This window comes from Streptomyces sp. NPDC003027, assembly GCF_053591435.1.
The window spans coordinates 1-55939 of record NZ_JBSFTU010000019.1 but is presented as its reverse complement, the minus strand read 5'-3'; the positions used below and the strand labels follow the sequence as shown (position 1 = coordinate 55939).

Here is a 55939-nt window from a genome sequence, read left to right as displayed (position 1 = left end):
CCTGCCCACACGCGGTCCTCGCCGACCGCGAGGACGGCACCGTCGTGCGGCACGGTCCTGTCGTCCTCAAGGCGCACGCGCCCGGCACCGGTGGCGAGGATCATCGCGCGCGGATCGCGGTGGCCGCGGACGCCCGGCTGCGGGGCGTCCTCCTCCCGCCCCTGACCCGCCCCGACCGCACCATCGAGGGCCGCCCTCTCACCGCCTGGCCCTACGGCACGCCCGTCGACCCGGGCGACCCGGACGCGGCCCCCTGGGAGGACGCGGCCCGGCTCCTGGCCCGACTGCACCGCACCGCGCCCCCCGCCGGCCTTCCGCCCATGCGCGCCCCCGTCAAGGCCGCCCTGGCCGTCGAGCGGATGTGTCGGGCGGACGCCGCACCCCGCTCCGCCGTCGAAACCGTGCTGCGTGCCTGGAGCACCGTGCCGCAGGCGCCCGCCGCCCCGCCCGGCCTCCTCTGCCACGGCGACTTCCACCTCGGCCAGCTGGTCCGCGAACCGGGCACGCCCGACGGACGCTGGCTCCTCATCGACGTCGACGACCTCGGCGTGGGCGACCCCGCCTGGGACCTGGCCCGCCCCGCCGCCTGGTTCGCCGCGGGCATCCTTCCCCCGGAGGTCTGGGCCCGGTTCCTCGGCGCGTACCAGGCCGAAGGCGGCCCGGCCGCCCCTTTCGACGACCCCTGGGCGGCATTGGACCTCCCCGCCCGTGCGCTGACCGTCCAGGCCGCCGCGCTCGCCCTCGCCAAGGCCGCCACCGAGAACCGGCCCCTCGACGAGGTCGAGGAGGTGATGATCGACACCTGCGCCCGAATAGGCGCCGCCCGAACCGAGTTGGCCCCGCCCGCGTCCGCATAGAGTGAAAGCTTCATCCGAACGGCAGGGAGTTGAGCCGACATGCAGTGCCCCAAGTGCCATGCAGCGATGCACACGTACAACCGCAATGGCGTCCAGATCGAGCAGTGCAGCGGCTGTCGCGGGATATTCCTCGACTACGGCGAGCTGGAGTCCCTGACCCGGCTCGAGTCCCAGTGGGTCCAGCAGGCCCCGCCCGCCCCCGCCCCGCCGGCCTACCCGGCCCCGCCCGCCCCCGCGGCCCCCGCCTGGGGCGCCCCGCACCACGGTGGCCACCACGGCGGTCACCACCGCCAGCGCGGCTTCGGCCGGATGCTCTTCTCCTCCTGACGAGGCCCGGTCCTCCCCAGGACATGAAGAAGCCCCCGGCTGCCAGAGGCGCCCGGGGGCTTCTTCATGTGGTGCGCGATACTGGGATTGAACCAGTGACCTCTTCCGTGTCAGGGAAGCGCTCTCCCGCTGAGCTAATCGCGCGGGCCGGTCCCGAACCATACAGGACCAGGGGTCGTACTGCGTGCGCGATACTGGGATTGAACCAGTGACCTCTTCCGTGTCAGGGAAGCGCTCTCCCGCTGAGCTAATCGCGCGGGGATCCTTGCGGACCAAGATCCTTTACGGATCAGTGGACGATACTGGGATTGAACCAGTGACCTCTTCCGTGTCAGGGAAGCGCTCTCCCGCTGAGCTAATCGTCCTTGGAGGTGGAGACGGGATTTGAACCCGTGTAGACGGCTTTGCAGGCCGTTGCCTCGCCTCTCGGCCACTCCACCAGGAGTGAAACGGGGGTTCGGGAAGATCCCCCACATCGAGCGGACGACGAGATTCGAACTCGCGACCCTCACCTTGGCAAGGTGATGCTCTACCAACTGAGCCACGTCCGCTTGTCGGTTCCGGTCCGCTTGCGCGTCCCGGCGACGTGTTGAACTCTAGCGGATTCCCGGGCCAGTACAAAAACGCGTTTCCGCAGCGTGCTGAGCTGCGCGCTTGGCCAGGCGCCCGGCCCGGGGTCAGGGAGCGTTCCCGTCACGTTCACTCCCCGTGTTCCCGCCGTGCCTCCCCGCCCTCACCCGCTCCTGCTCACGCGCCCCCGCGCACGCCCCCGACGCCGCCCCCGCGCCCGCCCTAGACTCGCACCCGTGCACGACCTCGTTCCCCTGGCCCGCTTCGGCGGCCTCGTCGCGACCGATCTGCGGGATGTCACCCATGACCCCGAGGCCCTCGACTCCGCCGGCTTCTGGGCCGTCTCCGCGGACTTCGAAGGCCGTCTGACCTGCGCCCGCTTCGGTGACGTGCGGCCGGAGCCCGTTCCCGCCCCCGTGCCGGGAGCCTGGCGCGGGCCCGCGACCGGTGACTGGACGTCCTCGCTCGACCGCGCCGCGTACACGGCGGGCGTCCGGCGGATCCGCGAGCACATCGCGCGAGGCGAGGTCTACCAGGCCAATCTCTGCCGCGTGATGTCCGCGCCGCTGCCCGAGCCCGAGACCGCCGACGTCGACGCCCTCACCGCGCTGCTCGCCCGCGGCAACCCCGCTCCGTACGCCGGAACGATTCGCCTCCCCGCCCACGGCGTCGAGATCGCCACCGCGTCCCCCGAGCTCTATCTGCGCCGCCACGGCCGCACCGTCGAGTCCGGCCCCATCAAGGGCACCGGCCGGACCGCCGAGGACCTCCTGGAGAAGGACCACGCCGAGAACGTGATGATCGTGGACCTCGTACGCAACGACCTCGGCCGCGTCTGCGCCACCGGGTCCGTCAGCGTCCCCGAGCTCTGTGCCGTCGAGCCCCACCCCGGCCTGGTCCACCTCGTCTCCACCGTCCGGGGTGAGCTCGACGCGGCGGTGGGCTGGCCGGAGCTGCTCGACGCCACCTTCCCGCCCGGGTCCGTCACGGGCGCCCCCAAGTCCAGCGCCCTGCGGATCATCGCGGCGCTGGAGACCGCCCCGCGCGGCCCGTACTGCGGCGGCGTCGGCTGGGTCGACGCCGACCGCCGCACCGCCGAGCTCGCCGTCGGGATACGCACCTTCTGGATCGACCGCGCCGACGGCGTGCTCCGCTTCGGCACCGGCGCGGGCATCACCTGGGGCTCCGACCCCGAGCGCGAGTGGGCGGAGACCGAATTGAAGGCGTCCCGCCTGCTGGCGGTAGCGTCGGGCACGTACGAGGCGAGCGGAAAGGCCATTTCTCGATGAAACTCTGGGTCAACGGCGGACTGTACGACGCGGCGGAAGCCCGGGTGTCCGTACTGGACCACGGCCTGACCGTCGGCGACGGCGTCTTCGAAACGGTCAAGGCCGAGCGCGGCGAGACCTTCGCCCTCACCCTGCACCTGGAGCGCCTCACCCGCTCCGCGCGCGGCCTGGGCCTGCCCGACCCCGACCTCGACGAGGTCCGCCGCGCCTGCGCCGCCGTCCTGGAGGCCAACCCGATGGAGCTCGGCCGGCTCCGCATCACGTACACCGGCGGAATCTCCCCGCTCGGCTCCGAACGCGGCGACGCCGGCACCGGACTCGTCGTCGCGCTCGGCGAGACGAGCCGCCGCCCCGACACCACCGCCGTCGTCACCGTCCCCTGGACGCGCAACGAGCGCTCCGCGCTCACCGGCCTGAAGACCACCTCGTACGCCGAGAACGTCGTCGCGCTCGCCAGGGCGCGCGAACAGGGCGCCTCCGAGGCGCTGTTCGCCAACACCGTCGGGCAGCTCTGCGAGGGCACCGGCTCCAACGTCTTCGTCGTGCTCGACGGCCGGATCCACACCCCGCCCGTCTCCTCCGGCTGCCTCGCGGGCATCACCCGCGCCCTCGCCGTGGAGTGGACCGGCGCCGAGGAGACCGACCTCCCGCTGGACGTCCTGGACAGCGCCGAGGAGGTCTTCCTGACCTCGACCCTCCGCGACGTCCAGGCCGTCCACCGGGTCGACGGACGCGAACTGTCCGGCGCGCCCGGTCCCGTCACCGCCAAGGCGATGCGGGTCTTCGGCGAGCGGGCGGCGGCGGACCGGGACCCGCGTCTCAAGTAAAGCGGATGACGGAGGGCCGTCAGGTGGGTACAACACCCCTGATGACCACCACCCTGCGGCCGGCCGGGCCGCTCCAGCAGACCCCCGACGGCGGCCGTTCACGCACCTACGACGTGTGCGTGAACAGCCGTCGCGTCGGCTCCGTCCACCTCACCACCGCACACGGCTTCGGCGCCGCGTCCGGTGTGATCGAGGATCTGAACATCGACGAGAGGGACCGCCGCCGCGGCCGCGGCACCGTCGCCGCGCTCGCCGCCGAGGAGGTGCTCCGCGGCTGGGGCTGCCGCGAGATCCAGATCTCCGTCCCCGCCGGCGCCGAGGCGGCCCTGCGGATGGCCACGGCCCTCGGCTACGTCGAACGCAGCCGCAACATGGACAAGGAGCTGCCGGGGGAGCCGCCCGCGCTCCCGCCGGACGTCGAGATTCGCCCCATGACCGAGGCGGAGTACGGGCCGTGGGAGGCGAAGGCCAAGGAGGACTACGCGCGGAGCTGGATCGCGCGCGGCGTACCGGAGGACCGGGCGCGCGCCAAGGCCGAGGCCAGTCACCGCGAGAACCTGCCGCGTGGCCTGGCCACTCCTGGCGTCGCGATCCATGTGGTGGTACGCGACGGGCAGGTCGCCGGGCGGCTGTGGACCGGGCGGCGCGAGCTGAGCCCCGGGCGGACCGCCGCGTACGTGTACGACATCGAGGTCGCCGAGGCCCAGCGCGGCCGCGGCCTGGGCCGCGCGCTGATGCTGCTCGCCGAACGCGTCGCCCTCGACGCCGGGGAGCGCCTGCTCGGACTCCACGTCTTCTCCGACAACACCCCGGCGATCCGCCTCTACGAGTCGCTGGGCTACCGCACCGCGCACGTCAACAGCTACAAGCCGCTTCTCTAGGGGGTGTCCGCGCCGGCGTCGGCGAGCAGGCGGTCGACGATCTCCTCGATGCGCTCGCGCAGTCCGTCCTGGCTCTTGCCGCCGTCGATACGCGTCCCGTCGACGACATAGGTGGGGGTGCCCGTGACCTTGATCGCCTTGCCCTCCGCCTGGTCGGCGTCGACGACCAGCAGGTGCCGGCCGTCGATCAACGCGGTGTCGAACTCCTCCGCGTCCAGGCCGAGTTCGCGCGCCACCTCCAGCAGCACGGGCTCGCCCCGCTCGCCGAGGTCCGCGGTCCTGGCCAGCAGCGCCTCCGCGTACGGCCAGCCCCGGCCCTGCTCGGCCGCCTCCTCGGCGGCCTGGGCGGCGGCGTACGCGTGCTTGTGCTTCTCCAGCGGGAAGTGCCGCAGCCGTACGTCGACGCGCTCGCCGTACTTCTCGCGCAGCGCGCGCACGTCGTCGAGGGCGCGGAAGCAGTCGGGGCACTGAAGATCGAACCATGCCTCCAGGACGACGGGGGAGGAGGCGGGCGCGGTGGTGGAGTCACTCATGGGAGCAGTCTTCCAGCCCGTGCGGCCTCGCCCAACCGGGACCTGGGGAGGAGATCGCGCCCCGGCGACCCGGAGATCTCCCTGAGGTCGGCCCGGAAGATGGCCGCGGGCCGTCCCGCCGGTGCAGGATGGAAGGGACGTTTCGCACGGCGCCGGGAGGATCGCATGCTTGCCGAGACCATCTGTTCCGCGGTGTCCGCGGCAGGCTTGGGCATCGCCGCGATCACGGCGTACCGCAAGCGCTTCCTCACCGCGGTCAGAATCGCCGCGTACGCCCTCGTGCCCGTCGGTCTGGTCATGACGGGCGCGGTCGAGTGGCTCGCCAGGACGGCCTTCAGCCCCGTGGCCTGGGCCGGGTTCGGTGTGCTCGGCGTGGCGTGGCTGCTGTTCACGACCACCCGGGCCGTCGAGCGGCGCAGAGGCGGCCGCGAGGAGGCGGTCGGCGACCGGGGTGGGGCCGTCGCGCCCGCCGCTTCGGCTCCCTCGCTCGGGCGTGGGCAGCGTGGCGCGCCGCCGGCGTCGCGGGCCACCACGGGCGGGGACGACTTCAGCGACATCGAGGCGATCTTGAAGAAGCACGGGATCTGACCCGGGCCCGGCCTGGATCTCCCGGCGGCACGTCCACGGGATGGAATGAACCGGCCTCGGCGAGGGGCGTGTTGCGGGTGGTCCCGGCCGGGGACTGCGCCATGATCGCCCCGACATGCTCGAGACCTCGCGGGATCATGCCCCCGCACCCACCGAAGAGCCGCGCGGCTGCCTGTTCGCGCTCTCCCAGCCGCCGCTGATGATCTTCCTCGCGGTGATCGGCTGTCTGCTTCTGATGGCCGCCGTGCACGACCTGTTCCTGCTGTGAGCGGGCGGTCCGCGGCGGCTCAGCCGGCCGCTTCCTTGCGGCGCGCCCGGTACGCGGCGACGTGGAGCCGGTTACCGCAGGTGCGGCTGTCGCAGTAGCGGCGGGAGCGGTTGCGGGAGAGGTCGACGAAGGCCCGGCCGCAGTCCGGTGCCTCGCAGCGCCGCAGCCGCTCCTGTTCGCCCGCGACGACGATGAACGCCAGCGCCATGCCGCAGTCCGCGCCGAGATGGTGGGCGATCGAGGCGCCCGGCGCGAAGTAGTGCACGTGCCAGTCGTAGCCGTCGTGGTCGGTGAGCTGCGGAGTCGTGCCCGCCGCGGCCACCAGCTGGTTGATGAGCGTGGCCGCGATCCGGGCGTCCGGCGCGGCGAAGACGGCCGCGAACCTTCCGCGCAGCTCCCGCACGGCCTTGAGGTCGTTCGCGCTGAGCTCCCTGACGTCGCTGATGTCGTGGGCCCGTACGAAGGCGTGCAGCGCCTGGAGGTCCTGGAGTTCGTCGTCACGGTCGCCCTGCGGGGCGGTGTTCATCAGATCGACGACGGTGTCGAGGGCGATCCGGGTGTCGTGGGGGATCAGCACGATTCGCTCCCTGGCCGGCTGCGGGCGGGCGCCCGCGGAATTGCGCTGACTCTAGCGGCTCGGTTGCGAGCGGCCGGGAGCGGTCCGAAAGCGGGCCGGAAGGGGGCCGAAACCGTGCTGTGACCAGCCGGCGCGAGCCCGGCAAAGGCATCGGCGCCCCCGCCGCGCCGGCTACGCGGTGAGGACGCCGATGTCGGCCGTATCGGGTTGTCCGCGCGGCGCCGCCTCCCCGAGTCGGACGGCGCCGTGCGGCTCTCGGGCTGGCTCAGCTGTCGGCCAGGATGTGGGAGAGCTCCGTGTCGAGGTCGAAGTGCCGGTGCTCGGTGCCCGGTGGCACGGCGGCGTCGGTCCGCTTCAGGAACGACTCCAGGGCCCTCGCCGGGGCCTCGAGCAGGGCTTCGCCCTCGGGAGAGCTCAACGCGATGCAGACGACGCCCTGACCGTGACTGCGGGACGGCCAGACTCGGACGTCGCCGGTGCCGGTGGGCCGGTGCAGCCCCTCGGCGAGAAGGTCGCGGGCGAAGACCCACTCGACCGTCTCCTCGGCTCCGGTGTGGAAGGTGGCGTGCACGGCATACGGATCGGCCGTGTCATACCGCAGGCCCGCTGGTACAGGCAGTGAGGACTCGCTCGACACAACGAGGCGCAGGTGCAGCTCGCAGCTGACCGTGGTGTTCATAAGCGCCAGGGCCTTTCGCTCAGTGTGCGCTCGGGGATTCGCACGTCGGCGAAATCGACATGCCACCTACGGTGCCGTTGTAAACCCCTCTGTCTGTTTTGTGATCGTTCAGGTAGCTCGTATGGGCGTGGGTAACTATGGGTAATACGGCCATTCCGGTGAGAGCCGCAAATCCGGTAGATTGGCGCCCATGAATGCGGAGAGTGACGAGCGCACCGGGGAGTCCGCGGCCGACGGGGAACCGGAGCTGGGATCCCGGGCCCCCGAGTTCATCAAGGCCCGGCGGACCCTGCACCTGAGCTGGCAGGTCGGCGTCTTCATCGTGGGACTCGCCGTGGTCGGCACCGGCATCGTGATGCTGCCGCTGCCCGGCCCCGGCTGGCTGGTGATCTTCGGCGGCATGGCGATCTGGGCGACCGAGTTCGTCTGGGCACAGCTCGTGCTCCGCTGGACGAAGCGGAAGGTGACCGAGGCCGCCCAGCGCGCCCTCGACCCCAAGGTCCGCCGTCGCAACGTCATCCTCACGACCGTGGGCCTCGTCATCATCGCCGTGCTCGGCGCGATCTACCTCTGGAAAGTCGGCTTCGTCATGCCGTGGAAGATCGACCGGTGACGCCGTAGCCGGTCGAACGCACCCGCTGACATGCGGTAATGTTTGCGGTGCGCCCGGGCGATTAGCTCAGTGGGAGAGCGCTTCGTTCACACCGAAGAGGTCACTGGTTCGAACCCAGTATCGCCCACCACCCGGACCGAAGGCCCGGAGACCGCAGAGGTCTCCGGGCCTTCGGCGTTCCCCCTCGCAGCCGTCAGCGCATCCGGCTCAGCCGCTCCCGGAGCCGGCGGGCGTCCCTCAGCCGCTGCTCGTACGTCGCGCCCACGCCCAGGAGCAACAGGCCCGCCAACGCCGGCGGCAGCCAGCGGGGCAGCGCCCCCACGGCCTGCACCACGTACGGCGCCAGCTCGTGCAGCCCGTCCAGGGCCAGGGTCGCGCCGCCCAGCACCAGCAGCGCCTGGAGCCGGAAGCGGGCGCCCAGGAGCGTCACGCCGAGCGCGGCCACACCGAGCAGCAGGGGGCGTACCCAGTCCGGGTCCGTCCAGGCCACGAAGAGACTCGGCGCCAGGGTCGCCGCCAGACCGGGGCCGTACGCCGTCCAGGAGGACGCCTCGGCGTCGCGGCGGCGGCGCAGCGCGCCCACCACCAGCGCGGGCACGGTGACCGGCAGCGTGTACGCCTCGGGGGTCTCCACGGCCGAGGCCGCGAGCCGGACCCAGGTCGCCAGGAGGAACAGCACCGCGGCCGTCCACGAGGCGAACCGGCGCCGCTCCGGACGTACCGCCGTCGCCGCCGCGACCACACCGCCCAGGGCGAGGACCAGCGCCAGCACCCCGGGCGCGGAGGCCGCGAGGCCGACCGCGAGCAGCCCCACGGCCGCGCCGGTGACCTCCACGCACACCGCGACCGGGTGCCGGCCGAGCCGCGCGCCGACGGCCGCCGTGGCCGCCGGGACCACGAGCAGCGCCAGCGCGGTGTGCCGGTCCGGGAGCCCGGCGGCCGCCGCCGTGGCGAGGACGAGCCCGGTCGCCGCGCCCACCGCGACGCACGCCGCCACGGCACGCCGGGCGCCGTCGCCGAGGAAGGACGCGGCCGTGAACAGGCCGAGCAGCACACCCAGCGCCGCGAACGTCGCACCCCGCGCGTCCAGGGCCACCGCGACAGCCCCGAACGCCGACGCCAGACCGCAGACGAGCGCGCTCCGCGCGGCCACTTCCCGGGGCGGCACGGAGACCCGGCCGGTGAGCCCGGCGGCCGGACCCGGCCGGGATCCCCACCCGCCCCACGGCGCCGCGGCCGGCGCCGGAGGAACGCCGCCACCGGCCTGATCGGCCGCGGCGGTCGAGCCGGAGAAGTCGCCACCGGCCGCCGTCGCCGCCGTGGCGCCGGCCGCAGCCCCGGCCGATGTCACCGGTCCGCCGTCGCCGCCGTCCTGAGCGGCCGAAGGCGCCGAGCCCTGTCCCGCGCCGCCCGTCCCGGTCGCCGCCTCGCCGGCCGACGGGCGCGCAGCCGAGGGCACCCGCAGTCCGCGCGTCACGAAGTCCGGGCGGACCGACAGACACAGGGCCGCCGCCGTCGTCCCCAGCTGGAGGGACAGCGTCACGCCGTACGGCAGGTCCAGGGAGAGCGGCAGCACCGTCAGCACCGCCCAGGCCAGGAACAGGGCCCCGCAGCGGGCCCAGAGCCGCGGCACGGCGCTCAGGGCCGCCGCGGCGATCAGCAGGACCAGCGGGGCAGTCGCCGGATACGAGGAGAGCGTCGGCTCCCCGTGCACGCCCGACCACACCTCCGTGGTCCGCGCCGCCGGAGCCAGCAGCGCCGCCCCCACCGGAGGCAGTGCCCACGCCACACCCAGTGCCAGCACCGCCGCCCCCGCGCTCGCCAGGCCCCGCCTCACCGCGCGCGGCGCCGCCGACCGCAGCGCCGACACCACGGCCACCGCGCACAGCACATACCCCGTCACCTCCCAGTCGCCCGGCAGCACCCGGCGCAGCACACCGCCCGCCGCCGCGATCACCGCGAGACCCGCCACCACCGAGGCCGCCGTCGCCGCCGGAGCCGACCGCCACGCCAGGTACAGCGCCACCGCCGCGCCGGCCAGCAGCAGCGCGCCCGCCGGAACCGCCGACGTCAGCGACAACAGGCCACCCGTCAGCAGAGCCCAACCCGCCAGGACACCGCCGCCGACACCCGCCGTGATCCGTACGGCCACGGGCTTCGCCCGGAGCGCCGGCACCAGATCCGCCGCGGCCGTCGCGAGGGCCGCCCAGGCCAGCGCGAGCGGACCCCCGCCCGCCGCCAGCACGCCGAGCGGCAGCGGCAGTTGAGCCGCCACCACCGCCACCGGCAACGGGATCCGCAGCCGTCCGAGCGCCGAACCGTACGCTGTCCACGCGCCCGCGAGCACCGCCGACGCCACCGCCGCGTACCCCAGGCCGTCCGTGTCCGGCAGCGCCACCCGGTGCAGCGCGTACGCGTCGAGCACCATCAGGGCCAGGGCGAGCGCCGTCACCGCCTCCGCCGTGGAGACGAGCCCCCGGCGCAGCAGCGCGACCGGGGCGCCGAGCGCCGCCGACGTGACCGCGAACAGCACGGCCGCGCGGCCGCCGATGCCCATCGAGCCCCAGCTCACCAGGGTGAAGGCGACCGCCGCGATCGTCAGCAGGGCCCCGCCGAGGGTCAGCAGCACGTTCTGCGCGCTGCGTGGCGTGGAGTCCGGCCGCGGCGCCGCCGCCCAGGGAGCCGTCGGCGCGGGGCCCGCGACGGGCGGGTGCGGCACCTGTAGCAGCCAGGCGCGGCGGGCCAGCAAATGGGCCCGCCGTGCGTCGAGTTGGGCCAGCTCGCGATCGACGAGCCGCAGCTCGTCCGCGGGCGGCAAGGGAGTGTTCATACCGGGAGTGTGGCCCCGGACACACTTTCGGACCATGCGCGCGCGTACTCAGATACCGGCCTGAGTACGTACACACTGGGGGCATGGACAGGTACCACTACCGCTTCCGCAGCGTCTGGCGCCTGGCGGCTCCGCCCGAGGCGGTCTACGCCGTGCTCGAGCGCGGCGAGGACTACCCCCTGTGGTGGCCCCAGGTCCGCGAGGTCGTCCCCGTCGACGAGACCACCGGCACCGCCCGCTTCCGCTCCTTCCTGCCGTACGACCTCGTCGTCACCGTCCAGGCCCGGCACAGCGACCCCGTCGACCACGTCCTTGAGGGCGGACTCAGCGGCGATCTGGAGGGCTGGGTCCGCTGGACCCTCACCGCGCACGGCACCGGCACCCGCGTGCTCTACGAGCAGGAGGTCGAGATCCGCAGCCCCCTGATGCGCCGGCTCGCCGTGCCCGCACGGCCCCTCTTCCGCGCCAACCACGCCCTGATGATGCGCGGCGGACGGCGAGGGCTCGCCGCGCACCTGCGACCGGTTTGAAGGACACCCGCCGGGACCTGTATGGTTCAACCCGTTCCCGGGCGATTAGCTCAGCGGGAGAGCACTTCGTTCACACCGAAGGGGTCACTGGTTCGATCCCAGTATCGCCCACCGGGAGAGGCCGGTCCGTCCAGAGACGGACCGGCCTTCCGCATTCCCGGCACGCCGCATTTCCGGCCCGCGAAGGTACGCGACGGCACACCGCTCACGCCGCCGTCCGCAGTTCCGGACGCAGCGGCCACGCGGGATCAACCGTCTCCGGCGTCCCGTTGCGCGTGAACCACGCCTGCAACCCCCGCGCCTGTGCCGCGTGCCACACCGCCTGCAAGGTGTGCAGCTCGGCCGGTGACAGCCGGTCGAGCCGGGACGCGAACCGCCGCGCCACCGCCCGTACGAGATCCAGCGCGGCCGTCGCGTCCGCCGCCGCGTCGTGCGCGCCCTCCAGCTCCACGCCGTACTCCGCGCACAGATCTGTCAGCGTCCTGCGGCCCTTGCGGTAGCGGTCCAGATGCTTGTCGAGCACCCGTGGATCCAGGACGCACAGCGACGCGTTCTGCAGATACCGGCCCAGCGAGGAGGCGCGGTGACGGCGCAACTCCCGGTCCAGGATCGTCAGATCGAAGGGTGCGTTCATCACCACCAGCGGCCGGCCGGCCGCACACTGCTCTGCCAGCGCCCGCGCCAGCTCCTCCATCACCGGAGCGGGCCAGCGCCCGTTCCGCTGGAGGTGATCGTCCGTCAGGCCGTGGACTGCCGTGGCCCCTTCGGGCACCGGCACCCCCGGATTGACCAGCCAGCGCGTCACCCTCGGACGCCCGCCCGCCATGTCCTGGACGACGAGGGCGGCCGAGACGATCCGGTCCTCCTCGACGTCGACTCCCGTGGTTTCCGTGTCGAATGAGGCCAGGGGCCCCTCATACCAGTGCGTCATCCCCGAACTCCTCGCACCTTTCGGGCAGATGGCGATCCCCCTGCCCGAAACGGTGATACCCGGGCTGTTTGCGCCGTACGCGGGCCGGTGACAACACAAGTGACGGGGAAGGGATTTGACATGGCGCTCGCCCAGCCCGAATCGGGAGGGCTGCCGCCCCAGCGGGCCGCACCGCTGCGCGGCACACTCGCCACCACCGCCTGCATGGAGACGCTTCAGGTGGGCTATCTGCACGCGGTCGCGGCGGCGGCGGGCTGTTCGCTGTCGCAGCCGTTTCCGGACAACGGCATCGACTGGCACGTGAGCCACAGCGCTCCCGGCCACACGGTCGACGACGAAGTGACCATCAAGGTGCAGCTCAAATGCACCTACCAGACACCGCCGCGACTGCCCGGGTCCGCGTCCGCGGCCTTCTCGTTCACCCTCGACAACGACCATCTGGTGAAGCTCGCGCGGACCCCGGTCGCGGTCCACAAGATCCTGGTCGTGATGCTCGTGCCGCGATCCCAGGAGGACTGGCTGCGGGCCGGCCACGACCGGCTCGACCTGCGGCACTGCTGCTACTGGATCAACCTGGCCGGCCATCCGGTCACGGGACGGCACCGCACCACCGTCCGCATACCGACGGCGCGGATCTTCGACGACCGGGCGCTGTGCGACATCATGACCCGCGTCGGCGTGGGAGGGAGACCTTGATGCACCGGCCGATCGACGAACCGGAAGGCGGGACCGGCCACGGCCCCGTACCACCGTCCTACCGCCCCCACCCCGTCCCCGGCGACCTTCCCGGGCTCCCCGGCGGTCTTTGGGGTGAAGCCGGGGGAGCGCCGGACCCCGGGCAGGTGGATCCGGGAGTCCTCGGCGCGCTCCTCGCCCGCCACGGCTGGCGGCGGCGCGGGGGCGCCCCGGGCCGCTACAGCCGCTGGACCCCGCCCGGCGGCGGCGCGGGCTTCGGCGCCACCAGCCTCCTGGTGCCGGAGAGCCGTGCCTTCCCCGACTGCGAGGACCTCCTCGGCGACGCCCTCACCGCACTCGCCCGCAGCGCCGCGCCCTCCGCCCGGGAGGTCCTGGTCGGGCTGACCGTGCCCAGCGACGAGATCCGCTGGTGGCGGGATGTCCCGCCCGGGCCCGCCGGCACGGTCCCCTGGAGCGTCCAGGAGCAGCTGAGGTCCGCCGCCCGACAGCTCCTGCTGGCCGGCGCGCTCGCCGTCAGGGCACGGGCCGGGTACTACGGCGCCCGCCACCGCCGCCAGGCGCAGGCGTCCCTGGAGGCGGTCGCCGTCGGCGCCGCCCCCGAGGGCCGCGGCCTGACCGCGTTCGTCCCCGTCGACCCCGGCCGGGCCGTCGCTGTACGCCTCTACCACGCGCTCCACGCGGCCCGGGAGGCCGTCGACTACCAGCGCGCGACCGGCGGCATGGAAGCCTTCGACACCGCCGTCGAGGCCGGGGTGAGCCGAGAGCTGACCGAGGCGCTCGTCTCCCTCGTCCGGGGCAGCGAGGGGGCCAGGATCGCCGTGGAGTGGGCCCCGGCCGCCGGGACACCGGAGGGCTGCGCCGCCCGTCCCGCCCCGGTCGAGTTCTCCCCCGGCGACCTGCCCGCGCTCCGCGAGGCCGGCGTCCGCTATCTCACCGACGAGCCGTCCGTACCGGTACGGATCACCGGCGCCGTCGTCCGCATGCGCCGCTCCGGCCCGCGCGGCGAGGGAACCGTACGACTGCGGGTGCTGGGCGGCGCGGAGGTGGCTCACGTCCGGGTGGTTTTCGACGAGGAGTCGTACCGTACGGCCGGCCACGCCCATCTGGTGGGACTGCCGATCCGGGTGGTGGGACGCCTGGAGCGCAGGGGAGGCTTCCGGCGGCTGACCGACGCCTCCGGGGTCGTACCGGTGCAGGTCGACGAGGCGGAGCGGGACCGGCTGATGAAGTCGCTGCACGAGAACCTCGACTTCTTCGAGGAGGCCTGCGGCGGCGAGTGACCGGGTTGGGGCCGCACCGGCGCAGCGGAAACCGTTTCGCGGTCGCGCCCCTCGGCTCGGTACGATCAACGGCGACGCGGCACCTCGTCTCTGCCGCGCACCGCCGGCGTCGGCACTTCGTATCTGCCCGCGCCCCTATGTATGGAGCACCAGTGTCTGATGTCCGTGTGACCGTCCAGTCCGCCTCAGGAGCCGAGGATCGGGCGGTGAGCGCGGGCACCACCGCCGGCGCCCTGTTCGTCGAGGACCGGTCGGTGATCGCCGCCCGTGTCGCCGGCGAGCTGAAGGACCTCTCCTATGAGGTCAGGGACGGCGATGTCGTCGAACCCGTCGAGATCTCCTCCCAGGACGGTCTCGACATCCTGCGCCACTCCACCGCGCACGTGATGGCGCAGGCCGTGCAGGAGCTCTTCCCCGAGGCCAAGCTGGGCATCGGCCCGCCGGTCCGTGACGGCTTCTACTACGACTTCGACGTCGAGAGGCCGTTCACCCCGGAGGATCTCAAGGCCATCGAGAAGAAGATGCAGGAGATCCAGAAGCGCGGCCAGCGCTTCTCCCGCCGCGTGGTGAGCGACGAGGCCGCCCGGGAGGAGCTCGCGAACGAGCCGTACAAGCTGGAGCTCATCGGCATCAAGGGCTCCGCGTCGGCCGACGACGGCGCCAACGTCGAGGTGGGCGGCGGCGAGCTGACCATCTACGACAACCTCGACGCCAAGACCGGCGAGCTGTGCTGGAAGGACCTCTGCCGCGGTCCGCACCTGCCCACCACCCGCAACATCCCGGCGTTCAAGCTGATGCGCAACGCCGCCGCCTACTGGCGCGGCAGCGAGAAGAACCCGATGCTCCAGCGCATCTACGGCACCGCCTGGCCGTCGAAGGACGAGCTGAAGGCCCACCTCGACTTCCTCGCCGAGGCCGAGAAGCGCGACCACCGCAAGCTCGGCAACGAGCTCGACCTCTTCTCCATCCCGGACGAGATCGGCTCCGGCCTCGCCGTCTTCCACCCCAAGGGCGGCATCATCCGCCGCACCATGGAGGACTACTCGCGCCGCCGGCACGAGGAGGAGGGCTACGAGTTCGTCTACTCACCGCACGCCACCAAGGGCGCCCTCTTCGAGAAGAGCGGCCACCTCGACTGGTACGCGGAGGGCATGTACCCCCCCATGCAGCTCGACGGTGGTACCGACTACTACCTCAAGCCCATGAACTGCCCGATGCACAACCTGATCTTCGACGCGCGCGGGCGTTCCTACCGTGAACTGCCGCTGCGCCTCTTCGAGTTCGGCACCGTGTACCGGTACGAGAAGTCCGGCGTCGTGCACGGTCTGACCCGGGCCCGCGGCTTCACCCAGGACGACGCGCACATCTACTGCACCCGTGAGCAGATGGCGGAGGAGCTCGACCGCACCCTCACCTTCGTCCTCAACCTGCTGCGCGACTACGGTCTGACCGACTTCTACCTGGAGCTGTCCACCAAGGACCCGGAGAAGTTCGTCGGCTCGGACGAGGTCTGGGAGGAGGCCACCGCGGTCCTCCAGCAGGTGGCCGAGAAGCAGGGTCTGCCGCTGACCCCCGACCCGGGCGGCGCGGCCTTCTACGGCCCGAAGATCTCCGTCCAGGCGCGGGACGCCATCGGCCGTACCTGGCAGATGTCGACCGTGCAGCTCGACTTCAACCTGCCGGAGCGCTTCGACCTGGAGTACACCGGTCCGGACGGCACCAAGCAGCGCCCGGTCATGATCCACCGCGCGCTGTTCGGTTCGATCGAGCGCTTCTTCGCCGTGCTCCTGGAGCACTACGCGGGCGCCATGCCGCCGTGGCTGGCCCCGGTGCAGGCGGTCGGCATCCCGATCGGCGACGCGCACGTCGACTACCTCCAGGAGTTCGCCGCCGAGGCGAAGAAGAAGGGCCTGCGGGTCGAGGTGGACGCCTCCTCCGACCGGATGCAGAAGAAGATCAGGAACCAGCAGAAGCAGAAGGTCCCGTTCATGATCATCGTCGGTGACGAGGACATGGCCGCGGGCACCGTCTCCTTCCGCTACCGCGACGGCTCCCAGGAGAACGGCATCCCGCGCGACGAGGCGCTGGCCAAGCTCCTCGACGTGGTGGAGCGCCGCGTCCAGGTCTGACGTACCGCGGACATCGCGAGGCCCCCGGGGATCCCACCGATCACCCGGGGGCCTCGTGCGTCACGGCCGAGGTCCCGCCGCTCCGGCGGCGGCCCAGGGAGCCTCCCCGGCCGCCTGTTCCGAACGGGCGAAGCAATATGCTGCACAGCATGACGACTGAGCCGGAGCAGCAGATCGGAGTGGGGACGCAGGACGCGTTCCAGCGCCTGTGGACGCCTCACCGGATGGCGTACATCCAGGGCGAGAACAAGCCGACCGGGCCAGGGGCCGAGGACGGCTGTCCGTTCTGCGCGATTCCGGCGAAGTCGGACGAGGACGGACTCGTGATCGCCCGCGGCGAGACGGTCTACGCCGTACTGAACCTCTATCCGTACAACGGCGGACATCTGATGGTGGTGCCCTACCGTCACGTCGCCGACTACACGGATCTGGACCTGGCGGAGACGGCCGAGCTCGGTGTGTTCACCAAGCGGGCGATGATCGCGCTGCGCGGGGCGTCCGGCGCGCACGGCTTCAACATCGGCATGAACCAGGGCTCCGTCGCGGGCGCCGGGATCGCCGCCCATCTGCACCAGCACGTCGTGCCGCGCTGGGGCGGCGACACCAACTTCATGCCGGTCGTCGGCCACACGAAGGTGCTTCCGCAGCTCCTCGCCGACACCCGCGCGATGCTCGCCGCCGCCTGGCCGGCGCCTTCCGAGCCGGCGTAACCCCGCCGCCTCCGTCCGTCACGCGTCGTAGACGTCGGCCTTCTTCGGGCCGGGGTCCTGGACGGCCCCGCTCAGCACCAGCGAGCGGTTGGTGAAACGCTCCGTGTCCACCCCGTGATCGTCGAGCACCTTGATGGTCGCGGAGTGGACCGCGCGCATCACCGGGGTGGCGGCGCGGATGGCGTCGTCGGCCATGAAGCGGTGGCGCCAGGGCTGGGCGGCCCAGGCGTGCCGCAGACCGAACGGCTCCGGCAGGACCAGCTTGCCGCCGAGGAAGTCCAGAACCGGCGGGAACCACGTCAGCGGGGCGCGGACCGCGAGGCGGACCACCTCGTCGGTCTCGACGAGCGGCAGCTTGATCTCCCGGGTCTCCCAGAACCGTACGGTCTTGGAGACCTCCTTCGTCTTCGCCTTCGGCTTCGTGGTGAACAGCGAGTGGACGGGCCCGAGCGCGTGGCCGGTGACCTCCACGCGCAGGGTGTGCAGCAGCGAGGTCACCGTGATCATCATGGTGAGGACGAGCTGCCCGTCCCAGAGCGTGAACTGCACGCCGAGATAGTGGCGGTTGCCGCTGCCGAACTGCTGGTCGTTGCAGATGCGCTGTATCTCGTGCGGCTTGACCTGGTAGTGGACGATGTTGTCGCCCTCGGGGCGGGCGACCTCGTCGGCTCCCTCGCCGACCGGCGAGACGATCCAGTGCTTGACGGTCGGCTTCGGGAAGCCGGTCTTGAGCGAGCCCCGCTCCAGCAGCGTGAGCTCGTCGTGGATCTTGCGCACGATGTCCCAGGCGCGGAAGTCGTGGATCTCCCGTCCCTCCTGGGGGACGAGCTCCTCGGCCAGCGTCCAGCTGCCCCACCGGGTGCCCATCCCCAGTATTCCCTTGGGCCCAGCGTAGAAGACGACGTTGGAGTGCTGCTCGGCGGTGAGCTTCTCCAAGTTCTGGCGCAGATCCTCCGCGGCCTTCTCGGTCGGATCCGTCGGGACCGCTTCGGGGATCATGGCCCCGATCCCGCCGCCGCTGAGCAGACCGGTCCAGCGTTCCCGCAGATCCTGGGCGGTGGCCTCGCAGACACGCTTGGCGAGGAACCAGCCGACCACCGGGGCCACGAGCATGGCCCGGAGGTAGAACGCCAGGAAGCCGCCGAACGGGAGCTTGAACAGGACGAGCGCGGCGAGCAGCCCCGCGCCCAGGAGCAGCGCCGTGCCCAGGGCGCTGGTGCGCCGGTTCTCCGTACCGGAGACCATGCGTCGCAGCTGGATGACCCCGAGCCAGAGCAGCAGACCCGGCAGGAAGACGACACCGAACACGAAGGTGATCAGGGTCAGCTTGGTGTCACGCTGCTTGCGGATGCGCGTGGCGGCCAGGCAGTGCTCGACCACGGGCTGCGGCTCGGTGCCGAAGGACTGGATGAGCGCCTTGCGGGCGCCGCCGAGCATCCGGACCTGGACCGCTCGCGAGAAGGCCTCGCCGAGGTCGGGCCGGAAGAGCTTGTGCCACTTGCCCTCGGTCACCTTGGACTGGTGCCATTCGGTGTTGGCCTTGAGGATCTCCTCGACCGGGCCGTCCCGGTAGGCGGCGGAGGCGAGGGCATGCGTCGCCGCCGTCTGTCCGTCCGAGCCCTGGAGGGGAATCTGTGCCCCGGGTCCGAAACTGCCGATCGTCACTGCCGCCCCCATCGCCGCGCGCCCGCGTGGTCCACCGCGTGTCCCTCTGCGGCCCTGTTCCCAACTACCGTGCCCCGCACACCTTCTGAGCTGGGCACCACAGCGTAACCGGGTACCGGCGGATGCGTCACGAAGACGGACGCCGACGGCCGGATGCCGCCCCCCGCGGGTGCCGGGCGGGCGGCACCGGCCGTCGTGGTCGGCGAACTATGAGCCGGTTCCCGCCTGTTGCCGGATCTTGCCGGCGAGCGGCGGCGGCATGGCCTCATGGCGGGCGTACGTACGGTCGAAGCGGCCCGTGCCGTGCGAGACGGACCGCAGATCGACCGCGTACCGGTCGATCTCGATCTCGGGGACCTCGGCCCGTACCACCGTGCGCCCCGGCCCCGCCTGCTCGGTGCCGACGACCCTGCCGCGCCGGCCGGACAGATCGCTCATCACCGGCCCCACGTACTCGTCGGGGACGAGGACCTGGACCTCGTCGACCGGCTCCAGGAGCTGGATGGTCGCCTCTGCGGCCGCCTCGCGCAGCGCCAGCGCGCCCGCCGTCTGGAACGCGGCGTCGGAGGAGTCCACCGAGTGCGCCTTGCCGTCGCGCAGGGTGACCCGTACGTCGACCAGGGGGTAGCCGGCGGCGACCCCGCGGGCGGCCTGGGCGCGTACGCCCTTCTCCACGGAGGGGATGAACTGGCGCGGAACGGCACCGCCCACCACCTTGTCGACGAACTCGATGCCGCTGCCCGGCGGAAGCGGCTCCACGTCGATCTCGCAGATGGCGTACTGGCCGTGCCCGCCGGACTGTTTGACGTGCCGGCCCCGCCCTGCCGAGGGGCCGGCGAAGGTCTCCCGGAGCGACACCTTGTGCGGGACCGCGTCGACCTGCACTCCGTAGCGGTTGCGCAGCCTTTCCAGCGCCACGTCCCGGTGGGCCTCGCCGAGGCACCACAGCACCACCTGGTGGGTGTCCTGGTTCTGTTCGAGGCGCATGGTGGGGTCCTCGGCGACGAGCCGGGCAAGGCCCTGGGACAGCTTGTCCTCGTCGGCCTTGCTGTGCGCCTCGATGGCGAGCGGCAGCAGCGGATCGGGCATCGTCCACGGCTCCATGAGGAGCGGATCGTCCTTGGACGACAGGGTGTCGCCGGTCTCCGCGCGGCCCAGCTTGGCCACACAGGCCAGGTCGCCGGCGACGCACCGGTCGAGCGGCCGCTGCTGTTTGCCGAAGGGTGAGGTCAGCGCGCCGACCCGTTCGTCGACGTCGTGGTCCTCGTGCCCGCGGTCGGTGAGCCCGTGCCCCGAGACATGGACGGTCTCGTCGGGGCGCAGGGTGCCGGAGAAGACGCGTACCAGCGAGACCCGGCCGACGTAGGGGTCGGAGGCGGTCTTGACGACCTCGGCGACCAGCGGGCCCTCCGGGTCGCAGGTGACCGGCGGGCGCGGCTGCCCGTCGGGCGTGGTGACGGCGGGGATCTCGCGCTCCAGCGGGGTGGGGAATCCGCGGGTGATCAGCTCCAGGAGTTCGACCGTGCCGAGCCCCTGCTTTCCGCCGTCGGCGGCGGGCGCGGCGGCGAGCACGGGATGGAAGGTGCCCCGGGCGACGGCCTTCTCCAGGTCGTCGATCAGCGTCTTGACGTCGATCTCCTCACTGCCGAGATAGCGGTCCATCAGGGACTCGTCCTCGCTCTCGGCGATGATCCCCTCGATGAGCCGGGCGCGGGCCTCGGCGATGAGGGGCCGCTGGCTGTCGTCGGGCGGATTCTCGCGCCGTTCGCCGGTGGAGTAGTCGAAGATCCGCTCCGAGAGCAGTCCGACCAGGCCGGTGGCCGGCGCGTGTCCGTCGGGCGCCTCGGCGCCGTGGACGGGCAGGTAGAGGGGGAGCACGGCGTCGGGGTCGTCACCGCCGAAGATCCGGCCGCAGACCTCGGTGAGCTCGGTGAAGCCGGTGCGGGCGGTGTCCAGGTGCGTGACCACGATGGCGCGCGGCATGCCGACGGCCGCGCACTCCTCCCACACCATGCGGGTCGAGCCGGCCATGGCGTCGGCCTCCTGGGCCGCCGAGACGACGAAGAGGGCCGCGTCCGCCGCGCGCAGACCGGCCCTCAGTTCCCCGACGAAGTCGGCGTATCCGGGAGTGTCCAGAAGATTGATCTTGCATTCGCCCCACTCCAGCGGGACGAGGGAGAGCTGTACGGAACGCTGCTGACGGTGCTCGATCTCGTCGTGGTCCGAGATCGTCCCGCCGTCCTCGACGCGACCGGCCCGGTTGACCGCTCCCGCGGCCAGCGCGAGCGCCTCGACGAGGGTCGTCTTGCCCGATCCGCTGTGGCCGACCAGCACCACGTTCCGTACGGCCGAGGGCCGGTCGGCCGTCGGAGCCCTGCCGGCGGCCCCGGTGTGCGCGTTCGCCTTGTCGCCCATGATGTTCCTCCCGATCGCTTGCACGGTGAGGCGGGCGCGGGCGTGGGGAGGGGGCGCGGCGGACGGTGCTTCGCGTACGGCTCCGGCGACGCCCGCGGTTGTCCTTCGAGCTTCGCACCGACGTCATGGCGCGTCCATACGTCGTACGCGACGCGGCGGGGCGGGTACCCGACGGTACGGCCCGGTGGTCCTGGCTACGATGGGTGAGCCGGTGGTCGTAGGGACCGCGGCCCACCGAACCTCGGGAAGGCCATGCTGAACAAGTACGCGCGTGCGTTTTTTACGCGTGTCCTCACACCGTTCGCCGCGTTTCTGCTCCGCCGGGGGGTCAGCCCCGACGCCGTGACGCTCGTCGGCACGGCCGGAGTGATGGCGGGAGCGCTGGTCTTCTTCCCCAGGGGAGAGTTCTTCTGGGGCACGATCGTCATCACCCTCTTCGTCTTCTCCGACCTCGTCGACGGCAACATGGCCCGGCAGGCCGGCGTCTCCAGCCGCTGGGGCGCGTTCCTCGACTCCACTCTGGACCGGGTCGCCGACGGGGCCGTCTTCGGCGGCTTCGCGCTCTGGTACGCGGGTAAGGGCGACGACAACATCCTGTGCGCCGTCGCCATCTTCTGTCTGGCCAGCGGTCAGGTCGTCTCGTACACCAAGGCGCGTGGTGAATCGATTGGCCTGCCGGTCGCGGTCAACGGCCTGGTCGAACGGGCCGAGCGGCTGGTGATCTCCCTGGTCGCCGCGGGCCTGGCGGGCCTGCACGCCTTCGGCGTGCCCGGTGTCGACGTGCTGCTGCCGATCGCGCTGTGGATCGTGGCGGTGGGCTCCGCGGTGACGCTGGGACAGCGTGTGGTGACGGTACGGAGGGAGTCCGCGGAGGCGGACGCGGCCTCCGGGCGGGGGAGCGAGGCGACGTCATGAGTGGTGCGAACGACCTGCGGGACCGGCTGACCGACGGGCTCTACGGGCTCGGCTGGTCGACGGTCAAGAAACTCCCGGAGCCGGTCGCGGCCGGCCTCGGCCGGCGGATCGCCGACCTCGCCTGGAAGCGGCGCGGCGCGAGCGTGCTGCGACTGGAGTCGAACCTCGCGCGCGTGGTGCCCGACGCCACACCCGAGCGGCTCGCCGAGCTCTCCAAGGCCGGTATGCGCTCCTACATGCGGTACTGGATGGAGTCCTTCCGGCTGCCGACCTGGAGCAAGGAACGGGTCGACGACGGCGTCCGCATCAAGGACGTCCACTACCTGACGGACGGGCTCGCGTCCGGGCGCGGGGTGATCGTCGCCCTGCCGCACCTCGCCAACTGGGACCTGGCGGGCGTGTGGGCGAGCCGCTCGCTCGGTGTGCCGTTCACGACGGTCGCGGAGCGGCTCAAGCCGGAGACGCTGTTCGACCGCTTCGTCGCCTACCGCGAGTCCCTGGGCATGGAGGTCCTGCCCCACACCGGGGGCGCCGCCTTCGGCACCCTGGCACGGCGGCTGCGGGCCGGCGGCCTGGTCTGCCTGGTCGCCGACCGCGACCTTTCGGCGTCCGGCACCGAGGTCACGTTCTTCGGCGACACCGCGCGGATGCCGGGCGGCCCCGCGATGCTGGCGCAGCAGACCGGCGCCGTGCTGTTGCCGGTCACGCTCTGGTACGACGACCCGCCGGTCATGAGGGGACAGATGCACCCACCCGTCGAGGTACCGGAGTCGGGTACGCGGGCCGAGAAGACGTCCGTGATGACACAGGCGCTGGCCGACGCCTTCGCCACCGGCATCGCGGACCACCCGGAGGACTGGCACATGCTGCAACGACTGTGGCTCGCGGACCTCGAGGAACGGGGCGCCGACCGGGCCGAGGGGGCGCGGCCTTGAGGATCGGCATCGTCTGCCCGTACTCGTGGGACGTGCCCGGCGGCGTCCAGTTCCACATCCGCGACCTCGCCGAGCACCTGATCCGGCTGGGACACGAGGTCTCCGTACTCGCCCCCGCCGACGACGAGACACCGCTCCCGCCGTACGTCGTCTCGGCCGGGCGTGCCGTACCCGTGCCGTACAACGGCTCCGTGGCGCGGCTCAACTTCGGCTTCCTCTCGGCCGCGAGGGTGCGGCGCTGGCTCCACGACGGCACCTTCGACGTGATCCACATCCACGAGCCGGCCTCCCCCTCCCTGGGCCTGCTGACCTGCTGGGCGGCGCAGGGGCCGATCGTCGCCACCTTCCACACCTCCAACCCGCGCTCACGGGCGATGATCGCCGCGTACCCGATCCTCCAGCCGGCGCTGGAGAAGATCAGCGCGCGGATCGCGGTGAGCGAGTACGCCCGCCGGACACTGGTCGAGCATCTGGGCGGCGACGCGGTCGTCATCCCCAACGGCGTCGACGTCGACTTCTTCGCGCGGGCCGAGCCGAAGAAGGAGTGGCAGGGGGAGACGATCGGGTTCATCGGGCGGATCGACGAACCCCGCAAGGGCCTGCCCGTGCTGATGAGGGCCCTGCCGAAGATCCTCGCGGAGCGGCCCGGGGCGCGGCTGGTCGTGGCCGGGCGCGGTGACGAGGAGGAGGCCGTCGCCTCGCTGCCCCCCGAGACGCGTTCGCGGGTGGAGTTCCTCGGGATGGTCAGCGACGAGGACAAGGCGCGGCTGCTGCGCAGCGTCGACGTGTACGTGGCGCCCAACACCGGTGGCGAGAGCTTCGGCATCATCCTGGTCGAGGCGATGTCGGCGGGCGCTCCGGTCCTCGCCTCCGATCTCGACGCGTTCGCCCAGGTGCTGGACCACGGCGGGGCGGGCGAGCTGTTCGCCAACGAGGACGCGGACGCGCTGGCGAGCGCGGCGATCCGGCTGCTCGGCGACGAGGAGCGCCGCGAGGAGCTGCGGGCCAGGGGAAGCGCGCACGTCCGGCGCTTCGACTGGTCGACGGTGGGCGCGGACATCCTGGCGGTGTACGAGACGGTGACGGACGGCGCGGCGTCGGTGGCGACGGACGAACGCACGGGGCTGCGGGCGTGGTTCGGCCTCGGGACGGCACGGGACTGACGGTTCGGCGGGCGCGGTTCCGCCCCTTCAGGGGCGGCCGGGGCTTCACCTCCGGAGGCGCCGGGTGGCACGCTGAGCCGATGACCTCACCGACCGTGGACCTCCTGGACCTCGGGTACTTCGTACGGCCCGCCGCCGAGTGGGGCGGCCCCCACGGGCGCGTGGAGCCCGCCCTGGCCTACCTCGTACGGCACGGGCAGGGCACGCTCCTCTTCGACACCGGCATGGGCGCCGGATCGCCCGAGGCCGACGCGCACTACCAGCCCGTCCGCGAGCCCCTTCCCGTCCGCCCCCACGACGTCGACCTCGTCGTGAACTGCCACCTCCACTTCGACCACATCGGCGGCAACCAGCTCCTCGCGGACACCCCCGTCGTCGTCCAGCGCAAGGAGCTCGCCACCGCCCGCGCCGGCGGCTACACCCTCGATCACCTCCTCGACGGCGTCCGGTACGAGGAGATCGACGGCGAGTACGAGCTCGCCCCCGGCATCCGGATCGTGCCCACGCCCGGCCACACCGCGGGCCACCAGTCCCTGGTCCTCGACCAGGGCGACCGGGTGACCGTCCTCGCCGGGCAGGCGTACGACTTCGCCTCCGAGTTCGCCACCGACGAGATGGGCCGGCGCGCCGGACTCCTGCCGTACCGGCCGTGGATCGACCGGTTCGCCGAACTCGCCGACGGCCGGACCGCGCACGTCCGGTTCGCCCATGACCGTGCCCTCTGGGAAGGTGTGCTGCCCCCGCCCCGGTAGCCTGTGCGCCCGTGACCGAAACCCTGATCTGGACCGTCGTCGCGCTGATCGCGATCGGCCTGTACCTCAGCTGGACCGCCGGGCGGCTCGACCGGCTGCACTCCCGTATCGACGCCGCCCGCGCCGCGCTCGACGCCCAGCTGCTGCGCCGGGCCTCGGTCACCCAGGAGCTGGCCACCTCCGGAATCCTCGACCCCGCCGCCTCGATCGTGCTCTACGAGGCCGCCCACGCCGCCCGCCAGGCCGAGGAGGACCAGCGTGAGGTCGCCGAGAGCGAGCTGAGCCAGGCGCTGCGCGCCGTGTTCGGCGAGCCGGAACAGGTCGAGGTCGTACGGGAGACCCCCGGCGGCGAGGAGGCCGCCGACGAACTCGCGGCGGCCGTGCGCCGTGTCCCGATGGCCCGCAGGTTCCACAACGACTCCGTGCGCGCCGCGCGGGCGCTGCGCCGGCACCGCACGGTGCGCTGGTTCCGGCTGGCGGGACACGCCCCGTTCCCGCTCGCCTTCGAAATGGACGACGAGCCGCCTCTCGCCCTTGCCGATCGTCCGGTCTGACCGTCCTCGCCTGCGAAATCGGAGAAAACGATCCACCGGCTCCACATTGGCCCTTGCTGTGGACCGGTGGTGGCCTGTTTCCTCACTCTTGTCTGAACACCGCTTTCCCCGAGTGAGGTCCCCGTGTCCACCACGCTTCCCACCAGCAACCAGTCCGCAGAGTCCTCGGCGATTGGCACGTCCCGCGTCAAGCGCGGCATGGCCGAGCAGCTCAAGGGCGGCGTGATCATGGACGTGGTCAACGCCGAGCAGGCGAAGATCGCCGAAGACGCCGGCGCCGTGGCCGTCATGGCCCTGGAGCGGGTCCCGGCCGACATCCGCAAGGACGGCGGCGTGGCCCGCATGTCCGACCCGAACATGATCGAAGAGATCATCGGCGCGGTGTCCATCCCGGTCATGGCCAAGTCCCGCATCGGCCACTTCGTCGAGGCCCAGGTGCTGCAGTCCCTCGGCGTCGACTACATCGACGAGTCCGAGGTCCTCACCCCGGCCGACGAGGTCAACCACTCCGACAAGTGGGCGTTCACCACCCCCTTCGTCTGCGGCGCCACCAACCTGGGCGAGGCCCTGCGCCGCATCGCCGAGGGCGCGGCCATGATCCGCTCCAAGGGCGAGGCCGGCACCGGCAACGTCGTCGAGGCCGTCCGCCACCTGCGCCAGATCAAGAACGAGATCGCCCGCCTGCGCGGCTACGACAACAACGAGCTGTTCGCCGCCGCCAAGGAGCTGCGCGCGCCGTACGAGCTGGTCAAGGAAGTCGCCGAGCTCGGCAAGCTTCCCGTCGTGCTCTTCTCCGCCGGTGGCGTCGCCACCCCCGCCGACGCCGCGCTGATGCGCCAGCTCGGCGCCGAGGGCGTCTTCGTCGGCTCCGGCATCTTCAAGTCGGGCGACCCGGCCAAGCGCGCCGCCGCCATCGTGAAGGCCACCACCTTCTACGACGACCCGAAGATCATCGCGGACGCCTCCCGCAACCTGGGCGAGGCCATGGTCGGCATCAACTGCGACACCCTCCCCGAGTCCGAGCGCTACGCCAACCGCGGCTGGTAATCCCCCATGAACACTCCTGTGATCGGTGTCCTGGCACTCCAGGGCGACGTACGGGAGCACCTGATCGCCCTGGCCGCGGCTGACGCCGTGGCCAGGCCGGTCCGGCGCCCCGAAGAACTCGCCGAGATCGACGGCCTCGTCGTACCGGGTGGCGAGTCCACCACGATCTCCAAGCTGGCCGCCCTGTTCGGCCTGATGCAACCGCTGCGCGAGCGCATCGCCGCCGGCATGCCGGTGTACGGCACCTGTGCCGGGCTGATCATGCTCGCCGACAAGATCCTCGACCCGCGTTCGGGCCAGGAGACCTTCGGCGGCATCGACATGATCGTCCGCCGCAACGCGTTCGGACGGCAGAACGAGTCCTTCGAGGCGGGCGTCGCCGTCAGCGGCATCGAGGACGGGCCCGTCGAGGGCGTCTTCATCCGCGCTCCCTGGGTCGAGTCCGTCGGCGCCGAGGTCGAGGTCCTGGCCGAGCACGAGGGACACATCGTCGCCGTCCGCCAGGGGCAGGCCCTCGCGACCTCGTTCCACCCCGAACTCACCGGCGACCACCGCCTGCACGCCCTGTTCGTCGACATGGTGCGCGCAGCCCGGTGACACGATCCCGGTAGGATCTCTGGGGTTCGTTCAGAAATGGGTTACGCGAAGGAGACAGGCAGATGTCCGGCCACTCTAAATGGGCTACGACGAAGCACAAGAAGGCCGTGATCGATGCCAAGCGCGGCAAGCTCTTCGCGAAGCTGATCAAGAACATCGAGGTCGCGGCCCGCACCGGCGGTGCCGACCTGGATGGCAACCCGACGCTGTTCGACGCCGTGCAGAAGGCGAAGAAGAGCTCGGTGCCGAACAAGAACATCGACTCGGCGATCAAGCGCGGCGGCGGCCTCGAGGCCGGCGGCGTCGACTACGAGACGATCATGTACGAGGGTTACGGCCCGAACGGCGTCGCGGTGCTCATCGAGTGCCTCACCGACAACCGCAACCGCGCCGCCTCCGACGTCCGCGTCGCCATGACCCGCAACGGCGGCTCCATGGCCGACCCGGGCTCGGTCTCGTACCTGTTCAACCGCAAGGGCGTCATCGTGCTGCCCAAGGGCGAGCTGACCGAGGACGACGTCCTCGGCGCGGTGCTCGACGCGGGCGCCGAGGAGGTCAACGACCTCGGCGAGAGCTTCGAGGTGATCAGCGAGGCGACGGACATGGTCGCGGTCCGCACCGCCCTCCAGGAGGCCGGCATCGACTACGACTCCGCCGACTCCAGCTTCGTCCCGACCATGCAGGTCGAGCTCGACGAAGAGGGCGCGCGCAAGATCTTCAAGCTGATCGACGCGCTCGAGGACAGCGACGACGTGCAGAACGTCTTCGCCAACTTCGACGTCAGCGACGAGGTCATGGAGAAGGTCGACGCCTGACGAAGGCGCCGCGCAGCAGACAGGAACTGGCCGGACCGACGGGTACTCCGTCGGTCCGGCCAGTTTCTGTCGGACCCGTTCTCAGCCGCGCCGTTCCCCGGGGGCCCTGCGGTGCCGACGAACAGCGGCCCGCCGGAACACCGGCGGGCCGCACTCTTCGGATGCCGACTGCCTCAGGAGGCAGCGGGACGCGGGATCATCAGTCGATCCGCTTGAAGTCGCCCGTGTTCTTGACGCTGCCCGACGCGCCGCCCTTGGCGGTGACCTTCTTCATCCTGCTGGTGTTGCCGTCCTGCCACCAGATGTTGATGGAGGACTCGTAGGAGCAGGTGTTGCGGTAGTACACCGTGGTGGTGGTCCAGCCCTCGGCCCAGGACCAGCTGAAGCAGCCGGTCTTTCCGCGGTGGACCTCCGAGGAAGCCGCCTGGGCGGGCGAGCTGAGGCCGACCGTGGCGATCGCGAGCGCGGCGCCCGTGACGCCGATCTTGGACATGCGACGCATGTATCCCCCTGCTGAGTTGTGTTGTTGAGATTCGAACATTCACACGTCGGTCAAACGTGCGAACGTCCATGATCATAGTGACTGTCGATCATGGCGGCAAGGCGGATTGCGCGCCGCCCGGGCGCTGCCCCGTCGGCCCGCGGAGAGCGTGGTCGGCCGTGGTGTCAGCGGCAGCCGGTAGCCTTCAGGCGGTTACCGAGGGATGGAGGAGCTGTGCGTGTCTTGGGTGTCGATCCCGGACTGACGCGGTGCGGCGTGGGAGTCGTCGACGGCGTGGCCGGACGCTCTCTGACCATGCTCGGCGTCGGAGTCGTGCGCACCCCCGCGGACGATCAGATCGGCGCGCGGCTCGTCCTCATCGAACAGGGCATCGAGGCCTGGATCGACGAGTACCAGCCCGAAATGGTGGCCGTGGAGCGGGTGTTCAGCCAGCACAACGTGCGGACGGTCATGGGCACCGCGCAGGCCAGCGCCGTCGCCATGCTCTGCGCCTCCCGGCGCGGCATCCCCGTCGCCCTGCACACCCCCAGCGAGGTCAAGGCCGCCGTCACCGGCAGCGGCCGCGCCGACAAGGCCCAGGTCGGCGCGATGGTCACGCGGCTGCTGCGGCTCTCCGCCCCGCCCAAGCCGGCCGACGCGGCGGACGCGCTCGCCCTCGCCATCTGCCACATCTGGCGGGCCCCCGCACAGAACCGCCTCCAGCAGGCGGTCGCCGCCCATCACGCATCGAAAGGCCGTTCCGCATGATCGCCTTCGTCAGCGGCCCGGTCGCCGCGCTCGCCCCCACCACCGCGGTCATCGAGGTGGGCGGCGTCGGCATGGCCGTCCAGTGCACCCCTGACACCATCGCCGGGCTGAGGATCGGTCAGGAGGCCCGCCTGGCCACGTCGTTGGTGGTACGCGAGGACTCCCTGACCCTGTACGGCTTCGCGGACGACGACGAGCGGCAGGTCTTCGAACTCCTCCAGACCGCGAGCGGGGTCGGACCGCGCCTCGCCCAGGCCATGCTCGGCGTGCACTCCCCGGACGCGCTGCGCCTCGCCGTCTCCACCGGCGACGAGAAGGCGCTGACCGCCGTGCCCGGCATCGGCAAGAAGGGCGCCCAGAAGCTCCTCCTGGAACTGAAGGACAAGCTCGGCCGACCGCTCGGCACCGGCGGACTCGTCGGCACGCAGCGCGCGGCGGCCTCCGGCCCGGCCCCCTGGACGGAACAGCTCTCCGCCGCGCTGATCGGCCTCGGCTACGCCAGCCGTGAGGCGGACGAGGCGGTGTCGGCGGTGACGCCGCAGGCCGAGGCGGCGATCGCCGCCGGCGGCACGGCACCGGTCCCGCAACTCCTCCGCGCGGCCCTCCAGACCCTCAACCGGGCGAGATAGCCCTGCGGGGCGCGGGAAGGAGCCCCACCAGCGGTCCCCGCCCCGCCCCCCGCAGACGCACACCGCACCACCACCGAGAAGGCAGACACCGTGAACTGGGACGACGAGACGGCACCCGCAGCCGAGGAGCGGATCGTCGGCGCCTCGGCCGAGGGCGACGACCAGGCCGTCGAGGCCGCCCTGCGCCCCAAGGACCTCACCGAGTTCGTCGGCCAGGAGAAGGTCCGCCAGCAGCTCGACCTGGTACTCAGGGCGGCCCGCCAGCGCGGCGCGACCGCCGACCACGTCCTGCTCTCCGGCGCCCCCGGCCTCGGCAAGACCACCCTCTCGATGATCATCGCCGCGGAGATGAACGCCCCGATCCGGATCACCTCCGGCCCCGCCATCCAGCACGCCGGCGACCTCGCCGCGATCCTCTCCTCCCTCCAGGAGGGCGAGATCCTCTTCCTCGACGAGATCCACCGCATGTCCCGGCCCGCCGAGGAGATGCTCTACATGGCGATGGAGGACTTCCGCGTCGACGTGATCGTCGGCAAGGGCCCCGGCGCCACCGCCATCCCGCTGGAACTGCCGCCCTTCACCCTGGTCGGCGCGACCACCCGGGCGGGACTCCTGCCGCCGCCGCTGCGCGACCGGTTCGGCTTCACCGGGCACATGGAGTTCTACGAGCCCGCCGAGCTCGAGCGCGTGATCCACCGCTCCGCCGGGCTCCTCGACGTCGAGATCGACACCGCGGGCGCCGCCGAGATCGCCGGCCGCTCCCGTGGCACGCCCCGTATCGCCAACCGCCTCCTGCGGCGCGTCCGGGACTACGCCCAGGTCAGGGCCGACGGCGTGATCACCCGGGAGATCGCCGCCGCGGCCCTCGGCGTGTACGAGGTGGACAGCCGCGGCCTCGACCGGCTCGACAGGGCGGTCCTCCAGGCCCTGCTCAAGCTCTTCGGCGGCGGACCGGTCGGCCTGTCCACGCTCGCGGTCGCGGTCGGCGAGGAGCGCGAGACCGTCGAGGAGGTCGCCGAGCCCTTCCTCGTACGCGAGGGGCTGCTGGCGCGCACCCCCCGTGGCCGGGTCGCCACTCCCGCGGCGTGGACGCATCTCGGCCTCGTTCCGCCGCAGGCAGCGGGCCCGGGCGGCGCGGGGAACGGCACGGGAATGGGACAACAGGGGCTCTTCGGGGCGTGACGGCGCGGAGACTCGCCGGACGAGGAACCGCGGTGCGATGCTGGACGTTGTTCCATCGATGCGGACTCGCCTAGACTCCGCCGATGCCGACCTTTCTGGTCGGCACGCCCACCCCCGAAGATCAGGCCGCGGTTTCTCCGCGTCCGTGCGAAGGAAACCCGTCCCGTGAGTATCGTGACCCTCCTCCCCTTCATCGTCCTCATCGGGGCCATGTTCCTGATGACCCGCTCTGCCAAGAAGAAGCAGCAGCAGGCGGCGGAGATGCGCAACCAGATGCAGCCCGGCACCGGCGTACGGACGATCGGGGGGATGTACGCCACCGTCAAGGAGGTCGGCGACGAGACCGTACTCCTCGAGGTCGCGCCCGGCGTGCACGCCGTCTACGCCAAGAACGCGATCGGCGCGGTCCTCGAGGACGCCGAGTACAACCGGATCGTCCACGGCGACGACGCGGACGCCGCTGTCGTGCCCGACGACGCCTCCTCGCTGACCGAGTCGGTCGAGGACGGCGACGAGGACGCGGTGGAGGTCTCGGGGGAGGCCAAGCCCGACCTGACCAAGAAGGCGGACACGGCCGAGGCCGACACCGAGGTCAAGAAGGACGGCAAGGCCGACGGCGAGGCGGACGCGAAGTAGTCGCGACGGGGGACCGCGAGGACGCCCACCGGCGTCCGCGGTCCCCCGGCACGGTTCCACGTCTGCGGGGGCAGGTCCCCACACACATTTCGTGGCCGTACGCGCACACCCGGCGCGGAACGGTTGGACAGGGAGAAACGACAAGGTGGCAGCACCGAAGAAGGGCCGAAGGCCGGCGGGGGGACAGGGGAGGCCGGGGCGTGCCCTGGCTCTGATCCTGATCGCCATGGTCGCGCTCACGGGCGGGATGTTCTGGTCCGGTCACACCACGCCGCGTCTCGGCATCGACCTCGCGGGCGGTACGTCGATCACGCTCAAGGCCAAGGCGGAGCCGGGCAAGGAAGACGCCGTCAACGAGACCAACATGAACACCGCGGTCGGCATCATCGACCGCCGTGTCAACGGTCTCGGTGTCTCCGAGGCCGAGGTCCAGACCCAGGGCCGCGAGAACATCATCGTCAACATCCCCCGAGGGGTGGACGAGAAGCAGGCGCGTGAGCAGGTCGGTACGACCGCTCAGCTGTACTTCCGACCGGTACTGACCTGGGCCCCGAGCACGCCGACGGCCCCGACGCCGTCCGGCAGCCCCACGCCGTCCGGGTCCGCGAAGCCGTCCGCCGGCTCCTCCGCGAGCCCGTCGGCCGAGGCCACGAAGCAGGGCGGCCAGGGCACCACGGCCTCTCCCTCCGCGAGCGCCACCACGCAGGGCCGCGCCGTCAGCGACGCCCTGAAGGCGCCCAGCCCCGGCGCCACCACCCCCGGCGGCACCGCCTCTCCGGACGCGAAGTCCCCGAACCCCACGGGCGCGCCCACGCCTCCGGCCGACCCGGCCACCGCGAAGCTGGAGCAGCAGTTCGCGGCGCTGGACTGCACCCCCAAGGCCGAGAAGTCCGGCGACAAGAAGGCCGTGCCCAACCCGGCCCGCACCGTTCCGCCGGAGCAGCCGACCGTCGCGTGCGGAACCGAGGGTGACGCCAAGTACATCCTCGGCCCGGCCGAGGTCAGCGGCAAGGACGTCGATGACGCCCAGGGCGTCTTCGACCAGCAGCGCGGCATGTGGATCGTCAACATGGAGTTCACGGACGAGGGCTCCAAGAAGTTCCAGAAGATCACCAGCAAGCTGTCGACGCAGCAGGAGCCGCAGAACCAGTTCGCGATCGTCCTGGACGGCGAGGTCGTCTCGGCCCCGTCGGTGCGCACCACGCTGAGCGCCAACGCCGAGATCTCCGGCAACTTCACCCAGAAGTCCGCGCAGGACCTGGGCAACATCCTTTCCTACGGCGCCCTGCCGCTCTCCTTCGACACCCAGAGCGTCGACACCGTCACCGCCGCCCTCGGCGGCGAGCAGCTGGAGGCCGGCCTGATCGCCGGCGGCATCGGCCTGGCCCTGGTCGTGCTCTACCTGGTGGTCTACTACCGCGGCCTGTCGCTGATCGCCCTGCTCAGCCTCGCGGCCTCGGCGCTGCTCACGTACGTGATCATGTCTCTGCTCGGCCCGGCCATCGGCTTCGCGCTGAACCTGCCGGCCGTCTGCGGCGCCATCGTCGCCATCGGTATCACCGCGGACTCGTTCATCGTCTACTTCGAACGCATCCGCGACGAGGTCCGTGAGGGACGCACGCTGCGCCCCGCGGTCGAGCGCGCCTGGCCGCGTGCCCGCCGCACGATCCTGGTCTCCGACTTCGTGTCGTTCCTCGCCGCCGCGGTGCTCTTCGCCGTCACCGTCGGCAAGGTCCAGGGCTTCGCGTTCACGCTCGGCCTGACCACCCTGCTCGACGTGGTCGTGGTGTTCCTCTTCACCAAGCCGCTCATGACGCTGCTCGCCCGCACCAAGTTCTTCGGTGAGGGTCACCCGTGGTCCGGGCTGGACCCGAAGCGGCTCGGCGCCAAGCCGCCGCTGCGTCGTTCCCGCCGTGTCTCCGCCCCCGTCGACCCGAAGGAGGCGTGAGATGTCGAAGCTCGGCGATCTCGGCGCCCGGCTGCACCGAGGTGAGGTCGGATACGACTTCATCAAGAACCGCAAGATCTGGTACGGCCTGTCCATCCTGATCACCATCACGGCCATCGTCGGCCTGGCGGTGCGCGGACTGAACATGGGCATCGAGTTCCAGGGCGGCGCCCTCTTCACCACGCCGAAGACATCCGTCTCGGTCACCGACGCCCGCCACTACGCGGAAGAGGCCTCCGGCCACGACGCGATCGTGCAGGAGGTCGGCGACGACACCCTGCGCATCCAGATCGGCGGCCTCGACACCGAGCAGTCCGACAAGGTCCGCTCGCAGCTCGCCAAGGACCTGAAGGTCGAGGAGAGCAAGATCGCGGCGGAGCTCGTCGGCCCCAGCTGGGGTGAGCAGATCGCCAACAAGGCATGGACGGGCCTCGGGATCTTCATGATCCTGGTGGTGATCTATCTGGCCATCGCCTTCGAATGGAGAATGGCGGTCGCGGCGCTCATCGCCCTGATCCACGACCTCACGATCACCGTCGGTATCTACTCCCTCGTGGGCTTCGAGGTCACGGTCGGTACGGTGATCGGTCTGCTGACCATCCTCGGTTACTCCCTCTACGACACGGTGGTCGTCTTCGACTCCCTCAAGGAGGGCACGAAGGGGGTCACCAAGCAGACGCGCTGGACGTACAGTGAGATCGCCAACCGTTCGATCAACGGCACCCTGGTGCGTTCGATCAACACCACCGTCGTCGCCCTGCTGCCGGTCGCCGGTCTGCTCTTCATCGGTGGCGGCGTCCTCGGCGCCGGCATGCTGAACGACATCTCGCTGTCGCTCTTCGTCGGTCTCGCCGCCGGTGCGTACTCGTCGATCTTCATCGCCACCCCGCTCGTCGCCGATCTCAAGGAGCGCGACCCGGCGATCAAGGCGATGAAGAAGCGGGTCCTCGCCAAGCGGGCGGCCGCGGCCGCCAAGGGTGAGTCCCTCGACGCGGACGACAGCGTCCACGGGGCCGACGACGACGGCGACGACGGCGACGACGGCTTCGAGGAGGCGGCGGAGACCGCCGTCGTCGGGCAGCGCGCCCGCCGCGGACGGCCTTCGGAGCGCCGCGGATGACGACGGAGGCCCAGGACACCGCCGGTCTGCTGCTCAGCCGGATCAGGGACGTCCCCGACTACCCCAAGCCGGGAGTGCTGTTCAAGGACATCACTCCGCTGCTCGCGGATCCGGTGGCGTTCACGGCCCTGACCGACAGCCTCGCCGCACTGTGCGTCACGCACGGCGCGACGAAGATCGTCGGACTGGAAGCGCGCGGCTTCATCCTCGCCGCGCCGGTCGCGGTCCGCGCGGGCCTGGGGTTCGTCCCGGTCCGCAAGGCCGGCAAGCTGCCCGGCGCCACGCTGAAGCAGGCGTACGAGCTGGAGTACGGCACCGCCGAGATCGAGGTGCACGCCGAGGACCTGGTCCCCGGCGACCGCGTCATGGTCATCGACGACGTCCTGGCCACCGGCGGCACCGCCGAGGCGTCGCTGGAGCTCATCCGGCGGGCCGGCGCGGAGGTCGCGGGCGTCGCCGTCCTCATGGAGCTGGGCTTCCTCGCCGGGCGGGCCCGGCTGGAGCCCGCCCTGGGCGGCGCTCCACTGGAGGCACTGATCACGGTCTGACGCCGTGGCACGTACGGAGCGGGGCGCTCCGGGGGAATCCCCGGGGCGCCCCGCCTGTTCTCCCGGTATGTCCCCGATCGGGACCCCGGACGCGGACAGCGGCCGTCGTACCGGCCACACGCGTGAGCAACCCGGCTCCCGGGTCGATACCATGGGATTTCCGGGCCTGACCGGGGGACCCGGTACCGCACGAGGAGCGCTCTTGCCAGACGAGGCCCAGCCACTCTCCGCAGCGCAGCCCGACCAGCAGGCCGAGAAGGCCGCGGCGGGCCCCGCCACGCCCCAGGACAAGCCCGCGGAGAGCGGCCCCTCGCCCGTGGCGCCGGCACCCGCTCCCGCACCGGCACGGCCCCCCGCGCCCAAAGCAGCGCCGGCCGCCCCGGCCCGCTCCGGGGGCTCCTCGAACCGCGTGCGCGCCCGCCTCGCCCGCCTGGGCGTCCAGCGCTCCTCCCCGTACAACCCGGTCCTCGAACCGCTGCTCAGGATCGTCCGCTCCAACGACCCGAAGATCGAGACGGCGACGCTCCGCCAGATCGAGCGGGCCTACCAGGTCGCCGAGCGCTGGCACCGCGGCCAGAAGCGCAAGAGCGGCGACCCGTACATCACCCACCCGCTGGCCGTCACCACCATCCTCGCCGAGCTCGGCATGGACCCGGCGACCCTGATGGCCGGACTGCTCCACGACACCGTCGAGGACACCGAGTACGGCCTCGACACCCTGCGTCGCGACTTCGGCGACCAGGTCGCCCTGCTCGTCGACGGCGTCACCAAGCTCGACAAGGTCAAGTTCGGCGAGGCCGCGCAGGCCGAGACCGTGCGCAAGATGGTCGTCGCCATGGCCAAGGACCCGCGCGTCCTGGTCATCAAGCTCGCCGACCGGCTGCACAACATGCGCACCATGCGCTATCTCAAGCGGGAGAAGCAGGAGAAGAAGGCCCGCGAGACGCTGGAGATCTACGCGCCCCTGGCCCACCGCCTCGGCATGAACACCATCAAGTGGGAGCTGGAGGACCTCGCCTTCGCGATCCTCTACCCCAAGATGTACGACGAGATCGTCCGGCTCGTCGCCGAGCGCGCGCCCAAGCGCGACGAATACCTCGCGATAGTGACCGACGAGGTCCAGGCCGACCTGCGCGCCGCCCGCATCAAGGCCACCGTGACCGGCCGCCCCAAGCACTACTACAGCGTCTACCAGAAGATGATCGTCCGCGGCCGTGACTTCGCGGAGATCTACGACCTGGTGGGCATCCGCGTCCTCGTCGACACGGTCCGCGACTGCTACGCCGCCCTCGGCACCGTCCACGCGCGATGGAACCCGGTCCCCGGCCGGTTCAAGGACTACATCGCGATGCCGAAGTTCAACATGTACCAGTCGCTCCACACGACGGTCATCGGACCCAACGGCAAGCCCGTCGAGCTGCAGATCCGCACCTTCGACATGCACCGCCGGGCCGAGTACGGCATCGCCGCGCACTGGAAGTACAAGCAGGAGGCCGTCGCGGGCGCCTCCAAGGTGCGCGCCGACGTGCCGAAGAAGACCGGCAAGGACGACCACCTCAACGACATGGCGTGGCTGCGCCAGCTCCTCGACTGGCAGAAGGAGACCGAGGACCCCAGCGAGTTCCTGGAGTCCCTGCGCTTCGACCTGTCCCGCAACGAGGTCTTCGTCTTCACCCCCAAGGGCGACGTCATAGCGCTGCCGGCCGGCGCCACCCCCGTCGACTTCTCCTACGCCGTCCACACCGAGGTCGGCCACCGCACCATCGGGGCACGGGTCAACGGGCGGCTCGTACCGCTCGAATCGACCCTGGACAACGGCGACCTGGTCGAGGTCTTCACCTCCAAGGCCCCCGGTGCCGGCCCGTCCCGCGACTGGCTGGGCTTCGTCAAGTCCCCGCGTGCCCGCAACAAGATCCGGGCCTGGTTCTCCAAGGAACGCCGCGACGAGGCGATCGAGCAGGGCAAGGACGCCATCGCGCGGGCCATGCGCAAGCAGAACCTGCCGATCCAGCGGATCCTCACCGGAGACTCGCTCGTCACGCTCGCCCACGAGATGCGCTACAGCGACATCTCCTCGCTGTACGCGGCGATCGGCGAGGGCCATGTCACCGCCCAGTCCATCGTGCAGAAGCTCGTCCAGGCCCTCGGCGGCGAGGAGGCCGCCAACGAGGACCTGGTCGAGACCGCGCCGCCCTCGCGCGGCCGCGCCAAGCGCCGCTCCAGCGCCGACCCCGGTGTCGTCGTCAAGGGCGTCGAGGACGTCTGGGTCAAGCTGGCCCGCTGCTGCACACCCGTCCCGGGCGATCCGATCATCGGCTTCGTCACCCGGGGCAGCGGGGTGTCGGTGCACCGCAGCGACTGCGTCAACGTCGACTCGCTCTCCCGGGAGCCGGAGCGCATCCTCGAGGTCGAATGGGCGCCCACCCAGTCGTCGGTCTTCCTCGTCGCCATCCAGGTCGAGGCGCTGGACCGCTCGCGGCTCCTCTCGGACGTCACCCGCGTCCTCTCGGACCAGCACGTCAACATCCTGTCGGCGGCCGTCCAGACCTCCCGCGACCGGGTGGCCACCTCGCGCTTCACCTTCGAGATGGGCGACCCGAAGCACCTCGGGCACGTCCTAAAGGCCGTACGCGGCGTGGAGGGCGTCTACGACGTCTACCGGGTCACCTCGGCCCGCAGGCCGTAACGGCACGTACGGGAAGGGCCCCTGGAAACCATGCGGTTTCCAGGGGCCCTTCCCGTACGGGAGCTCAGCCGCCGAACTCCTCCAGACCCTTCAGGGCCTGGTCGAGAAGCGCCTGACGCCCCTCCAGCTCACGCGCCAGCTTGTCGGCCTTGGCGTCGTTGCCCGCAGCGCGGGCCGCGTCGATCTGCTTGTGCAGCTTGTCGACCGCGTCCTGCAGCTGACCGGTCAGACCCGCGGCACGCGCGCGTGCCTCCGGGTTCGTCCGGCGCCACTCCGACTCCTCGGCCTCGCCGATCGCCCGCTCCACCGCGTGCATCCGGCCCTCGACCTTCGGCCGGGCGTCGCGCGGCACATGGCCGATGGCCTCCCAGCGCTCGTTGAGGGCACGGAAGGCCGCACGGGCCGCCTTCAGATCCTTCACCGGCACCAGCTTCTCGGCCTCGGCAGCGAGCTCCTCCTTCAGCTTGAGGTTCTCCGTCTGCTCCGCGTCCCGCTCGGCGAAGACCTCGCCGCGCGCCGCGAAGAAGACGTCCTGGGCGCCGCGGAAGCGGTTCCACAGATCGTCCTCGTGCTCGCGCTGGGCGCGGCCCGCCGCCTTCCAGTCCGCCATCAGCTCGCGGTACCGGGCGGCCGTCCCGCCCCAGTCCGTGGAGCTCGACAGCGACTCGGCCTCCGCGACCAGCTTCTCCTTGACCTTGCGGGCCTCCTCGCGCTGCGCGTCCAGCGAGGCGAAGTGCGCCTTGCGGCGCTTGGAGAACGCCGAGCGGGCGTGCGAGAAGCGGTGCCACAGCTCGTCGTCGGACTTCCGGTCGAGCCGCGGCAGGCCCTTCCAGGTGTCCACGAGCGCGCGCAGCCGCTCACCCGCGGACCGCCACTGCTCGCTCTGCGCCAGTTCCTCGGCCTCCTTGACCAGGGCCTCCTTGGCGCTGCGCGCCTCGTCGGTCTGCTTGGCCTTCTGGGCCCTGCGCTCCTCGCGGCGCGACTCCACCGTCTCGACCAGCTTGTCGAGACGCGTGCTCAGCGCGGCGAGGTCGCCCACGACGTGGTGCTCGTCCACCTGCTTGCGGATGTGATCGATCGCGGCCATCGCGTCCTTGGCCGAGAGGTCGGTCGTCCTCACCCGCTTCTCGAGGAGGCCGATCTCGACCACCAAGCCCTCGTACTTGCGCTCGAAGTAGGCCAGTGCCTCCTCGGGAGTACCGGCCTGCCACGATCCGACGACCTTCTCGCCCTCGGCAGTACGCACGTACACGGTGCCCGTCTCGTCGACGCGGCCCCACGGGTCGCTGCTCACAGCGCCTCCTCCACATGATGCCGACGAGGGGGTTGTGCCCCCTGGGCATCGTCCACAGTTTCCGGGGGCGGGCAGCGCCCGCCCTGCACAACGCCAATCTAGGCGACCGGTCGCCCGGCTGTCCGCACTCAGCGCGACCCGAATTGAATGGTCACACCGTGTCCGCGCCTCGTCCCACCGGTCGTGGAACCCCGCACGTCACTCCTTGGTGACGGTGGCCTTCGCGATGGTGACGGCCTTCTTGGGGGCGCCGTCCTTGGCACCGCCCTCGACACCGCCCTTGGCGACCTCCTGGACGGCCTTGAGACCGGCCTTGTCCATCGTGCCGAAGGGGGTGTAGGTCGGCGGCAGCTTGGTGTCCTGGTACACGAGGAAGAACTGGCTTCCGCCGCTGCCCGGCTGCCCCGTGTTGGCCATGGCCACGGTGCCGGCCGGGAACGTCACCGAACCGTCGGCGCCCGCCTTGCCCAGCGCGGTCAGGTTCTCGTCCGGGATGGTGTAGCCCGGGCCGCCGGTGCCGTCGCCCTTGGGGTCGCCGCACTGGAGGACGAAGATGCCCTCCGTGGTGAGCCGGTGGCACTTCGTGCCGTCGAAGTACTTCTTGTCCGCGAGGTGCTTGAAGGAGTTCACCGTCCGCGGGGTCTTCGCGGCGTCCATCGTGATGCGGACGTTGCCCTGGTTCGTCGTCAGGGACATCGCGTACGTGGCCTTCGTGTCGACGGCCATGGCCGGCTCCGGCGCCGACGACTCGCCCTGCGAGGGCGTCGCGGTGCCGCTCGGCGTGGAGTCGGCCGCGCTGTCGGACCCCTTCCCGCCACCGTCCGTCAGCACCACCGAGGCGTACACCGCGCCGCCGGCGGCCAGCACCACGGCCAGAGCCGCCGCGATGACGGTGTTGCGGCGCCTCGCCTTCTGCTGTTCCCGCCGTCGCTGCTGCTGCCGCAGGTACTTCTCTCTGGCGAGCTGCCGCCGCCGCTGATCGCTGCTGACCACCGGGTCTGCTCCTTGTAGGTCGTCTGTTCCAGTCCTGGCCGGATGTGCCCGTACCGTATACGGGTTGGCTGTGGAATACGCAGCGCCGGTAGGCTCTGATCTGCCACTTCCGCCCCGTCGCACCCCTGTGCCGGACGACATTTAAGGACGATCGTGCTGATTGCCGGGTTCCCCGCCGGGGCCTGGGGGACCAACTGCTATCTGGTCGCCCCCGCCGCCGGCGAGGAGTGCGTCATCATCGACCCGGGCCACCAGGCCGCCCAGGGAGTCGAGGAGACGCTCAAGAAGCATCGGCTCAAGCCCGTCGCCGTGGTCCTCACCCATGGCCACATCGACCACGTCGCCTCCGTCGTCCCGGTCTGCGGCGCGCATGACGTACCCGCGTGGATCCACCCCGCCGACCGGTACATGATGAGCGACCCGGAGAAGGCCCTCGGCCGCTCCATCGGGATGCCGCTCATGGGCGAGCTCACCGTGGGGGAGCCGGACGACGTGCGCGAGCTCACCGACGGCGCCTCGCTGAAGCTGGCGGGACTCGAGTTCTCCGTCGCGCACGCGCCCGGTCATACCAAGGGGTCGGTGACCTTCCGGATGCCCGAGACCACGGAGATCCCCTCCGTGTTCTTCTCCGGGGATCTGCTCTTCGCCGGCTCCATCGGACGCACCGACCTGCCCGGTGGCGACATGGACGAGATGCTCGAATCGCTGGCCCGCGTGTGCCTGCCGCTCGACAACTCGACCGTGGTGCTGTCGGGACACGGTCCCCAGACGACCATCGGCCAGGAGCGCGCCACCAACCCGTATCTGCGGGACGTGGCCTCCGGCCTCGGGAGCACGAAGGCTCCCCGACGAGGAATGTGACGAGATCCACGTGAGCACCTTCAAGGCCCCCAAGGGCACGTTCGACCTCATCCCGCCGTACTCCGCCACGTATCTGGCCGTGCGCGACGCCATCTCCGGCCCGCTGCGGAAGTCCGGCTACGGCTATGTCGAGACGCCCGGCTTCGAGGACGTCGACCTGTTCGCCCGCGGCGTCGGTGAGTCCACCGACATCGTGACCAAGGAGATGTACACCCTCACCACCAAGGGCGGGGCCAATCTGGCGCTGCGCCCCGAGGGCACCGCCTCCGTGCTGCGCGCGGCCCTCGAGGCCAACATGCACAAGGCCGGCGGCCTCCCGGTGAAGCTGTGGTACTCCGGCTCGTACTACCGCTACGAGCGCCCGCAGAAGGGCCGCTACCGCCACTTCTCCCAGGTCGGTGCCGAGGCCATCGGTGCCGAGGACCCCGCCCTCGACGCCGAGCTGATCATCCTGGCCGACCAGGCGTACCGCTCCCTGGGCCTGCGGGACTTCCGCATCCTGCTGAACTCCCTCGGCGACAAGGAGTGCCGCCCCGCCTACCGCGAGGCGCTCCAGGGCTTCCTGCGCGGCCTCGACCTCGACGAGGAGACCCGCCGCCGCATCGAGATCAACCCGCTGCGTGTCCTCGACGACAAGCGGGCCGACGTCCAGAAGCAGCTCGTGGGCGCGCCGGCGCTCCGCGACCACCTGTGCGACGCGTGCAAGGCGTACCACTCCGAGGTGCGAGAACTGCTCACGGCGGCGGGCGTGGCCTTCGAGGACGACGAGAAGCTGGTGCGCGGCCTCGACTACTACACGCGGACGACGTTCGAGTTCGTCCACGACGGCCTGGGCTCGCAGTCCGCGGTGGGCGGCGGCGGCCGCTACGACGGACTGTCCGAGATGATCGGCGGCCCGGCGCTCCCGTCGGTCGGCTGGGCGCTCGGCGTGGACCGCACCGTCCTGGCCCTGGAGGCCGAGGGCATCGAGCTCGACATCCCGCCGGCGACGAGCGTCTTCGCGGTCCCGCTGGGCGAGGAGGCGCGCCGCGTCCTGTTCGGGCTCGTCACCGAGCTGCGCAAGGCCGGCGTCGCGACCGACTTCGGGTACGGCGCCAAGGGACTGAAGAGCCACATGAAGAACGCCAACCGCTCCGGTGCCCGGTTCGCCGTCGTCGCCGGCGAGCGGGACCTCGCCGAGGGCGTGGTCCAGCTCAAGGACATGGAGTCCGGCGAGCAGGAGCCGGTCGCGCTCGACAAGGTGATCGCCGAGATCCAGGCGAAGCTGGCCTGATCCGCGGACGGACGGACGGACGCGACGAGGGCCCGGGCCGCGGGGAAGCGGTCCGGGCCCTCGCCGCATGCGGGCTCCCTCGTTCTTATGTCCATCGAACGGCGTGTGCGGGCCCTCGTGCGGCAGAATGATCGTGCCCAGAGCCCAGCGAACGACGGAAACGGCGATATGACGACAGCAGCGGTGCAGCGCGACGGTGGCACGATCGGCGCGAGCCGGGCCCTCGCCTGGATGCTGGTGATCACCGGAGCGGCCGGACTGCTCGCCTCCTGGGTCATCACGATCGACAAGTTCAAGCTCCTGGAGGACCCGGGCTTCACCCCGGGGTGCAGCCTCAACCCGATCGTCTCGTGCGGCAACATCATGAAGAGCGAGCAGGCGTCGGTCTTCGGCTTCCCCAACCCCATGCTCGGCCTCGTCACCTACGCCATGGTGATCGCGATCGGCGTCGGCCTCCTGGGCGGGGCCCGCCACCGCCGCTGGTACTGGCTCGGCCTGAACGCGGGCACGCTGTTCGGTGTCGGATTCTGCACCTGGCTGATGTACCAGTCGCTGTACGAGATCAACTCGCTGTGTCTGTGGTGCTGCCTGGCGTGGGTCGCGACCATCGTCATGTTCTGGTACGTCACCTCGCACAACGTGCGCCAGGGCGTCATCCGCGCCCCCGGCGGCCTGCGGACCTTCTTCGACGAGTTCACCTGGGTGCTGCCGGTGCTGCACATCGGGATCATCGGGATGCTGATCCTGACGCGCTGGTGGGACTTCTGGACCAGCTGACGGCCACCGGCCCGGCCGCGCTGTCAGTGCCGTGACCTAGGCTTCATGACGTGGAGCCCGACCTCTTTACCGCAGCCGCCGAAGAACGCCAGGAGAAGGACCCGTCCAGCAGCCCCCTGGCCGTCCGGATGCGCCCGCGCACCCTCGACGAGGTCCTCGGGCAGCGTCATCTGCTCAAGCCGGGGTCGCCGCTGCGCCGGCTCGTCGGGGAGGGCGGCGGGGGGCCTGCCGGCGCCTCGTCGGTGATCCTCTGGGGCCCGCCCGGCATCGGCAAGACCACCCTCGCGTACGTCGTCTCCAAGGCGACCAACAAGCGCTTCGTGGAGCTCTCCGCGATCACCGCGGGCGTCAAGGAGGTCCGGACGGTCATCGACGGCGCCCGGCGCGCGGCCGGCGGCTACGGCAAGGAGACCGTCCTCTTCCTCGACGAGATCCACCGCTTCTCCAAGGCACAGCAGGACTCGCTGCTGCCCGCCGTGGAGAACCGCTGGGTGACGCTGATCGCGGCGACGACGGAGAACCCGTACTTCTCGATCATCTCCCCGCTGCTCTCCCGCTCGCTGCTGCTCACCCTCGAACCGCTCACCGACGACGACCTGCGCCATCTGCTGGAGCGGGCGCTGACGGAGGACCGGGGGCTCGGCGGGGCGGTCACGCTGCCGGAGGACGCCGAGGCGCATCTGCTGCGCATCGCCGGCGGTGACGCGCGCCGGGCGCTGACCGCCCTGGAGGCGGCGGCCGGCGCCGCCCTCGCCAAGGGCGAGCCGGAGATCACCCTGCAGACGGTCGAGGAGACCGTCGACCGCGCGGCGGTGAAGTACGACCGGGACGGCGACCAGCACTACGACGTGGCCAGCGCGCTGATCAAGTCGATCCGCGGCTCGGACGTGGACGCGGCGCTGCACTATCTGGCGCGGATGATCGAGGCGGGTGAGGACCCCCGGTTCATCGCGCGGCGCCTGATGATCTCTGCCAGCGAGGACATCGGCCTCGCCGACCCGACGGCCCTGCCGACGGCCGTGGCGGCCGCCCAGGCCGTCGCCATGATCGGTTTTCCCGAGGCCGCGCTGACCCTGTCCCACGCCACGATCGCCCTGGCCCTGGCCCCGAAGTCGAACGCGGCGACCACCGCGATCTTCGCCGCGCAGGCGGACGTCCGCAACGGCCTGGCGGGCCCGGTCCCCGCCCACCTCCGGGACGGGCACTACAAGGGAGCGGCGAAACTGGGCCACGCCCAGGGGTACGTCTACCCGCACGACGTCCCCGGCGGTATCGCGGCCCAGCAGTACGCCCCGGACGCGATCCACGGCAAGCGCTACTACGAACCGACCCGGTACGGCGCCGAGGCGCGGTACGCCGACGTGGTCGAGAAGGTGCGCGAGCGCCTGCGGGGCGACGGCGGGTGAGCGGTGGTGACGTCAGGCGCGGGCCGCGTCGAAGAGCCGGTGCATCTCGCGCCGCAGCCCGCTGACGTCCCGTACGGGCTCGGGGAAGTCGAAGCGCGCGTCGAAGCAGTGCTGCGGCCCCGAGCTGAAGCGGATCCGCAGCCCGAAGCGGTCCAGCGCCAGCGGGGCGACGTCCCGCATCGGTGCCACGACGGCCGAGCGCTCGCCGAGCAGCCCGCCCAGCGCGCGGACGTGCTCGCCGTGGGCCGCGTGCAGATGCTGGAGCAGCTCGGTCTCGTGGGCGTGCAGGGGGTCGGGGGCCGCGGCGGCGAAATCCTCCGGCTCGACGCGGGCGGTGCCCCACAGATCGTCGACGCGGGCCTCACCGACCTCCAGGCGCAGCATCATCCGGCCGGGCTCGGCGACGCCGGGCACGCAGGTGAGCCAGCCCGAGACCCAGGCGCGGCCCCGGATGCGGTGGGGGACGGAGACCGGAGCGACGTCGGTGAGTTCGAGCACCACCGGCAGCTCGTCGTCCTGCGCGTGCGTCGCGGCCCGTACGGGCGGGGCGTCGGCGGGGAAGAGCAGGAAGACCTCGCCGTCCGGACCGACGGCCCTGGCCTCGGGCGTGAGCTGCTCGGGGCGCAGGTGCTCGGCCCCTGGAATCAGCAGCACCGCGGAGCATGTACTCTGTACGAGAGTTCGTGTGCGCTCGGCTGCTGACGGCATCCGCGCGATTTCAAGCCCGCTGGGACGCGGCTGACCATGAGCTGATCGGACCTCCGTCACATCGATGCCCTCCGCGGAAGCGGACGAAGCGTCGTTCATTGTGCTGCTGTCTGTGATGCGCGTGGTGTTCCCAGGGCGAGACATGCGATCTCCTTGAGTAAGGTGAGCCTAACCTAACCTACAACGGAGGTCTGGAGAACGTGCCTAACCAGTCGCGTCCCAAGGTCAAGAAGTCTCGCGCGCTCGGTATCGCGCTGACGCCGAAGGCCGTCAAGTACTTCGAAGCCCGCCCGTACCCGCCGGGTGAGCACGGCCGTGGCCGCAAGCAGAACTCGGACTACAAGGTCCGTCTGCTCGAGAAGCAGCGCCTGCGCGCTCAGTACGACATCAGCGAGCGCCAGATGGCGCGCGCCTACGACCGCGCCAAGAAGGCCGAAGGCAAGACGGGCGAGGCGCTGGTCGTCGAGCTCGAGCGTCGCCTCGACGCCCTGGTCCTGCGTTCGGGCATCGCCCGCACCATCTACCAGGCCCGCCAGATGGTCGTCCACGGTCACATCCAGGTCAACGGCGGCAAGGTCGACAAGCCGTCGTTCCGCGTCCGTCCCGACGACGTCGTGATGGTCCGCGAGCGCTCCCGCGAGAAGCCCCTGTTCCAGGTCGCCCGCGAGGGTGGTTTCGCCCCCGACGGTGAGACCCCGCGCTACCTGCAGGTCAACCTGAAGGCCCTGGCCTTCCGCCTCGACCGCGACCCGAACCGCAAGGAAATCCCGGTCATCTGCGACGAGCAGCTGGTCGTCGAGTACTACGCCCGCTGATCCCGGGCCTCTCCCGGCCCCGGCCGGAGGAGTAGTACCGCACACTCCGCGGTTCTCAGCCCGCCGCTTCCCCACCCTTACCGGTGGGGGAGCCGGCGGGCTTCCGCGTCTCCGGGACGGCCCGACCCCGCGGAGGAGAGGACTCCGCTCCCGCGGGACCGGTGGCCGGATCCCGTCGCTCGGCGAGCGCCCGGGCCACGGTCTCCTCCAGTGAGAGCCCCCGCCCCTCCCGTACCGACGCGGCGTAGCGCTCCGCGCCGAGCAGTTCGCCCGCCTGACGCTCGCACAGCGCCCGGGGCCCGCCGAACATGCCCGATCCGAACAGCCGCAGCCCCACCGAGTCCCACACCGGCAGGGTCGCGCCCTGCAGCACCGCCGCCTCCGCCGGATCGCCCTCGCTCGCCGTCACCAGCGCGAGCAACTCGATCGCGAGGACGAGCCCCACCAGGTCATGGAACCGGTGGTCGATGGTGATGCACTCGCCGAGCAGCTCACGCGCCTCGCCATGGGCGCCCCGGGTCCACGCCGCGTACGCCAGCACATAGAGCGCGTACGCCCGCGTCCAGAGCTCCCCGCGCTCCTCGCAGATCTCCCGCACCTCGGCGCACAACGCGACCGCGCCCTCCAGATCGCCCTGGAAGACCCGCGCCATCGCCAGCTCGACCTGGCTCATCAGCACGTTGCTGTTCAGCTCACCCAGCTCCCGGTACGCCTCCAGAGCCCGGCCGAACAGCTCCTCCGCCCGGACCAGATCGTCCGAGAGCAGCGCCAGACAGCCCATCCGGTGCGTCGCGTACGCCTCCGCGGTCGCGTTGCCCGCGAAGCGGGCCCGCTCGCCGCACTCGTGCAGCGCCGCCACCGCCGCCGTGCCGTCACCCTGGAGGATCGCCACATAGCCCAGCACCCACAGCGCCTTCAGCCGGGCGTGCTCGTGCCCGCCCTCGTGGTCCGGACCGAGCGCCAGCGCCCGGTCCAGCCAGTGCCGGCCCTCCGAAAGCCGCCCGCACCCCACCCAGTAGAACCAGAGCGTCCCCGCCAGATGCCGAGCGAGACGGGCCTCGTCCGGCTGCTCCAGACAGAGTTCGAAGGCCGCCCGCAGATGCGGCAGCGCCGCCTCCATGTCCGCCGCGACCTCGGGCTGGCGCGGACCGAACCACTCCAGCTCGCACCAGGTGGCCAGACCCATGTACCAGTCGCGGTGCCGCCGGCGCATCCGCTCGGTGTCCTCCAGCGCCGCCAGCCACTCCGCCCCGTACGCGGCGACCGTGTCCAGCATCCGGTAGCGCGGCCCCGCCGGGCCGTCCTCACGCGAGAGGAGCGACTGGGCGAGCAGACCTCCCAGCACGTCGAGCACCCGCTCGGGGGGAAGGTCGGGGCCGCCGCAGACGTACTCCACCGCGTCCAGGTCGAACGGCCCCGCGAAGACCGAGAGCCGCGCCCACAGCAGCCGCTCCTCCGGCGTGCACAGCTCATGGCTCCAGCCGATCGCCGTGCGCAGCGTCTGATGGCGTGGCAGCGCCCCGCGTGCCCCGCCCGTGAGCAGCCGGAAGCGGTCGTCGAGCCTGCGCAGCACCTGCTCCACCGTGAGCAGCGGCATACGGGCGGCCGCCAGCTCCAGAGCCAGCGGAATCCCGTCGAGGCGCCGGCACAGCTCCCGCACGGCGGCGCCGTCGCCGCGATCAGCCGCAGACCCCCCACCCGCGACCCGCTCCCCGAAGAGCGCCACCGCGTCCTCGTCGCCCATCGGCGCCAGCGTGAAGACCGCCTCCCCGTCCACCCGCAGCGGGCGGCGGCCCACCGCGAGGACGGTCAGACCGGGGGCGTGCAGCAGCAACTCCCGTACGAGAGGCGCGCACTCCTCCACCAGGTGCTCGAAACCGTCCACCACCAGCAGCAGCCGGCGCTCCGCCAGGTGCTCGATCAGCGCCTGGCGCGGTGCGCGGGGCGTGTGGTCGGTCAGGCCCAGCGCCTCGACCAGCGCGTGGGCCACCAGCTCCGGGTCCCGCAGCGCCGAGAGCTCGGCCAGCCACACGCCGTCGGCATAGTGTCTTTGCGCCTCCGACGCGGTCCGCAGCGCCAGCCGCGTCTTGCCGACCCCGCCGACCCCGACGACCGTCACCAGCCGGAACTCCTCGAGGAGCCGGGCCAGTTCGTCCCGCTCGCCGGCGCGTCCGACGAACCGGTTCAACTCCGACGGCAGATTGCCCTTTCGCATGGGACACGGAGGGTACCCATCCGGCCGCACTCCGTACAATCGGACCGCTCGGGCCCCGCCGAGGGCCCGTAATGCGGTACGGGGAAAGACCGCGGGCGCGATAGGGTCGGAGGACGACTTTTCGCAAGGCCCCAACGACAGCAGAGAGCGGTGCGGAGTGACCGGTGGAGAGGTTGCCGGGCTTCTGGTGGCCGTGTTCTGGGCGATTCTCGTCTCCTTCCTCGCCGTGGTGCTGGCGAGACTGGCGCAGACGCTCAAGGCGACCACCAAGCTCGTGGCGGACGTGACCGAGCAGGCCGTCCCGCTGCTCGCCGACGCCTCGGCGACCGTGCGGTCGGCACAGACCCAGCTCGACCGGGTCGACGCGATCGCCTCGGACGTCCAGGAGGTCACCTCCAACGCCTCGGCGCTCTCCACGACCGTCGCCTCCACCTTCGGCGGTCCGCTCGTCAAGGTCGCCGCCTTCGGTTACGGCGTGCGCAAGGCGCTCGGCCGCGGCCGCGAGGAGGCTGCCCCGGCGGGCCGGGCGACCTCACGCCGTACCGTGATCGTCGGCCGCACCGTGCCGTCGGCCAGGCGCCGGAAGCAGAAGGGCTGAGCCGCGATGTTCCGCCGTACGTTCTGGTTCACCGCGGGCGCCGCAGCCGGCGTGTGGGCCACCACCAAGGTCAACCGGAAGCTCAAGCAGCTCACCCCGGAGAGCCTCGCCGCGCAGGCGGCGAACAAGGCGATCGAGACCGGTCACCGGCTCAAGGACTTCGCCCTCGACGTCAGGGCGGGCATGCTCCAGCGGGAGGCCGAGCTCGGCGAGGCACTCGGCATCGAGGCACCCGACGGTGCGGCCGCCGACCGGGAACTCCCCGGGCCGCGCCGCAGGGCCGCGCTCGACCCGACCGCACCGGCGTCCCGGAGGCCCGGGAAGACGCCGAAGAACACGTATCCGTACCCCACGACCACGTACAACCGGAATGAGGACCACTAATGGAGTCGGCTGAAATCCGCCGCCGCTGGCTGAGCTTCTTCGAGGAGCGCGGTCACACCGTCGTCCCTTCGGCGTCGCTCATCGCGGACGACCCGACTCTGCTCCTCGTCCCCGCCGGCATGGTGCCCTTCAAGCCCTACTTCCTGGGCGAGGTCAAGCCGCCGTTCCCGCGCGCCGCCAGCGTGCAGAAGTGCGTGCGCACGCCGGACATCGAAGAGGTCGGCAAGACCACCCGCCACGGCACCTTCTTCCAGATGTGCGGCAACTTCTCCTTCGGCGACTACTTCAAGGAAGGCGCCATCAAGCTCGCCTGGGAGCTGCTGACCAGCTCGGTGGAGCACGGCGGCTACGGCCTGGAGCCGGAGAAGCTCTGGATCACCGTCTACCAGGACGACGACGAGGCCGAGCAGATCTGGCGCGATGTCGTCGGCGTCCCGGCCGAGCGGATCCAGCGCCTGGGCAAGAAGGACAACTTCTGGTCCATGGGCGTCCCCGGCCCCTGCGGCCCCTGTTCCGAGATCAACTACGACCGCGGCCCCGAGTTCGGCGTCGAGGGCGGCCCGGCCGTCAACGACGAGCGGTACGTGGAGATCTGGAACCTGGTCTTCATGCAGTACGAGCGCGGCGAGGGCACCGGCAAGGACGACTTCGAGATCCTCGGCGACCTCCCCTCGAAGAACATCGACACCGGTCTCGGCCTCGAGCGCCTGGCGATGATCCTCCAGGGCGTACAGAACATGTACGAGACCGACACCCTCAAGGTCGTCATCGACAAGGCCACCGAGCTCACCGGCGTCGCCTACGGCAAGACCCACGACAGCGACGTCTCGCTGCGCGTGGTGGCCGACCACATGCGTACGTCCGTGATGCTCATCGGTGACGGTGTCACCCCCGGCAACGAGGGCCGCGGCTATGTGCTGCGCCGCATCATGCGCCGCGCCGTCCGCAACATGCGCCTGCTCGGCGCCACCGGTCCGGTCGTCAAGGACCTCGTCGACGTCGTGATCGACACCATGGGCGAGCAGTACCCGGAGCTGGTCACCGACCGCAAGCGGATCGAGACCGTCGCCCTCGCCGAGGAGGCCGCCTTCCTCAAGGCCCTCAAGGGCGGCACCAACATCCTCGACACGGCCGTGACCGAGACCAAGGCGGCCGGCGGCACGGTCCTCGCCGGTGAGAAGGCCTTCCTGCTCCACGACACCTGGGGCTTCCCGATCGACCTCACCCTGGAGATGGCCGCCGAGCAGGGCCTGTCCGTGGACGAGGCCGGGTTCAGGCGCCTGATGCAGGAGCAGCGCGAGCGCGCCAAAGCCGACGCCAAGGCCAAGAAGACCGGCCACGCCGACATGACCGCCTACCGCGCGATCGCCGACAGCAACGGCGCCACGGAGTTCACCGGCTACACCAACACCGAGGGCGAGACCACGGTCGTCGGACTGCTGGTCAACGGCGTGCCGTCGCCCGCCGCCACCGAGGGCGACGAGGTCGAGGTCGTCCTCGACCGCACCCCGTTCTACGCCGAGGGCGGCGGCCAGCAGGCCGACACCGGCCGGATCCGGCTCCACAGCGGTGCCGTCATCGAAGTCCGCGACGTCCAGCAGCCGGTGCCGGGTGTCTCCGTGCACAAGGGCTCGGTCCAGGTCGGCGAGGTGACCGTCGGCTCCACCGCCTACGCCACCATCGACGTCCACCGCCGCCGAGCCATCGCCCGCGCCCACAGCGCCACGCACCTCACGCACCAGGCGCTGCGCGACGCCCTCGGCCCGACGGCCGCCCAGGCCGGTTCGGAGAACTCCCCGGGCCGCTTCCGCTTCGACTTCGGTTCGCCGAACGCCGTGCCCGGCACCGTGCTGACCGATGTCGAGCAGAAGATCAACGAGGTCCTCGCCCGGGAGCTCGACGTGCACGCCGAGGTCATGTCCATCGACGAGGCCAAGCGGCAGGGCGCCATCGCCGAGTTCGGCGAGAAGTACGGCGAGCGGGTCCGCGTGGTGACCATCGGCGACTTCTCCAAGGAGCTGTGCGGCGGTACGCATGTCCGCAACACCGCCCAGCTCGGCCTGGTGAAGCTGCTCGGCGAGTCGTCGATCGGCAGTGGCGTGCGCCGTGTCGAGGCCCTCGTGGGTGTCGACGCGTACAACTTCCTCGCCAAGGAGCACACGGTCGTCGCGCAGCTGCAGGAGCTGGTCAAGGGCCGCTCCGAGGAGCTGCCCGAGAAGATCTCCGCCATGCTCGGCAAGCTGAAGGACGCCGAGAAGGAGATCGAGAAGTTCCGCGCGGAGAAGGTCCTCCAGGCCGCCGCCGGTCTCGTCGCCGGGGCCAAGGATGTCCGGGGCGTCGCCCTGGTCACCGGCCAGGTCCCCGACGGCACCTCCGCCGACGACCTGCGCAAGCTGGTCCTCGACGTCCGCGGCCGCATCCCGGGCGACCGCCCGGCCGTCGTGGCCCTGTTCACCACGGCCAACGGCCGTCCGCTGACGGTCATCGCCACCAACGAGGCCGCCCGCGAGCGCGGCCTCAAGGCCGGCGAGCTGGTCCGCACGGCCGCCAAGACCCTCGGTGGCGGCGGTGGCGGCAAGCCGGACGTCGCCCAGGGCGGCGGTCAGAACCCGCAGGCCGTCGGTGACGCCATCGACGCCGTCGAGCGCATGGTCGGGGAAACCGCCTGATGCGACGCGGCCGTCGTCTCGCGATCGATGTCGGGGACGCCCGGATCGGGGTCGCCTCGTGCGACCCCGACGGGGTCCTCGCCACTCCGGTGGAGACCGTGCCGGGACGCGACGTCCCGGCCGCCCACCGGCGGCTGCGCCAGATCGTCGAGGAGTACGAACCGATCGAGATCGTGGTCGGCCTGCCTCGCTCCCTCTCCGGGCGCGAGGGGCCGGCCGCGGCCAAGGTCCGCCGCTTCGTCCAGGAGCTGGCGCGGGGGATCGCCCCCGTACCGGTGCGTCTGGTCGACGAGCGGATGACGACCGTGACGGCGACTCAGGGGCTGCGGGCGTCGGGCGTGACATCGAAGAAGGGCCGGTCCGTCATCGATCAGGCCGCCGCTGTGATCATCCTTCAGAACGCTCTTGAGTCCGAACGGGTATCAGGTAATCCGCCCGGCGAGGGCGTCGAAGTGGTCATCTGATCGCGATACGGTAACGTTCCGCGCGATGCGGCGGTGTTCGAACAGCTGCCGCACTACGTAGAGGCGGACCGTTCCGGATGCCTCGCGGCTGTTTGGGGATCGATGACTGAGTATGGCCGGGGCCCCGGCTCCGAACCGTGGCACCCCACGGACCCTCTCTACGGGGACCAGGGGTGGGAAGGTCAGCAGCAGTACCCGCAGCAGACGCAGTACGGCCACCAGGACCCGTACGGTCAGGGGCACGGCGGGCACGGCGCTCAGGAGCAGGGCTACGACGCCCAGTACCAGCAGTCCCAGGCTCCCCAGCAGTACAGCGACCAGCAGTACAGCGATCGGCAGTACAACGATCAGCAGTATGTCGATCAGACGTATGCCGATCAGACGCACGCGGGGCAGGCGCAGGAGTACGACACGCCCGGGTACCCCGCACAGCAGTACGACGCGAACTGGGAGACGGGCCAGGCGGCGATGCCGTACGGCACCGCTCCCGCCGATCCGTACGGCGGCCAGAACCCCGATCTCTACGGCACCCCCGAGGCCTACCCTCCGCCGCAGCCGCCGGGTCGGCGCCAGGAGCCGCCGGAGCCCGTCACCGACTGGGAGGCGGAGGAGCCGGAGGAGGAGCGGCACCCCTTCTTCACCGGTGACGACGACCCCGACGGTGACGAGGAACCGGCCGGCAACCGCCCGTCCCGAGGTGGCCGCGACCGCCGGAGCAAGGGCAGGGGCGGAAAGGGCAGGAAGAGCAAGAACGGCGTGGCCTGCCTGGTCGTCGCCCTCGTCCTGGCCGGCGGCGTCGGCGGGATCGGCTACTTCGGCTACCAGTTCTGGCAGGGCCAGTTCGGCGCCGCACCCGACTACGCGGGCGACGGCACCGGCTCGGTCCAGGTCGAGATCCCCAAGGCCGCCGGCGGCTACGAGATCGGCAACATCCTCAAGAAGGCCGGTGTCGTCAAGAGCGTCGACGCCTTCGTCTCGGCGCAGCAGAAGAACCCCAAGGGACTGTCGATCCAGGCCGGCGTCTACACGCTGAAGAAGGAGATGTCGGCGGAGAGCGCCGTCTCGCTGCTCCTCAGTCCGGCCAGCCAGGCCAACTTCGTCATCCCCGAGGGCAAGCGGAACGCCTGGGTCTACGACCAGCTGGACAAGCGACTCGATCTCGAGGCGGGCACCACCAAGGACATCGCCAAGGCCAAGGCGGACGACCTCGGCCTGCCCGACTGGGCCAAGAACCACGAGAACGTCAAGGACCCGCTGGAAGGCTTCCTCTTCCCCGCGAGCTACCCCGTCGCCAAGGGCAACAAGCCCGAGGACGTCCTGCGCAAGATGGTCGCCCGCGCCAACCAGGAGTACGGCAAGCTCGACCTGGAGGCCAAGTCCAGGGAGCTCGGGCTCAAGGGCCCGTGGGAGCTCGTCACGGTCGCGAGCCTCGTCCAGGCCGAGGGCAAGACGCACGACGACTTCACCAAGATGGCCGAGGTCATCTACAACCGGCTCAGCCCGGAGAACACGGAGACCAACCAGCTCCTCCAGTTCGACTCGTCGTACAACTACCTGATGGGCCAGAGCAAGATCAAGATCGGCCGCGACGAGATCAACAGCAACCCGGACCCGTACAACACGTACAAGCGGAGGGGGCTGACACCCGGCCCCATCGGCAACCCGGGAGCCGAGGCGCTGGTGGCCGCGCTGAATCCGACGAAGGCAGGCTGGATGTACTTCGTCGCCACCGACGGCATGAGCAAGACCGAATTCGCCAAGACGCTCGCCGAGCACGACAAGCTCGTCGAGAAGTTCAACGCCTCCGGGAGCAACTGATGTCCGCAACGCGGCGGGCGGCCGTCCTCGGCTCGCCCATCGCCCACTCGCTCTCCCCGGTGCTCCACCGTGCGGCGTACACCGCGCTCGGCCTGGAGAACTGGTCGTACGACCGCTTCGAGGTGGACGAGGCCGGGCTTCCCGGCTTCGTCGCCGGCCTGGACGGTTCCTGGGCGGGGCTCTCGCTGACCATGCCGCTGAAGCGGGCGATCATCCCGCTGCTGGACGAGATCAGTGACACGGCCGCCTCGGTCGAGGCCGTGAACACCGTCGTCCTCACGGAGGACGGCCGCCGCGTCGGTGACAACACGGACATCCCCGGCATGATCGCGGCTCTGCGCGAGCGGGGCGTCGAGAAGGTGGAGTCCGCGGCGATCCTCGGCGCGGGCGCCACCGCCTCCTCGGCGCTGGCCGCACTCGCCCGGATCTGTGGCGGGCCGGTCACCGCGTACGTACGGAGCGAGGCCCGGGCCGAGGAGATGCGGGGCTGGGGCGAACGCCTCGGTGTCGACGTCCGTACGGCCGACTGGGGGAGTGCGGTGGAGGCGTTCGCGTCGCCGCTGGTCATCGCCACCACTCCGGCCGGCACCACGGACGACCTGGCCCCGGCCGTTCCGGACACCTCGGGAACGCTCTTCGACGTGCTGTACCACCCCTGGCCGACGCCGCTCGCCGCCGCATGGTCGGACCGCGGCGGCAAGGTGCTCGGCGGCCTCGACCTCCTCGTCCACCAGGCGGTCCTCCAGGTCGAGCAGATGACGGGACGGTCTCCGGCGCCCCTGGCGGCGATGCGGGCCGCGGGCGAGCAGGCGCTCGGCGAGCGCTGAGCGGCCGGCTCGGAGCTCCCTTTCCGAATCCGACCTGACAGGGTGCGTCCGATACCTGGACCGGCGAGCAGGTTCGAGCCCCGGACGTGGGAGGATCGGATACGGCGGGCTCGGGCCGCGCACCCGGTCGCGCCGCAGCAGTTCCAGGCGCGAGCATGAGGAGCATCGTTGAGCAGGTTGCGTTGGCTGACCGCTGGGGAGTCCCACGGACCCGCGCTGGTCGCGACGCTGGAGGGTCTTCCCGCCGGTGTCCCGGTCACCACCGAGCTGGTGGCGGACCACCTCGCGCGGCGGCGTCTGGGCTATGGGCGTGGTGCGCGGATGAAGTTCGAGCAGGACGAGGTGACCTTCCTCGGTGGTGTCCGGCACGGTCTCTCGCTCGGTTCTCCGGTCGCGGTGATGGTGGGCAACACGGAGTGGCCGAAGTGGGAGAAGGTGATGTCGGCCGATCCGGTCGACCCGGCCGAGCTGAAGGAGACGGGCCGCAACGCGCCGCTGACCCGGCCCCGTCCGGGCCATGCGGACCTGGCCGGGATGCAGAAGTACGGTTTCGACGAGGCCCGGCCGATCCTGGAGCGGGCCAGTGCCCGGGAGACCGCGGCCCGGGTGGCCCTCGGTGCCGTGGCCCGGTCGTTCCTCAAGGAGGCTGCTGGGATCGAGATCGTCTCGCACGTCGTCGAACTCGCCGCCGCGAAGGCGCCGTACGGGGTGTACCCCAAGCCCTCCGACGTCGAGAGGCTGGATGCCGATCCGGTGCGCTGTCTGGACGCGGACGCGTCGAAGGCGATGGTCGCGGAGATCGACCAGGCCCACAAGGACGGGGACACCCTGGGTGGTGTCGTGGAGGTGCTGGCCTACGGCGTGCC

Annotated in this window: 53 protein-coding genes and 7 tRNA genes (1 of these 60 cut by a window edge); 43 read left to right on the top strand and 17 right to left on the bottom strand. The window is 71.3% G+C overall.

The annotated features are described in order from the left end of the window. Both ACWDX6_RS16015 and ACWDX6_RS16010 read left to right on the top strand, forming a co-directional pair. Nucleotides 1–857, top strand: partial view of a phosphotransferase gene (locus ACWDX6_RS16015; RefSeq protein ID WP_451485552.1) — the 3' portion only. Its footprint begins 73 nt before the window's first position; only the last 857 of its 930 coding nucleotides appear in the window; the start codon falls outside the window, past its left edge; it ends in the stop codon at nt 855–857. 39 nt (nt 858–896) lie between these two features. After that, the gene (locus tag ACWDX6_RS16010) at nt 897–1184 is read left to right on the top strand and encodes a TFIIB-type zinc ribbon-containing protein (RefSeq protein WP_451485551.1); all 288 of its coding nucleotides are present in this window, start codon (nt 897–899) and stop codon (nt 1182–1184) included. A gap of 69 nt (nt 1185–1253) precedes the next feature. Here the strand turns inward: ACWDX6_RS16010 and ACWDX6_RS16005 are convergent. The 5 genes from ACWDX6_RS16005 to ACWDX6_RS15985 form a co-directional block, all read right to left on the bottom strand. Then, nucleotides 1254–1328: transfer RNA gene (locus tag ACWDX6_RS16005), tRNA-Val, on the bottom strand. Between the two features lie 41 nt (nt 1329–1369). After that, nucleotides 1370–1441, bottom strand: a tRNA-Val gene (locus ACWDX6_RS16000). A gap of 36 nt (nt 1442–1477) precedes the next feature. After that, a tRNA-Val gene (locus ACWDX6_RS15995) sits at nt 1478–1549 on the bottom strand. Nucleotide 1550: 1 nt separating this feature from the next. Continuing rightward, nucleotides 1551–1624: transfer RNA gene (locus tag ACWDX6_RS15990), tRNA-Cys, on the bottom strand. Nucleotides 1625–1662: 38 nt separating this feature from the next. Next, nucleotides 1663–1735 (bottom strand) — tRNA-Gly (locus ACWDX6_RS15985). Nucleotides 1736–1990: 255 nt separating this feature from the next. Here ACWDX6_RS15985 and ACWDX6_RS15980 point away from each other — a divergent pair. Genes ACWDX6_RS15980 through ACWDX6_RS15970 form a run of 3 tightly spaced genes read left to right on the top strand, consistent with a single transcriptional unit; the run spans nt 1991 to nt 4751 of the window. After that, a complete protein-coding gene (locus ACWDX6_RS15980) occupies nt 1991–3043 on the top strand; it encodes a chorismate-binding protein (RefSeq protein ID WP_451485550.1) in 1053 nt (350 codons plus the stop codon). Next, nucleotides 3040–3870 carry an aminotransferase class IV gene (locus ACWDX6_RS15975; RefSeq protein WP_451485549.1) on the top strand — a complete coding sequence of 277 codons (831 nt, stop codon included), beginning with the start codon at nt 3040–3042 and terminating at the stop codon, nt 3868–3870. Before ACWDX6_RS15980 ends, ACWDX6_RS15975 begins: the two co-directional genes overlap by 4 nt. A 41-nt stretch (nt 3871–3911) precedes the next feature. Beyond that, a complete protein-coding gene (locus ACWDX6_RS15970) occupies nt 3912–4751 on the top strand; it encodes an N-acetyltransferase family protein (protein WP_451485548.1) in 840 nt (279 codons plus the stop codon). On the opposite strand, the gene ACWDX6_RS15965 is transcribed toward ACWDX6_RS15970, so the two are convergent. Continuing rightward, entirely contained in the window at nt 4748–5284 is a 537-nt protein-coding gene (locus ACWDX6_RS15965; protein WP_451485547.1) for a DsbA family protein, read from the bottom strand. The genes ACWDX6_RS15970 and ACWDX6_RS15965 overlap by 4 nt on opposite strands. Nucleotides 5285–5449: 165 nt before the next feature. Here ACWDX6_RS15965 and ACWDX6_RS15960 point away from each other — a divergent pair, with 165 nt between their 5' ends. Beyond that, on the top strand, nt 5450–5872 hold the full coding sequence (locus tag ACWDX6_RS15960; protein WP_451485546.1) for a hypothetical protein: 423 nt from the start codon (nt 5450–5452) through the stop codon (nt 5870–5872). Between the two features lie 115 nt (nt 5873–5987). Then, nucleotides 5988–6140 carry a hypothetical protein gene (locus ACWDX6_RS15955; RefSeq protein ID WP_451485545.1) on the top strand — a complete coding sequence of 51 codons (153 nt, stop codon included), beginning with the start codon at nt 5988–5990 and terminating at the stop codon, nt 6138–6140. Between the two features lie 19 nt (nt 6141–6159). On the opposite strand, the gene ACWDX6_RS15950 is transcribed toward ACWDX6_RS15955, so the two are convergent. Beyond that, nucleotides 6160–6717 (bottom strand): CGNR zinc finger domain-containing protein, encoded by a 558-nt coding sequence (locus ACWDX6_RS15950; protein WP_451485544.1) that lies wholly within the window; start codon nt 6715–6717, stop codon nt 6160–6162. 265 nt (nt 6718–6982) lie between these two features. Continuing rightward, nucleotides 6983–7396 (bottom strand): SsgA family sporulation/cell division regulator, encoded by a 414-nt coding sequence (locus ACWDX6_RS15945; protein WP_015032345.1) that lies wholly within the window; start codon nt 7394–7396, stop codon nt 6983–6985. A gap of 190 nt (nt 7397–7586) precedes the next feature. On the opposite strand from ACWDX6_RS15945, the gene ACWDX6_RS15940 reads away from it, so the two are divergent. Further along, nucleotides 7587–8009, top strand: coding sequence for a TIGR02611 family protein (locus tag ACWDX6_RS15940; RefSeq protein ID WP_451485543.1), 423 nt, complete (start codon nt 7587–7589; stop codon nt 8007–8009). Between the two features lie 55 nt (nt 8010–8064). Beyond that, nucleotides 8065–8139, top strand: a tRNA-Val gene (locus ACWDX6_RS15935). A gap of 63 nt (nt 8140–8202) precedes the next feature. Here ACWDX6_RS15935 and ACWDX6_RS15930 read toward each other — a convergent pair. After that, nucleotides 8203–10839: an SCO7613 C-terminal domain-containing membrane protein gene (locus tag ACWDX6_RS15930; RefSeq protein ID WP_451485542.1), complete on the bottom strand. Its 2637-nt coding sequence runs from the start codon at nt 10837–10839 to the stop codon at nt 8203–8205. A gap of 83 nt (nt 10840–10922) precedes the next feature. Between ACWDX6_RS15930 and ACWDX6_RS15925 the strand changes: the two genes are divergently transcribed. Next, nucleotides 10923–11369, top strand: a complete 447-nt coding sequence (locus ACWDX6_RS15925; protein WP_451485541.1) for an SRPBCC family protein — start codon at nt 10923–10925, stop codon at nt 11367–11369. A 39-nt stretch (nt 11370–11408) separates the two neighbouring features. Continuing rightward, nucleotides 11409–11480, top strand: a tRNA-Val gene (locus tag ACWDX6_RS15920). Between the two features lie 94 nt (nt 11481–11574). Here ACWDX6_RS15920 and ACWDX6_RS15915 read toward each other — a convergent pair. Next, nucleotides 11575–12300 carry an exonuclease domain-containing protein gene (locus ACWDX6_RS15915; RefSeq protein ID WP_451485540.1) on the bottom strand — a complete coding sequence of 242 codons (726 nt, stop codon included), beginning with the start codon at nt 12298–12300 and terminating at the stop codon, nt 11575–11577. Nucleotides 12301–12420: 120 nt separating this feature from the next. Here ACWDX6_RS15915 and ACWDX6_RS15910 point away from each other — a divergent pair, with 120 nt between their 5' ends. From ACWDX6_RS15910 to ACWDX6_RS15895, 4 genes are all read left to right on the top strand, one after another. After that, nucleotides 12421–12996, top strand: coding sequence for a DUF4365 domain-containing protein (locus ACWDX6_RS15910; protein WP_451485539.1), 576 nt, complete (start codon nt 12421–12423; stop codon nt 12994–12996). Further along, nucleotides 12996–14276 (top strand): hypothetical protein, encoded by a 1281-nt coding sequence (locus ACWDX6_RS15905; protein WP_451485538.1) that lies wholly within the window; start codon nt 12996–12998, stop codon nt 14274–14276. The genes ACWDX6_RS15910 and ACWDX6_RS15905 overlap by 1 nt, the downstream gene beginning before the upstream one ends. Nucleotides 14277–14428: 152 nt before the next feature. Continuing rightward, entirely contained in the window at nt 14429–16405 is a 1977-nt protein-coding gene (gene thrS, locus ACWDX6_RS15900; RefSeq protein WP_451485537.1) for a threonine--tRNA ligase, read from the top strand. Between the two features lie 137 nt (nt 16406–16542). Next, on the top strand, nt 16543–17115 hold the full coding sequence (locus tag ACWDX6_RS15895) for an HIT family protein (protein ID WP_451485536.1): 573 nt from the start codon (nt 16543–16545) through the stop codon (nt 17113–17115). Between the two features lie 18 nt (nt 17116–17133). Here ACWDX6_RS15895 and ACWDX6_RS15890 read toward each other — a convergent pair whose 3' ends face one another. Both ACWDX6_RS15890 and ACWDX6_RS15885 read right to left on the bottom strand, forming a co-directional pair. Further along, nucleotides 17134–18792, bottom strand: coding sequence for a hypothetical protein (locus ACWDX6_RS15890; RefSeq protein WP_451485535.1), 1659 nt, complete (start codon nt 18790–18792; stop codon nt 17134–17136). A gap of 195 nt (nt 18793–18987) precedes the next feature. Beyond that, complete coding sequence (locus ACWDX6_RS15885; RefSeq protein ID WP_451485534.1) at nt 18988–21195, bottom strand: elongation factor G-like protein EF-G2; 2208 nt, start codon at nt 21193–21195, stop codon at nt 18988–18990. Between the two features lie 252 nt (nt 21196–21447). On the opposite strand from ACWDX6_RS15885, the gene pgsA reads away from it, so the two are divergent. The 8 genes from pgsA (at nt 21448) to ACWDX6_RS15845 (ending at nt 27973) form a co-directional block, all read left to right on the top strand. Then, the gene (gene pgsA / locus ACWDX6_RS15880; RefSeq protein WP_451485533.1) at nt 21448–22110 is read left to right on the top strand and encodes a phosphatidylinositol phosphate synthase; all 663 of its coding nucleotides are present in this window, start codon (nt 21448–21450) and stop codon (nt 22108–22110) included. Continuing rightward, entirely contained in the window at nt 22107–23045 is a 939-nt protein-coding gene (locus tag ACWDX6_RS15875; RefSeq protein WP_451485532.1) for a phosphatidylinositol mannoside acyltransferase, read from the top strand. Before pgsA ends, ACWDX6_RS15875 begins: the two co-directional genes overlap by 4 nt. After that, on the top strand, nt 23042–24208 hold the full coding sequence (locus ACWDX6_RS15870; protein WP_451485531.1) for a glycosyltransferase family 4 protein: 1167 nt from the start codon (nt 23042–23044) through the stop codon (nt 24206–24208). The genes ACWDX6_RS15875 and ACWDX6_RS15870 overlap by 4 nt, the downstream gene beginning before the upstream one ends. A gap of 80 nt (nt 24209–24288) precedes the next feature. Beyond that, nucleotides 24289–24960 carry an N-acyl homoserine lactonase family protein gene (locus tag ACWDX6_RS15865; protein ID WP_451485530.1) on the top strand — a complete coding sequence of 224 codons (672 nt, stop codon included), beginning with the start codon at nt 24289–24291 and terminating at the stop codon, nt 24958–24960. 11 nt (nt 24961–24971) lie between these two features. Beyond that, a complete protein-coding gene (locus ACWDX6_RS15860) occupies nt 24972–25514 on the top strand; it encodes a hypothetical protein (protein WP_451485529.1) in 543 nt (180 codons plus the stop codon). 123 nt (nt 25515–25637) lie between these two features. Next, nucleotides 25638–26561, top strand: coding sequence for a pyridoxal 5'-phosphate synthase lyase subunit PdxS (pdxS, locus tag ACWDX6_RS15855; RefSeq protein WP_451485528.1), 924 nt, complete (start codon nt 25638–25640; stop codon nt 26559–26561). Between the two features lie 6 nt (nt 26562–26567). Continuing rightward, entirely contained in the window at nt 26568–27158 is a 591-nt protein-coding gene (gene pdxT / locus ACWDX6_RS15850) for a pyridoxal 5'-phosphate synthase glutaminase subunit PdxT (protein ID WP_451485527.1), read from the top strand. A gap of 62 nt (nt 27159–27220) precedes the next feature. Beyond that, nucleotides 27221–27973 (top strand): YebC/PmpR family DNA-binding transcriptional regulator, encoded by a 753-nt coding sequence (locus tag ACWDX6_RS15845; protein ID WP_356895748.1) that lies wholly within the window; start codon nt 27221–27223, stop codon nt 27971–27973. 199 nt (nt 27974–28172) lie between these two features. Here ACWDX6_RS15845 and ACWDX6_RS15840 read toward each other — a convergent pair whose 3' ends face one another. Next, a complete protein-coding gene (locus ACWDX6_RS15840; protein ID WP_451485526.1) occupies nt 28173–28466 on the bottom strand; it encodes a hypothetical protein in 294 nt (97 codons plus the stop codon). Between the two features lie 222 nt (nt 28467–28688). Between ACWDX6_RS15840 and ruvC the strand changes: the two genes are divergently transcribed. The 8 genes from ruvC (at nt 28689) to ACWDX6_RS15800 (ending at nt 37971) form a co-directional block, all read left to right on the top strand. Beyond that, nucleotides 28689–29222 carry a crossover junction endodeoxyribonuclease RuvC gene (ruvC, locus tag ACWDX6_RS15835; protein ID WP_451485525.1) on the top strand — a complete coding sequence of 178 codons (534 nt, stop codon included), beginning with the start codon at nt 28689–28691 and terminating at the stop codon, nt 29220–29222. Continuing rightward, a complete protein-coding gene (ruvA, locus tag ACWDX6_RS15830; protein ID WP_451485524.1) occupies nt 29219–29851 on the top strand; it encodes a Holliday junction branch migration protein RuvA in 633 nt (210 codons plus the stop codon). The genes ruvC and ruvA overlap by 4 nt, the downstream gene beginning before the upstream one ends. 90 nt (nt 29852–29941) lie before the next feature. Further along, the gene (ruvB, locus tag ACWDX6_RS15825) at nt 29942–31033 is read left to right on the top strand and encodes a Holliday junction branch migration DNA helicase RuvB (protein ID WP_451485523.1); all 1092 of its coding nucleotides are present in this window, start codon (nt 29942–29944) and stop codon (nt 31031–31033) included. Nucleotides 31034–31198: 165 nt separating this feature from the next. Further along, a complete protein-coding gene (yajC, locus tag ACWDX6_RS15820; RefSeq protein ID WP_451485522.1) occupies nt 31199–31669 on the top strand; it encodes a preprotein translocase subunit YajC in 471 nt (156 codons plus the stop codon). 145 nt (nt 31670–31814) lie between these two features. Continuing rightward, a complete protein-coding gene (gene secD / locus ACWDX6_RS15815; RefSeq protein WP_451485521.1) occupies nt 31815–33617 on the top strand; it encodes a protein translocase subunit SecD in 1803 nt (600 codons plus the stop codon). 1 nt (nt 33618) lies between these two features. Beyond that, a complete protein-coding gene (gene secF / locus ACWDX6_RS15810) occupies nt 33619–34737 on the top strand; it encodes a protein translocase subunit SecF (RefSeq protein ID WP_451485520.1) in 1119 nt (372 codons plus the stop codon). Then, complete coding sequence (locus tag ACWDX6_RS15805) at nt 34734–35285, top strand: adenine phosphoribosyltransferase (RefSeq protein ID WP_451485519.1); 552 nt, start codon at nt 34734–34736, stop codon at nt 35283–35285. The genes secF and ACWDX6_RS15805 overlap by 4 nt, the downstream gene beginning before the upstream one ends. A 202-nt stretch (nt 35286–35487) precedes the next feature. Next, nucleotides 35488–37971 carry a RelA/SpoT family protein gene (locus tag ACWDX6_RS15800; protein WP_451485518.1) on the top strand — a complete coding sequence of 828 codons (2484 nt, stop codon included), beginning with the start codon at nt 35488–35490 and terminating at the stop codon, nt 37969–37971. Between the two features lie 64 nt (nt 37972–38035). Here ACWDX6_RS15800 and ACWDX6_RS15795 read toward each other — a convergent pair whose 3' ends face one another. Together ACWDX6_RS15795 and ACWDX6_RS15790 are read right to left on the bottom strand one after the other, a co-directional pair. Beyond that, a complete protein-coding gene (locus tag ACWDX6_RS15795; RefSeq protein WP_451485517.1) occupies nt 38036–39265 on the bottom strand; it encodes a DUF349 domain-containing protein in 1230 nt (409 codons plus the stop codon). A 198-nt stretch (nt 39266–39463) separates the two neighbouring features. Continuing rightward, complete coding sequence (locus ACWDX6_RS15790; RefSeq protein WP_451485516.1) at nt 39464–40258, bottom strand: peptidylprolyl isomerase; 795 nt, start codon at nt 40256–40258, stop codon at nt 39464–39466. A 153-nt stretch (nt 40259–40411) separates the two neighbouring features. Here ACWDX6_RS15790 and ACWDX6_RS15785 point away from each other — a divergent pair, with 153 nt between their 5' ends. From ACWDX6_RS15785 to ACWDX6_RS15770, 4 genes are all read left to right on the top strand, one after another. After that, complete coding sequence (locus ACWDX6_RS15785) at nt 40412–41119, top strand: MBL fold metallo-hydrolase (protein WP_451485515.1); 708 nt, start codon at nt 40412–40414, stop codon at nt 41117–41119. Nucleotides 41120–41129: 10 nt separating this feature from the next. Further along, complete coding sequence (hisS, locus tag ACWDX6_RS15780) at nt 41130–42392, top strand: histidine--tRNA ligase (RefSeq protein ID WP_451485514.1); 1263 nt, start codon at nt 41130–41132, stop codon at nt 42390–42392. A 168-nt stretch (nt 42393–42560) separates the two neighbouring features. Then, complete coding sequence (locus tag ACWDX6_RS15775) at nt 42561–43169, top strand: vitamin K epoxide reductase family protein (protein ID WP_451485513.1); 609 nt, start codon at nt 42561–42563, stop codon at nt 43167–43169. A 50-nt stretch (nt 43170–43219) separates the two neighbouring features. Then, nucleotides 43220–44575, top strand: coding sequence for a replication-associated recombination protein A (locus ACWDX6_RS15770; RefSeq protein WP_451485512.1), 1356 nt, complete (start codon nt 43220–43222; stop codon nt 44573–44575). 12 nt (nt 44576–44587) lie between these two features. Here ACWDX6_RS15770 and ACWDX6_RS15765 read toward each other — a convergent pair whose 3' ends face one another. Next, nucleotides 44588–45283: a DUF2470 domain-containing protein gene (locus tag ACWDX6_RS15765; RefSeq protein WP_451485511.1), complete on the bottom strand. Its 696-nt coding sequence runs from the start codon at nt 45281–45283 to the stop codon at nt 44588–44590. A 200-nt stretch (nt 45284–45483) separates the two neighbouring features. Here ACWDX6_RS15765 and rpsD point away from each other — a divergent pair, with 200 nt between their 5' ends. Further along, on the top strand, nt 45484–46098 hold the full coding sequence (gene rpsD / locus ACWDX6_RS15760) for a 30S ribosomal protein S4 (protein WP_260230400.1): 615 nt from the start codon (nt 45484–45486) through the stop codon (nt 46096–46098). A 55-nt stretch (nt 46099–46153) separates the two neighbouring features. On the opposite strand, the gene ACWDX6_RS15755 is transcribed toward rpsD, so the two are convergent. Further along, a complete protein-coding gene (locus tag ACWDX6_RS15755) occupies nt 46154–48313 on the bottom strand; it encodes an ATP-binding protein (RefSeq protein WP_451485510.1) in 2160 nt (719 codons plus the stop codon). Nucleotides 48314–48470: 157 nt separating this feature from the next. Between ACWDX6_RS15755 and ACWDX6_RS15750 the strand changes: the two genes are divergently transcribed. The 7 genes from ACWDX6_RS15750 to aroC all read left to right on the top strand — a co-directional run. Beyond that, nucleotides 48471–48911: a DUF948 domain-containing protein gene (locus tag ACWDX6_RS15750; RefSeq protein ID WP_451485509.1), complete on the top strand. Its 441-nt coding sequence runs from the start codon at nt 48471–48473 to the stop codon at nt 48909–48911. A 6-nt stretch (nt 48912–48917) separates the two neighbouring features. Further along, the gene (locus tag ACWDX6_RS15745) at nt 48918–49295 is read left to right on the top strand and encodes a DUF6167 family protein (protein ID WP_451485508.1); all 378 of its coding nucleotides are present in this window, start codon (nt 48918–48920) and stop codon (nt 49293–49295) included. Further along, nucleotides 49295–51964 carry an alanine--tRNA ligase gene (alaS, locus tag ACWDX6_RS15740; protein ID WP_451485507.1) on the top strand — a complete coding sequence of 890 codons (2670 nt, stop codon included), beginning with the start codon at nt 49295–49297 and terminating at the stop codon, nt 51962–51964. The genes ACWDX6_RS15745 and alaS overlap by 1 nt, the downstream gene beginning before the upstream one ends. Continuing rightward, nucleotides 51964–52428, top strand: coding sequence for a Holliday junction resolvase RuvX (gene ruvX / locus ACWDX6_RS15735; RefSeq protein WP_451485506.1), 465 nt, complete (start codon nt 51964–51966; stop codon nt 52426–52428). The genes alaS and ruvX overlap by 1 nt, the downstream gene beginning before the upstream one ends. Nucleotides 52429–52530: 102 nt before the next feature. Further along, a complete protein-coding gene (gene mltG, locus ACWDX6_RS15730; protein ID WP_451485505.1) occupies nt 52531–54246 on the top strand; it encodes an endolytic transglycosylase MltG in 1716 nt (571 codons plus the stop codon). Next, nucleotides 54246–55073 (top strand): shikimate dehydrogenase, encoded by an 828-nt coding sequence (locus tag ACWDX6_RS15725; RefSeq protein WP_451485504.1) that lies wholly within the window; start codon nt 54246–54248, stop codon nt 55071–55073. Before mltG ends, ACWDX6_RS15725 begins: the two co-directional genes overlap by 1 nt. 168 nt (nt 55074–55241) lie before the next feature. Then, nucleotides 55242–55939, top strand: a 698-nt coding sequence (gene aroC / locus ACWDX6_RS15720) for a chorismate synthase (protein WP_451484328.1), incomplete at its 3' end; no start/stop codon positions are given.

What these genes read in the sequence shown, in the direction of transcription:
- ACWDX6_RS16010 (WP_451485551.1), top strand. Translation starts at nt 897, where the DNA reads ATGCAGTGCCCCAAGTGCCATGCAGCGATGCACACGTACAACCGCAAT.
- ACWDX6_RS15975 (WP_451485549.1), top strand. Translation starts at nt 3,040, where the DNA reads ATGAAACTCTGGGTCAACGGCGGACTGTACGACGCGGCGGAAGCCCGG.
- ACWDX6_RS15970 (WP_451485548.1), top strand. Translation starts at nt 3,912, where the DNA reads ATGACCACCACCCTGCGGCCGGCCGGGCCGCTCCAGCAGACCCCCGAC.
- ACWDX6_RS15965 (WP_451485547.1), bottom strand. Translation starts at nt 5,284, where the DNA reads ATGAGTGACTCCACCACCGCGCCCGCCTCCTCCCCCGTCGTCCTGGAG.
- ACWDX6_RS15960 (WP_451485546.1), top strand. Translation starts at nt 5,450, where the DNA reads ATGCTTGCCGAGACCATCTGTTCCGCGGTGTCCGCGGCAGGCTTGGGC.
- ACWDX6_RS15955 (WP_451485545.1), top strand. Translation starts at nt 5,988, where the DNA reads ATGCTCGAGACCTCGCGGGATCATGCCCCCGCACCCACCGAAGAGCCG.
- ACWDX6_RS15945 (WP_015032345.1), bottom strand. Translation starts at nt 7,396, where the DNA reads ATGAACACCACGGTCAGCTGCGAGCTGCACCTGCGCCTCGTTGTGTCG.
- ACWDX6_RS15940 (WP_451485543.1), top strand. Translation starts at nt 7,587, where the DNA reads ATGAATGCGGAGAGTGACGAGCGCACCGGGGAGTCCGCGGCCGACGGG.
- ACWDX6_RS15930 (WP_451485542.1), bottom strand. Translation starts at nt 10,839, where the DNA reads ATGAACACTCCCTTGCCGCCCGCGGACGAGCTGCGGCTCGTCGATCGC.
- ACWDX6_RS15925 (WP_451485541.1), top strand. Translation starts at nt 10,923, where the DNA reads ATGGACAGGTACCACTACCGCTTCCGCAGCGTCTGGCGCCTGGCGGCT.
- ACWDX6_RS15915 (WP_451485540.1), bottom strand. Translation starts at nt 12,300, where the DNA reads ATGACGCACTGGTATGAGGGGCCCCTGGCCTCATTCGACACGGAAACC.
- ACWDX6_RS15910 (WP_451485539.1), top strand. Translation starts at nt 12,421, where the DNA reads ATGGCGCTCGCCCAGCCCGAATCGGGAGGGCTGCCGCCCCAGCGGGCC.
- ACWDX6_RS15905 (WP_451485538.1), top strand. Translation starts at nt 12,996, where the DNA reads ATGCACCGGCCGATCGACGAACCGGAAGGCGGGACCGGCCACGGCCCC.
- ACWDX6_RS15895 (WP_451485536.1), top strand. Translation starts at nt 16,543, where the DNA reads ATGCTGCACAGCATGACGACTGAGCCGGAGCAGCAGATCGGAGTGGGG.
- ACWDX6_RS15890 (WP_451485535.1), bottom strand. Translation starts at nt 18,792, where the DNA reads ATGGGGGCGGCAGTGACGATCGGCAGTTTCGGACCCGGGGCACAGATT.
- ACWDX6_RS15885 (WP_451485534.1), bottom strand. Translation starts at nt 21,195, where the DNA reads ATGGGCGACAAGGCGAACGCGCACACCGGGGCCGCCGGCAGGGCTCCG.
- pgsA (WP_451485533.1), top strand. Translation starts at nt 21,448, where the DNA reads ATGCTGAACAAGTACGCGCGTGCGTTTTTTACGCGTGTCCTCACACCG.
- ACWDX6_RS15875 (WP_451485532.1), top strand. Translation starts at nt 22,107, where the DNA reads ATGAGTGGTGCGAACGACCTGCGGGACCGGCTGACCGACGGGCTCTAC.
- ACWDX6_RS15865 (WP_451485530.1), top strand. Translation starts at nt 24,289, where the DNA reads ATGACCTCACCGACCGTGGACCTCCTGGACCTCGGGTACTTCGTACGG.
- pdxT (WP_451485527.1), top strand. Translation starts at nt 26,568, where the DNA reads ATGAACACTCCTGTGATCGGTGTCCTGGCACTCCAGGGCGACGTACGG.
- ACWDX6_RS15845 (WP_356895748.1), top strand. Translation starts at nt 27,221, where the DNA reads ATGTCCGGCCACTCTAAATGGGCTACGACGAAGCACAAGAAGGCCGTG.
- ACWDX6_RS15840 (WP_451485526.1), bottom strand. Translation starts at nt 28,466, where the DNA reads ATGTCCAAGATCGGCGTCACGGGCGCCGCGCTCGCGATCGCCACGGTC.
- ruvA (WP_451485524.1), top strand. Translation starts at nt 29,219, where the DNA reads ATGATCGCCTTCGTCAGCGGCCCGGTCGCCGCGCTCGCCCCCACCACC.
- secF (WP_451485520.1), top strand. Translation starts at nt 33,619, where the DNA reads ATGTCGAAGCTCGGCGATCTCGGCGCCCGGCTGCACCGAGGTGAGGTC.
- ACWDX6_RS15805 (WP_451485519.1), top strand. Translation starts at nt 34,734, where the DNA reads ATGACGACGGAGGCCCAGGACACCGCCGGTCTGCTGCTCAGCCGGATC.
- ACWDX6_RS15775 (WP_451485513.1), top strand. Translation starts at nt 42,561, where the DNA reads ATGACGACAGCAGCGGTGCAGCGCGACGGTGGCACGATCGGCGCGAGC.
- ACWDX6_RS15765 (WP_451485511.1), bottom strand. Translation starts at nt 45,283, where the DNA reads ATGCCGTCAGCAGCCGAGCGCACACGAACTCTCGTACAGAGTACATGC.
- ACWDX6_RS15755 (WP_451485510.1), bottom strand. Translation starts at nt 48,313, where the DNA reads ATGCGAAAGGGCAATCTGCCGTCGGAGTTGAACCGGTTCGTCGGACGC.
- ACWDX6_RS15745 (WP_451485508.1), top strand. Translation starts at nt 48,918, where the DNA reads ATGTTCCGCCGTACGTTCTGGTTCACCGCGGGCGCCGCAGCCGGCGTG.
- alaS (WP_451485507.1), top strand. Translation starts at nt 49,295, where the DNA reads ATGGAGTCGGCTGAAATCCGCCGCCGCTGGCTGAGCTTCTTCGAGGAG.
- ruvX (WP_451485506.1), top strand. Translation starts at nt 51,964, where the DNA reads ATGCGACGCGGCCGTCGTCTCGCGATCGATGTCGGGGACGCCCGGATC.
- mltG (WP_451485505.1), top strand. Translation starts at nt 52,531, where the DNA reads ATGACTGAGTATGGCCGGGGCCCCGGCTCCGAACCGTGGCACCCCACG.
- ACWDX6_RS15725 (WP_451485504.1), top strand. Translation starts at nt 54,246, where the DNA reads ATGTCCGCAACGCGGCGGGCGGCCGTCCTCGGCTCGCCCATCGCCCAC.